General features: G+C 72.6%; 47 protein-coding genes and 1 pseudogene (2 of these 48 running past the window's edge). 22 read left to right on the top strand and 26 right to left on the bottom strand.

The genetic code is table 11. The features are described 5' to 3' along the window. On the bottom strand, window positions 1–1,520 hold the 5' portion of the coding sequence (locus FGW31_RS03645; RefSeq protein WP_142191860.1) for a Xaa-Pro dipeptidyl-peptidase. Its footprint begins 439 nt before the window's first position; the window shows 1,520 of its 1,959 coding nt (coding positions 1–1,520); its start codon is at window positions 1,518–1,520; the stop codon falls past the left edge of the window. Window positions 1,521–1,740: 220 nt separating this feature from the next. Between FGW31_RS03645 and FGW31_RS36170 the strand changes: the two are divergent. Beyond that, window positions 1,741–1,894 (top strand): annotated as a pseudogene (locus tag FGW31_RS36170) (M1 family peptidase); the annotation flags it as partial. A gap of 276 nt (window positions 1,895–2,170) precedes the next feature. Here FGW31_RS36170 and FGW31_RS03655 read toward each other — a convergent pair. Next, window positions 2,171–3,643, bottom strand: coding sequence for an amino acid permease (locus tag FGW31_RS03655; RefSeq protein ID WP_142191861.1), 1,473 nt, complete (start codon window positions 3,641–3,643; stop codon window positions 2,171–2,173). A 227-nt stretch (window positions 3,644–3,870) separates the two neighbouring features. Between FGW31_RS03655 and FGW31_RS03660 the strand changes: the two genes are divergently transcribed. After that, window positions 3,871–4,596 (top strand): MerR family transcriptional regulator, encoded by a 726-nt coding sequence (locus FGW31_RS03660; RefSeq protein ID WP_182674449.1) that lies wholly within the window; start codon window positions 3,871–3,873, stop codon window positions 4,594–4,596. Between the two features lie 15 nt (window positions 4,597–4,611). Here the strand turns inward: FGW31_RS03660 and FGW31_RS03665 are convergent, their stop codons facing one another. Genes FGW31_RS03665 through FGW31_RS03675 form a run of 3 tightly spaced genes read right to left on the bottom strand, consistent with a single transcriptional unit; the run spans window position 4,612 to window position 9,208 of the window. Then, window positions 4,612–6,789, bottom strand: a complete 2,178-nt coding sequence (locus FGW31_RS03665; protein ID WP_142191863.1) for a 3-hydroxyacyl-CoA dehydrogenase NAD-binding domain-containing protein — start codon at window positions 6,787–6,789, stop codon at window positions 4,612–4,614. Between the two features lie 47 nt (window positions 6,790–6,836). Next, window positions 6,837–8,051 (bottom strand): acetyl-CoA C-acetyltransferase, encoded by a 1,215-nt coding sequence (locus FGW31_RS03670; RefSeq protein ID WP_142191864.1) that lies wholly within the window; start codon window positions 8,049–8,051, stop codon window positions 6,837–6,839. Further along, complete coding sequence (locus FGW31_RS03675; protein ID WP_142191865.1) at window positions 8,048–9,208, bottom strand: CaiB/BaiF CoA transferase family protein; 1,161 nt, start codon at window positions 9,206–9,208, stop codon at window positions 8,048–8,050. Before FGW31_RS03675 ends, FGW31_RS03670 begins: the two co-directional genes overlap by 4 nt. Window positions 9,209–9,445: 237 nt before the next feature. On the opposite strand from FGW31_RS03675, the gene FGW31_RS03680 reads away from it, so the two are divergent. Next, window positions 9,446–10,624 (top strand): saccharopine dehydrogenase family protein, encoded by a 1,179-nt coding sequence (locus FGW31_RS03680; protein WP_142191866.1) that lies wholly within the window; start codon window positions 9,446–9,448, stop codon window positions 10,622–10,624. A gap of 24 nt (window positions 10,625–10,648) precedes the next feature. Here the strand turns inward: FGW31_RS03680 and mmpA are convergent, their stop codons facing one another. Beyond that, window positions 10,649–10,795 carry a morphogenic membrane protein MmpA gene (gene mmpA / locus FGW31_RS34900; RefSeq protein ID WP_182674451.1) on the bottom strand — a complete coding sequence of 49 codons (147 nt, stop codon included), beginning with the start codon at window positions 10,793–10,795 and terminating at the stop codon, window positions 10,649–10,651. Between the two features lie 198 nt (window positions 10,796–10,993). Here mmpA and FGW31_RS03685 point away from each other — a divergent pair, with 198 nt between their 5' ends. Further along, window positions 10,994–11,185, top strand: a complete 192-nt coding sequence (locus tag FGW31_RS03685; protein WP_142191867.1) for a hypothetical protein — start codon at window positions 10,994–10,996, stop codon at window positions 11,183–11,185. A gap of 111 nt (window positions 11,186–11,296) precedes the next feature. Here FGW31_RS03685 and FGW31_RS03690 read toward each other — a convergent pair whose 3' ends face one another. From FGW31_RS03690 to FGW31_RS03710, 5 genes are all read right to left on the bottom strand, one after another. After that, window positions 11,297–11,989, bottom strand: coding sequence for an endonuclease V (locus tag FGW31_RS03690; protein WP_142191868.1), 693 nt, complete (start codon window positions 11,987–11,989; stop codon window positions 11,297–11,299). Between the two features lie 72 nt (window positions 11,990–12,061). Continuing rightward, window positions 12,062–12,388 (bottom strand): plasmid stabilization protein, encoded by a 327-nt coding sequence (locus FGW31_RS03695; RefSeq protein ID WP_142191869.1) that lies wholly within the window; start codon window positions 12,386–12,388, stop codon window positions 12,062–12,064. Between the two features lie 71 nt (window positions 12,389–12,459). Then, window positions 12,460–13,521, bottom strand: coding sequence for a WD40/YVTN/BNR-like repeat-containing protein (locus FGW31_RS03700; RefSeq protein WP_142191979.1), 1,062 nt, complete (start codon window positions 13,519–13,521; stop codon window positions 12,460–12,462). Between the two features lie 128 nt (window positions 13,522–13,649). After that, entirely contained in the window at window positions 13,650–14,063 is a 414-nt protein-coding gene (gene ssgD / locus FGW31_RS03705) for a spore wall synthesis regulator SsgD (protein ID WP_142191870.1), read from the bottom strand. 149 nt (window positions 14,064–14,212) lie between these two features. Beyond that, window positions 14,213–14,899 (bottom strand): GOLPH3/VPS74 family protein, encoded by a 687-nt coding sequence (locus tag FGW31_RS03710; protein ID WP_142191871.1) that lies wholly within the window; start codon window positions 14,897–14,899, stop codon window positions 14,213–14,215. 314 nt (window positions 14,900–15,213) lie between these two features. Between FGW31_RS03710 and FGW31_RS03715 the strand changes: the two genes are divergently transcribed. The 4 genes from FGW31_RS03715 to FGW31_RS03730 all read left to right on the top strand — a co-directional run bounded on the left by FGW31_RS03715 (window position 15,214) and on the right by FGW31_RS03730 (window position 21,235). Next, window positions 15,214–16,839 (top strand): ABC-F family ATP-binding cassette domain-containing protein, encoded by a 1,626-nt coding sequence (locus tag FGW31_RS03715; protein ID WP_142191872.1) that lies wholly within the window; start codon window positions 15,214–15,216, stop codon window positions 16,837–16,839. 11 nt (window positions 16,840–16,850) lie between these two features. Continuing rightward, complete coding sequence (locus FGW31_RS03720; protein WP_142191873.1) at window positions 16,851–19,115, top strand: ATP-binding cassette domain-containing protein; 2,265 nt, start codon at window positions 16,851–16,853, stop codon at window positions 19,113–19,115. A gap of 155 nt (window positions 19,116–19,270) precedes the next feature. Beyond that, entirely contained in the window at window positions 19,271–20,047 is a 777-nt protein-coding gene (gene ddaH, locus FGW31_RS03725) for a dimethylargininase (RefSeq protein ID WP_142191874.1), read from the top strand. A 213-nt stretch (window positions 20,048–20,260) separates the two neighbouring features. Further along, entirely contained in the window at window positions 20,261–21,235 is a 975-nt protein-coding gene (locus FGW31_RS03730) for an acyl-ACP desaturase (protein ID WP_142191875.1), read from the top strand. Window positions 21,236–21,513: 278 nt separating this feature from the next. Here FGW31_RS03730 and FGW31_RS03735 read toward each other — a convergent pair whose 3' ends face one another. Both FGW31_RS03735 and FGW31_RS03740 read right to left on the bottom strand, forming a co-directional pair. Continuing rightward, entirely contained in the window at window positions 21,514–22,794 is a 1,281-nt protein-coding gene (locus tag FGW31_RS03735) for an FAD-dependent monooxygenase (RefSeq protein ID WP_142191876.1), read from the bottom strand. 101 nt (window positions 22,795–22,895) lie between these two features. Next, on the bottom strand, window positions 22,896–24,359 hold the full coding sequence (locus tag FGW31_RS03740; RefSeq protein WP_142191877.1) for an MFS transporter: 1,464 nt from the start codon (window positions 24,357–24,359) through the stop codon (window positions 22,896–22,898). 164 nt (window positions 24,360–24,523) lie between these two features. Between FGW31_RS03740 and FGW31_RS03745 the strand changes: the two genes are divergently transcribed. Then, complete coding sequence (locus FGW31_RS03745; protein ID WP_142191878.1) at window positions 24,524–25,105, top strand: TetR/AcrR family transcriptional regulator; 582 nt, start codon at window positions 24,524–24,526, stop codon at window positions 25,103–25,105. A 376-nt stretch (window positions 25,106–25,481) separates the two neighbouring features. Here FGW31_RS03745 and FGW31_RS03750 read toward each other — a convergent pair whose 3' ends face one another. From FGW31_RS03750 to FGW31_RS03765, 4 genes are all read right to left on the bottom strand, one after another. Further along, entirely contained in the window at window positions 25,482–25,727 is a 246-nt protein-coding gene (locus tag FGW31_RS03750) for a WhiB family transcriptional regulator (RefSeq protein ID WP_142191879.1), read from the bottom strand. A 263-nt stretch (window positions 25,728–25,990) separates the two neighbouring features. Next, on the bottom strand, window positions 25,991–26,785 hold the full coding sequence (locus FGW31_RS03755; RefSeq protein ID WP_142191880.1) for a VOC family protein: 795 nt from the start codon (window positions 26,783–26,785) through the stop codon (window positions 25,991–25,993). Between the two features lie 112 nt (window positions 26,786–26,897). Next, window positions 26,898–27,938 (bottom strand): LacI family DNA-binding transcriptional regulator, encoded by a 1,041-nt coding sequence (locus FGW31_RS03760; protein WP_142191881.1) that lies wholly within the window; start codon window positions 27,936–27,938, stop codon window positions 26,898–26,900. An 86-nt stretch (window positions 27,939–28,024) separates the two neighbouring features. Continuing rightward, window positions 28,025–29,038, bottom strand: coding sequence for a multicopper oxidase domain-containing protein (locus tag FGW31_RS03765; RefSeq protein ID WP_167529991.1), 1,014 nt, complete (start codon window positions 29,036–29,038; stop codon window positions 28,025–28,027). A gap of 202 nt (window positions 29,039–29,240) precedes the next feature. Here FGW31_RS03765 and FGW31_RS03770 point away from each other — a divergent pair, with 202 nt between their 5' ends. Beyond that, entirely contained in the window at window positions 29,241–31,751 is a 2,511-nt protein-coding gene (locus FGW31_RS03770; RefSeq protein WP_220510642.1) for a ThuA domain-containing protein, read from the top strand. Window positions 31,752–31,774: 23 nt separating this feature from the next. Beyond that, window positions 31,775–33,970, top strand: a complete 2,196-nt coding sequence (locus tag FGW31_RS03775) for an OmpL47-type beta-barrel domain-containing protein (protein ID WP_142191980.1) — start codon at window positions 31,775–31,777, stop codon at window positions 33,968–33,970. Window positions 33,971–33,999: 29 nt separating this feature from the next. Here the strand turns inward: FGW31_RS03775 and ligD are convergent, their stop codons facing one another. Continuing rightward, on the bottom strand, window positions 34,000–35,022 hold the full coding sequence (ligD, locus tag FGW31_RS03780) for a non-homologous end-joining DNA ligase (RefSeq protein WP_142191883.1): 1,023 nt from the start codon (window positions 35,020–35,022) through the stop codon (window positions 34,000–34,002). 140 nt (window positions 35,023–35,162) lie between these two features. Between ligD and FGW31_RS03785 the strand changes: the two genes are divergently transcribed. Continuing rightward, a complete protein-coding gene (locus FGW31_RS03785; protein WP_142191884.1) occupies window positions 35,163–36,230 on the top strand; it encodes an ATP-dependent DNA ligase in 1,068 nt (355 codons plus the stop codon). A gap of 22 nt (window positions 36,231–36,252) precedes the next feature. On the opposite strand, the gene FGW31_RS03790 is transcribed toward FGW31_RS03785, so the two are convergent. After that, window positions 36,253–37,443: a zinc-dependent alcohol dehydrogenase gene (locus FGW31_RS03790; protein WP_142191885.1), complete on the bottom strand. Its 1,191-nt coding sequence runs from the start codon at window positions 37,441–37,443 to the stop codon at window positions 36,253–36,255. A 197-nt stretch (window positions 37,444–37,640) separates the two neighbouring features. Between FGW31_RS03790 and FGW31_RS03795 the strand changes: the two genes are divergently transcribed. Continuing rightward, window positions 37,641–38,654 carry a DUF3048 domain-containing protein gene (locus FGW31_RS03795; RefSeq protein WP_373303467.1) on the top strand — a complete coding sequence of 338 codons (1,014 nt, stop codon included), beginning with the start codon at window positions 37,641–37,643 and terminating at the stop codon, window positions 38,652–38,654. A gap of 168 nt (window positions 38,655–38,822) precedes the next feature. Here FGW31_RS03795 and FGW31_RS03800 read toward each other — a convergent pair whose 3' ends face one another. Next, entirely contained in the window at window positions 38,823–39,287 is a 465-nt protein-coding gene (locus FGW31_RS03800; RefSeq protein WP_142191886.1) for a MarR family winged helix-turn-helix transcriptional regulator, read from the bottom strand. Between the two features lie 180 nt (window positions 39,288–39,467). Between FGW31_RS03800 and FGW31_RS03805 the strand changes: the two genes are divergently transcribed. Genes FGW31_RS03805 through pcaDC form a run of 6 tightly spaced genes read left to right on the top strand, consistent with a single transcriptional unit; the run spans window position 39,468 to window position 44,706 of the window. Further along, window positions 39,468–40,223 (top strand): CoA transferase subunit A, encoded by a 756-nt coding sequence (locus tag FGW31_RS03805; RefSeq protein ID WP_142191887.1) that lies wholly within the window; start codon window positions 39,468–39,470, stop codon window positions 40,221–40,223. Further along, window positions 40,223–40,867 (top strand): CoA transferase subunit B, encoded by a 645-nt coding sequence (locus tag FGW31_RS03810; RefSeq protein ID WP_142191888.1) that lies wholly within the window; start codon window positions 40,223–40,225, stop codon window positions 40,865–40,867. The genes FGW31_RS03805 and FGW31_RS03810 overlap by 1 nt, the downstream gene beginning before the upstream one ends. Next, window positions 40,858–41,643, top strand: a complete 786-nt coding sequence (gene pcaH / locus FGW31_RS03815) for a protocatechuate 3,4-dioxygenase subunit beta (RefSeq protein WP_142191889.1) — start codon at window positions 40,858–40,860, stop codon at window positions 41,641–41,643. Before FGW31_RS03810 ends, pcaH begins: the two co-directional genes overlap by 10 nt. Window positions 41,644–41,648: 5 nt before the next feature. Next, window positions 41,649–42,254, top strand: coding sequence for a protocatechuate 3,4-dioxygenase subunit alpha (pcaG, locus tag FGW31_RS03820; protein WP_142191890.1), 606 nt, complete (start codon window positions 41,649–41,651; stop codon window positions 42,252–42,254). Continuing rightward, window positions 42,251–43,582, top strand: a complete 1,332-nt coding sequence (gene pcaB / locus FGW31_RS03825) for a 3-carboxy-cis,cis-muconate cycloisomerase (protein WP_142191891.1) — start codon at window positions 42,251–42,253, stop codon at window positions 43,580–43,582. Before pcaG ends, pcaB begins: the two co-directional genes overlap by 4 nt. Then, window positions 43,579–44,706, top strand: coding sequence for a bifunctional 3-oxoadipate enol-lactonase/4-carboxymuconolactone decarboxylase PcaDC (gene pcaDC / locus FGW31_RS03830; RefSeq protein WP_142191892.1), 1,128 nt, complete (start codon window positions 43,579–43,581; stop codon window positions 44,704–44,706). The genes pcaB and pcaDC overlap by 4 nt, the downstream gene beginning before the upstream one ends. A 61-nt stretch (window positions 44,707–44,767) precedes the next feature. Here the strand turns inward: pcaDC and FGW31_RS03835 are convergent, their stop codons facing one another. Next, window positions 44,768–47,452: an ATP-binding protein gene (locus tag FGW31_RS03835; protein ID WP_142191893.1), complete on the bottom strand. Its 2,685-nt coding sequence runs from the start codon at window positions 47,450–47,452 to the stop codon at window positions 44,768–44,770. Window positions 47,453–47,709: 257 nt separating this feature from the next. Here FGW31_RS03835 and FGW31_RS03840 point away from each other — a divergent pair, with 257 nt between their 5' ends. Beyond that, on the top strand, window positions 47,710–48,678 hold the full coding sequence (locus tag FGW31_RS03840; protein ID WP_142191894.1) for a DUF2510 domain-containing protein: 969 nt from the start codon (window positions 47,710–47,712) through the stop codon (window positions 48,676–48,678). Between the two features lie 282 nt (window positions 48,679–48,960). Here the strand turns inward: FGW31_RS03840 and FGW31_RS03845 are convergent, their stop codons facing one another. Beyond that, on the bottom strand, window positions 48,961–49,626 hold the full coding sequence (locus tag FGW31_RS03845) for a TetR/AcrR family transcriptional regulator (protein ID WP_142191895.1): 666 nt from the start codon (window positions 49,624–49,626) through the stop codon (window positions 48,961–48,963). Between the two features lie 210 nt (window positions 49,627–49,836). On the opposite strand from FGW31_RS03845, the gene FGW31_RS03850 reads away from it, so the two are divergent. Both FGW31_RS03850 and FGW31_RS03855 read left to right on the top strand, forming a co-directional pair. Next, window positions 49,837–50,634, top strand: coding sequence for a phosphatase PAP2 family protein (locus FGW31_RS03850; RefSeq protein ID WP_142191896.1), 798 nt, complete (start codon window positions 49,837–49,839; stop codon window positions 50,632–50,634). Next, window positions 50,631–51,761 (top strand): DMT family transporter, encoded by a 1,131-nt coding sequence (locus FGW31_RS03855; RefSeq protein ID WP_185907418.1) that lies wholly within the window; start codon window positions 50,631–50,633, stop codon window positions 51,759–51,761. The genes FGW31_RS03850 and FGW31_RS03855 overlap by 4 nt, the downstream gene beginning before the upstream one ends. Before the next feature lie 10 nt (window positions 51,762–51,771). Here FGW31_RS03855 and FGW31_RS03860 read toward each other — a convergent pair whose 3' ends face one another. The 4 genes from FGW31_RS03860 to FGW31_RS03875 form a co-directional block, all read right to left on the bottom strand. After that, window positions 51,772–53,826, bottom strand: a complete 2,055-nt coding sequence (locus tag FGW31_RS03860; protein WP_142191897.1) for a phosphocholine-specific phospholipase C — start codon at window positions 53,824–53,826, stop codon at window positions 51,772–51,774. Between the two features lie 235 nt (window positions 53,827–54,061). Further along, window positions 54,062–54,943: a glutathione S-transferase C-terminal domain-containing protein gene (locus FGW31_RS03865; RefSeq protein WP_142191898.1), complete on the bottom strand. Its 882-nt coding sequence runs from the start codon at window positions 54,941–54,943 to the stop codon at window positions 54,062–54,064. A 309-nt stretch (window positions 54,944–55,252) separates the two neighbouring features. Next, a complete protein-coding gene (locus FGW31_RS03870) occupies window positions 55,253–56,635 on the bottom strand; it encodes an NtaA/DmoA family FMN-dependent monooxygenase (protein WP_142191899.1) in 1,383 nt (460 codons plus the stop codon). Between the two features lie 19 nt (window positions 56,636–56,654). Then, window positions 56,655–57,055, bottom strand: partial view of an LLM class flavin-dependent oxidoreductase gene (locus tag FGW31_RS03875; RefSeq protein WP_142191900.1) — the end only. Its footprint extends 817 nt past the window's final position; the window shows 401 of its 1,218 coding nt (coding positions 818–1,218); the start codon falls outside the window, past its right edge — the gene reads right to left on this strand; the stop codon is at window positions 56,655–56,657.

Here is a 57,055-nt window from a genome sequence, read left to right on the forward strand (position 1 = left end):
CCCCAGCAGGTGCGGTCGGGGAGCGTGGTGATGCCTTCGCCGTCGTCGGCGTAGTCGCGGACGGTGTCCGGGCCGAGGTCGACGAGGACGGCGCTCAGGTGGGCCGTCGGGGTGCTGGAGGCGGCGGTGACGGTGACCCGGGAGGAGCCCGACAGGCGCAGGTCGCGGGTGAGCGGCCCGGTGACGAAGCCCGCCTTGTCCGGTGTCGGGGTGTCGATGCCGGCGGCCCAGTCGGTCTCGCTGTGGCGCGGGTCGTCGGTGACGGTCTCGGTGCCGCCGCCGCGGCGCAGGCCGAGGGTGCCGACGCCGGGCTCGGTGCCCCGGTCGGGGCGCAGCGTGGCGGTGTGCGTGCCGCGCGGCGGCCAGGCTGCCGAGGTGACCCACTGGTCGGGGCTGCGTTCGATGTCGGCCACGGGTTCGCGGTCGATGCCGTTGTCGTAGCCGAGGAGTTCGTGGTCGAACCAGCGGTGCAGGGTGTCCACCCATGCGGCGCGCCGGAAGTCGAAGGGGTCGACGTGGCCGGTCTGGGAGAGCCAGATCTTGCGCTGCACCCCGTTCTTCGCCAGGGCGTCCCACCAGGGGCCGACGTGCTGCATGCGCACGTTGAGGTCCTGCATGCCGTGCACCAGGAAGACGCTGGCCCTCACCTTCTTCGCGGCGCGCACGTAGTCGCGTTCGGACCACAGCGGCGTCCAGTCGCCGGTGCGCGGGGCGCCGTCGACGAGTTCGTCCTGGACGGCGGCGCACCGCGCGCGGGCGTCGGGGCTCTCCACGTAGTGCGACAGCCATTCGGGGCCGGAGTCGTACAGCGGGGCGCCCTGGCTGAAGTAGTAGTCGTACCAGGAGGAGATGGCGGCGATCGGGACGATGGTCTCCAGCCCCTCGACGCCGGTGGCGGCGACGCCGTTGGCGACGGTGCCGTCCCAGCTCTTGCCGATCATGCCGGTACGGCCGTTGGTCCAGTCGGCGTCGGCCCGTTCGGTGCCGGTGCGGGTGGTGTACGCGGTGCCCCGGCCGTTGAGCCAGTCGACCACGGCCTTGGCGGACTGGACGTCGGAGCGGCCCCCGACGTCCACACAGCCGTCGGAGCGGTTGGTTCCGGCCAGGTCGACGCCGACGACGGCGTAGCCGCGCGGTACGAAGTAGTTGTCGTAGAACAGTGGCATCTGCACGACGTCGCCGTCGGCGTCGTAGGTCTTCTTCTGGCTCTCGTTGCCGCGCCCGCAGCAGGAGTAGTACGGGCTGGCGTCCATGATGACCGGGACCTTGCGGCCCTGTTGGGCGGGTTCGCGGGGCCGGACGATGTCGACGGCCACCCGGTCGGTCGTCCCGTCCCGGTCCTCGTCGAGTCCGGTGTCCACCCAGACGGCCTCGCGGACGGCGTCGTCGTAGGAGTGGACGGGCAGGCTCTCGCGGGGTGCGGCCTGTGCCGCGGACGGGGTGAGGAGGGTGGCCGTCAGGGCGGCGGTGGCCGCCGTCGCGAGCGGTCTCCAGGTCGTGAAGCGCGTGCGTTTCGGCATGCGCGGACCGTACATCGGTGAACTCGTGGGCAGAAGAGGGACGCTGACGTGTCGTGGGACGGCGGACGACCGGAAACGACGTGAGTTCGCGGTGGTGCGTGGCGGCCGGACGGTGATCGTGTGAGGGCGCTGTCCGTGGACAGGCCGGGCGGCGGCAGGGGTCGATGGGCTGCCGAAAGGACTTCGAGCCCCTACGACTTGGAGTCCTCCGTGCACCGCGGACCTGAGACTGAAGCACCGGCCCGCCACCGACGGACTCGACCCTCCTGGCCCGCACCACGCAGGAACTGTCCCGGTCCGACCCGGACTTCCTGCTGGAGGTGAGCGAGGTGCGGGTGAACGGCGCGAAGGCGTCGTTCACCACCTCCGGTGAGCCGCTGGCGGCCCTGTTCGACACCTGGCTGCACCAGCCGTCGAAGCCGGAGGCCCCGGCGGCTGGGACGGTCCCGGGGGCGGCGCAGGCGGTCGCGCCGGTGCCGCCGCGGTGGTGGCGGAGGATCGCCGCGACGAACGGCGTGCCCGACCACGATCACGGTCAGGGCCGCGGCCGCTGACGCCTTCGAGGACGGCGCGGTGGCGTCACCCAGGACGTGTGCGGTCCCGGCGTGACGCCACCGTGGGTACTGCCACTGACCGTGGCCTCCGGTCCGCTACCGGGCGGAGCCGGTGAGCCGGTCCAGTTCCTGTTCGGCGGTCCGCTCGACGCGGCGGCGGACGCCGTACCAGCCCGCGACCAGCATCACCACGATGACCGGGACGAGCAGCAGGGTCTTCCGGCCGACCTCGGGGTCGTTCCACATGAGGGCGAGGACGGACACCAGGAAGACGATGGTGACGATCTCGGTGACCGGGCTGCCGGGCAGGCGGAACGACGGGCGGGTGACCAGTCCGGCGCGGGCGCGGCGGACGAAGACCAGGTGGCAGATCATGATGATCACCCAGGTGCTGATGATGCCGAGGGAGGCGACGTTCAGCACGATCTCGAAGGCGTGGCTCGGCACGAGGAAGTTCAGGCCGACGCCGAGGACGCACACCCCGCAGGTGAGCAGGATGCCGCCGTAGGGGACCTGGCTGCGGTTCATGCGGGCGGTGAACTTCGGGGCGGAGCCGGCCATCGCCATGGAGCGCAGGATGCGGCCGGTGGAGTACAGGCCGGAGTTCAGGGACGACATCGCGGCCGTGAGGACGACGAGGTTCATCACGTCGCCGGCGGCCGGGACGCCGATCTTCGCCAGCACGGTGACGAAGGGGCTCTCGTCGGCCGAGTACATCGAGCCGGGCAGCAGCAGGGCGAGCAGGACGACGGAGCCGACGTAGAAGAGGCCGACGCGCCACATGATGGAGTTCACCGCGCGGGGGACGACCTTCTCGGGCTCGGCGGTCTCGCCCGCGGCGACGCCGACCAGTTCCAGCGCCGCGTACGCGAAGATCACGCCCTGCATGACGAGGACGACGGGCAGCACGCCGTGCGGGAGGACACCGCCGTTGTCGGTGATCATGTTCAGGCCGGGGGTGCCGCCGCCGACCTCGTGCTGGGTGGCGAGCAGGAAGACGCCGACGAGCATGAAGGCGACCAGGGTGGCGACCTTGACGATCGCGAACCAGAACTCCAGCTCGCCGAAGATCTTCACCGAGATCAGGTTCACCGCCAGGACCACCGCGAGGGCGATCAGGGCGAGCACCCATTGCGGGATGTCGGTGAACAGGCTCCAGTAGTGCGTGTAGAGCGCGATCGCGGTGATGTCGGCGATGCCGGTCGTCGACCAGTTGAGGAAGTACATCCAGCCGGCGACGTAGGCGCCCTTCTCGCCGAGGAACTCACGCGCGTAGGACACGAAGGAGCCCGACGAGGGACGGTAGAGAACCAGTTCGCCCAGGGCACGGACGACGAAGAAGGCGAAGATGCCGCAGACCAGGTAGGCCAGGGCGAGCGCCGGTCCGGCGTCGCGCAGGCGCCCTCCGGCGCCGAGGAAGAGGCCGGTTCCGATGGCACCGCCGATGGCGATCATGTTGACGTGGCGGGCCTTGAGGTCCTTGCTGTAGCCGGCGTCGCCCGCGTCCGCGGGCACCGGGGCCGCGCTGGGGTCGGCGGCCGTTGCCGTGTTCACGGCGTCCTTGCTCACGCGTTGTTCCACTCTCTGGTGCGCTCGGGCGGCCAGCGCCCGGGTGTCCGGATTGCCACGGCCGCGCGCTCTGATCGAGAGGGATCAAGGCACAGACCAAGGGGGCACCTTTCCAAAGACGGGCCCGCTATGCGATGGCAAACATCACACCGCGGAACATCTCACACGGCGGCGCGGGAAGCGTCCGAGGGTGTAACAGCACCGGTGGTACAGCGATACTGCTGCACATGACGACCGAGACCGAGGGGCCCGGCGGGCGGCAGGAGAGCGGCGACCCGACGCTCACGATCGACGAGCTCGCGGCCCGGGCCGGCGTCACGGTGCGCACGGTCCGCTTCTACGGCACCAAGGGCCTGCTGCCGCCCCCGGTGATCGGCCCCCGGCGGGTCGGTCACTACGGGCGGGAGCACCTGGCCCGGCTGGCGCTCATCGAGGAGTTGCAGCGCCAGGGCATGACACTGGCCGCCATCGAACGCTACCTGGGGCGGCTGCCGGCCGACCTGAGCGTGCGGGAGCTGGGGATCCAGCGGGCGGTGGTGGCGTCCTGGGCGCCGGACACCACCGAGACGGTCACCCGCGGGGAACTGGACCGCCGGGCGGGCCGGCCGCTCGCCGACGAGGAGGTCGAGCGGCTGGTGGCGATGGACGTCGTACGGCGCGACGGCGACGGTTTCGGCGTCGACGCCGGGCTGCTGCGGCTCGGCGTCGAACTGCTGGACGTGCCGCTGTCGCAGGAGACGATCCTCGCCGCCCGTACGGCGCTCATCGAGCACTCCCGCGCGGCGGCCCACGCGTTGTCGCGGCTGCTGCGCGACGCGGTGGCGGAACGGGACACGCAGGACGTGCGGTCCCTGTCCGCCCGGATGCATCCGCTCGTGGTGCAGGCGCTGCTCACCGCCTTCCAGCGGTCGCTGAAGGAGGAGTTGCGGGAGTGGCTCGACGACCAGGGGTGAGCCCCGTGCGCCGTGTCAGGGGGCGTCCGTGAAGACCTCTTCCTTCTCTGCCTTGGCCACCAGCAGCGCCGGCGGGGTGAAGCGCTCGCCGTAGCGCTCGGCGAGTTCCCGCGCGCGGGCCACGAAGCCGGGCAGGCCGCCGTCGTAGCCGTTGATGTACTGCAGCACGCCACCGGTCCAGCCCGGGAAGCCGATGCCGAGGACGGAACCGATGTTGGCGTCGGCGACGGAGGTGAGCACGCCTTCCTCCAGCAGCCGCACGGTGTCGAGCGCCTCGGCGAACAGCATGCGCTCCTGCATGTCCCGGAACGGGATCTCGTGTCCCGGCTTGGTGAAGTGCTCGCGCAGGCCCGGCCACAGGGCGCCGCGGCTGCCGTCCTCGCCGTAGTCGTAGAAGCCGGCGCCGCCGCTGCGGCCGGTGCGCCCGAACTCGTCGACCATGCGGTCGATGACGGTCTCGGCGGGGTGCGCGGTCCAGGTTCCGCCCGCCTCCTCGACGGCCCGCTTCGACTCGCCCCGGATCTTGCGGGGCAGGGTGAGGGTCAGTTCGTCCATCAGGGACAGCACCTTGGCCGGGTAGCCGGCCTGGGCGGCGGCCTGCTCCACCGACGCGGGCTCGATGCCCTCGCCGACCATGGCGACGCCCTCGTTGATGAAGTGGCCGATGACGCGGGAGGTGAAGAAGCCGCGCGAGTCGTTGACGACGATCGGGGTCTTGTTGATCTGCCGGACCAGGTCGAAGGCGCGGGCCAGCGCCTCGTCGCCGGTGCGCTCGCCCTTGATGATCTCCACCAGTGGCATCTTGTCGACGGGCGAGAAGAAGTGCAGGCCGATGAAGTCGTCCTGCCGCTCGACGCCCTCGGCGAGGGCCGTGATGGGCAGGGTGGAGGTGTTGGAGCACAGCAGCGCGTCGTCGGCGACGACGTGCTGGATCTCCTGGAACACCTTGTGCTTGAGCGCGGTGTCCTCGAAGACGGCCTCGATGACCGCGTCGCAGCCGGCGAGGTCGGCCGCCTCGGCGGTGGGTGTGATCCGGGCGAGCAGCGCGTCGGCCTTCTCCCGGCTGGTGCGGCCCTTGGCGACGGCCTTGGCGCACAGCTTCTCGGAGTAGCCCTTGCCCTTGACGGCCGCCTCGACGGAGACGTCCTTGAGGACGACGTCGATGCCCGCGCGGGCGCACGCGTAGGCGATGCCCGCGCCCATCATCCCGGCGCCGAGGACGGCGACCTTGCGGACCGTGCGCTGCTCGATGCCCTTCGGGCGGTTGGCGCCGGAGTTGACGGCCTGGAGGTCGAAGAAGAACGCCTGGATCATGTTCTTCGACGTCTGTCCGGCGGCCAGCTCGACGAAGTAGCGGGCCTCGATGACCTGGGCGGTCTGGAAGTCGACCTGGGCGCCCTCGACGGCGGCGGCGAGGATGTTGCGCGGGGCCGGGTAGGGGGCGCCGTTCGTCTGCTTGCGCAGGGTGGCCGGGAAGGCGGGCAGGTTGGCCGCGAACTTCGGGTTCGACGGGGTGCCGCCAGGGATGCGGTAGCCGGGCCGGTCCCAGGGCTGGGCGGACTCGGGGTTCGCGTCGATGAAGGCGCGGGCCTTGGCCAGCATGTCCTCGGGGCTGTCGGCGACCTCGTCGACGAGGCCGTTGTCCAGGGCGCGCCGGGGGCTGTACTGCTGACCCTGGAGGAGGACCTTCAGCAGGGCGTCGGCGATGCCGAGCAGGCGGACGGTGCGTACGACGCCGCCGCCTCCGGGGAGCAGGCCGAGGGTGACCTCGGGGCAGCCGATCCTGGAGCCGGGGGCGTCGAGGGCGATGCGGTGGTGGCAGGCCAGGGCGAGTTCGTAACCGCCGCCGAGGGCCGCGCCGTTGATCGCGGCGACGACGGGCTTGCCGAGGGTCTCGATGCGGCGCAGCTGCCGCTTGATGGCCATGCCGCCGTCGAACAGGTCCTGCGCCGTCTCGGGGGTGACCCGGATCAGGTCGCGCAGGTCGCCGCCGGCGAAGAAGGTCTTCTTGGCGGAGGTGAGGACGATGCCGCGGATGCCGTCCCGCTCCGCCTCCAGACGGTCGGCGATCACCGCGAGGGAGTCGCGGAACGCCTGGTTCATGGTGTTCGCGGACTGGTTCGGGTCGTCCAGGACGAGGGTGACGACGCCGGTGTCGTCCTGTTCCCAGCGGATGGTGGTGCTCTCGGTCATGAGGGTGTCTCCGGGTCTCGTGGGAGTCGCGTGGCGGTCGCTGGGATTCAGAGGCGTTCGACGACGGTGGCGATGCCCATGCCGCCGCCGACGCACAGTGTGGCGAGGCCGTAGCGCTTGTCCTGGCGCTCCAGTTCGTCCACGAGCGTGCCGAGGATCATCGCGCCGGTGGCGCCGAGCGGGTGGCCGAGCGCGATGGCGCCGCCGTTGACGTTGACCTTGTCCAGCGACAGGCCCATGTCCTTGACGAAGCGCAGCACGACCGCCGCGAACGCCTCGTTGATCTCCACGAGGTCGATGTCGTCGATGGTCAGGCCGGCCTTGGCGAGCGCCTTGCGGGTGGCGGGGGCGGGGCCGGTGAGCATGATGGTGGGTTCGGAGCCGGACACGGCGGCGGAGACGATCCGGGCGCGCGGGGTGAGGCCGTAGCGCTCGCCGACCTCCTTGGAGCCGATGGCGACGAGTGCGGCGCCGTCGACGATGCCGGAGGAGTTGCCGGCGTGGTGGACGTGGTCGATCTTCTCGACCCAGTGGTACTGCTGGAGCGCCACCGCGTCGAAGCCGCCCAGTTCGCCGATGTCCGCGAAGGACGGCTTGAGCCCCGCCAGCGAGTCGGCGGTGGTGCCGGGGCGCAGGTGTTCGTCGTGGTCGAGGACGACGAGGCCGCTGCGGTCCTTCACCGGGACGACGGACCGCTCGAAGCGGTTCTCCTTCCAGGCGGTGGCGGCGCGTTCCTGGGACAGGGCGGCGTACTCGTCGACGTCGCGCCGGGAGAAGCCCTCGATGGTGGCGATCAGGTCGGCGCCGATGCCCTGCGGCACGAAGTTGACCTGGAGGTTGGTCATCGGGTCGTTGAACCAGGCGCCGCCGTCGGAGGCCATCGGCACCCGGGACATCGACTCCACGCCGCCCGCGAGGACCAGGTCCTCCCAGCCCGAACGCACCTTGGCGGCGGCCATGTTGACGGCCTCCAGGCCGGAGGCACAGAAGCGGTTCTCCTGCACGCCGGCCACCGTGTCTGGCAGTCCGGCGGCGACGGCGGCGATGCGGGCGATGTCGGAGCCCTGGTCGCCGACGGGTCCGACGACGCCGAGCACGATGTCGTCCACGGCGGCCGGGTCGAGGCCGGGGAAGCGGTCGCGGATCTCGTGGATGAGGCCGACGACCAGGTCGATGGGCTTGGTGCCGTGCAGGGCGCCGGTCGCCTTGCCGCGCCCGCGCGGGGTGCGGATCGCGTCGTACACGTACGCTTCGGTGCTCACGAGGAGGCCTTTCGCTGAGGGTTGACGGGCGGGGACAGCAGTCGGGGTACGTCCCAGTCGCGGGCCACGTCGTCGGTGTCGGCGCCCGGCCGGGCGGGCCCGGTGCGGACGGCGGTCGGGGTCGCGGAGAACCGGGGGGCCGGTGCGGGCTGGGTGGTGCCGCCGTGGTCGGTGAAGGTGGCGCGGGCGGCGAGGTGCGGGTGGTGCGGGGCCTCGCGCAGGGACAGCACGGGCGCCACGCACGCGTGGGAGCCGTCGAAGACGGCCGTCCACGCCTCGCGGGTACGGGTCCGGAAGCGTTCGGCGACCCGCTCGCGCAGCTCCGGCCACTGGGCGACGTCGGCGTGGGCGGAGGCCAGGTCCTCGAGGCCGAGCAGGCGCAGGAACTCGGCATAGAACCGGGGTTCCAGCGCGCCGACCGCCATGTGCAGGCCGTCGGCGGTCTCGTAGGTGCCGTAGTACGGGCAGCCGCCGTCGAGGAGGTTGGCGCCGCGCCGGTCCTGCCAGGCGCCGGCGGCGAGCATGCCGTGGATCATCGCGGAGAGGTGGGCGGTGCCGTCCACGATGGCGGCGTCGACGACCTGTCCGGTGCCGGTCGCGCGCGCGTGGTGCAGCGCGGCGAGGACGCCGACGACGAGGTAGAGGGAACCGCCCGCGTAGTCGCCGAGGAGGTTGGCCGGGACGGCCGGAGGGCGGTCCGGGTCGCCGATCATGCCGAGGGTGCCGGTGAGGGCGATGTAGGCGATGTCGTGGCCGGCGCGGTCGGCGAGGGGCCCGTCCTGGCCCCAGCCGGTCATCCGGCCGTAGACGAGGCGCGGGTTGCGGGCGTGGCAGTCCTCGGGGCCGACGCCGAGGCGTTCGGCGACGCCGGGGCGGTAGCCCTCGATCAGGATGTCGGCGCGTTCGGCGAGGTCGAGGACGCGCGCGGCCCCGCCGGGGGCCTTCAGGTCGACGATCACGGAGCGCTTGTTGCGGTGGGTGACGTCGTGCGCGGGATCGATCCCGAGTCCGGGGCCGCCCGGCCGGTCCACCCTTACGACGTCGGCGCCCAGGTCGGCCAGGAGCATGGCGGCGAACGGGCCCGGCCCGATGCCGGCCAGTTCGAGCACGCGCACACCGGTGAGCGGTCCGTGTCCCGGCGCCTTCGCCTCCGTCATCGAGCCCCCAACGGCTGTGACACAACTGATGTAACACCCGCGATGTTAAGAACGCGTTCCACCCCGCACAAGGGGCGGGCGAGCAAGCGCTTAGCCACTTTACGGTGCGGTGTCCGGTTCCGCCTGTATCCAGGATGCCTCCGGACCGGCGGGCGACCGGGCTCGCGGCCGGGTCCGGTCTCCCGCACGCTAGCCTCGGCCACCGACAGCGGCGCGGCTGCACGACCAAGGGGTGTCATGAGCAGGCTGAACAGGACGGACCGTCCGTACGACATCGTGCTCTTCGGAGCGACCGGTTTCGCCGGGACACTGACCGCGGAGTACCTCGCCGCCCACGGCCCGGCCGGGCTGCGCTGGGCGGTCGCCGGCCGCAGCACGCAGAAGCTGGAGCGGCTGCGGGACCGGTTGCCCGGCGGCGAGCGGATCGGGCTGCTGCGGGCGGACGTCGCCGACCCGGCCTCGCTGCGCGCGCTCGCCGAGCAGGCACGCGTGGTCGCCACGACCGTGGGCCCCTTCGTGGAGTACGGCGAGGAACTCGTCGCCGCCTGCGCGGACGCCGGCACGGACTACGTGGACCTCACGGGTGAACCGGAGTTCGTGGACCTGGTGTACGTCCGTCACGACGCACGTGCCCGGGAGACGGGGGCGCGGCTGGTGCACGCCTGCGGCTTCGACTCGGTGCCGCACGACCTGGGCGCCTACTTCACGGTGCGGCAGTTGCCGGAGGGCGTGCCGCTGACCGTGGACGGTTTCGTGACCGCCGACGCCGCCTTCTCCGGCGGGACCTTCGCCTCGGCGCTGAACCAGTTCGCCCGCCACCGGCAGCTCCGCGCGGCCGCCCGGGACCGCCGGCGCCACGAACCGCGGCTGGCGGGCCGCCGGGTGTCGGCCCCTGCGGGCACACCACGCTACGCGCCGGAGGTGGGCGCCTGGGCGCTGCCGCTGCCGACCGTCGACGCGCAGATCGTGCGCCGCTCGGCCCGGACCCTCGACCGGTACGGACCCGACTTCCGCTACCGGCACTACGCGGCCGTCCGGCGGCTGCCGGTGGCGGTGGGCGGCGTCGCGGCCGTGGGCGCGCTGGTCACGGCGGCCCAACTGCCCGCGCTGCGCCGCCGGCTCTCCGACCGGCTCCGGCCGGGTGACGGGCCGAGCGCCGAGAAGCGTGCCCGGAGTTGGTTCAGCGTCCGCTTCGTCGGTGAGGGCGGCGGACGGCGGGTGTACACGGAGGTCTCGGGCGGCGACCCGGGCTACGACGAGACGGCGAAGATGCTGGCCGAGGGGGCTCTGTGTCTCGCCTTCGACGACCTTCCGCCGACGGCCGGACAGGTCACGACGGCGGTGGCGATGGGCGACGCCCTGATCGAGCGCCTGCGCGCTGCGGGCATCCGCTTCCGCGTCGCCGCGACCCGCTGACGGCCCTGCCGGCCGGGAGTCCCGCTACAGCGGCCACTCGACCAGCGTGTAGATCATCCCGACGATCCAGCCCAGCCCCGCCAGGACGGCGAGGGTGAGCCCGACGGTCACGGCCCGCTCGACGGGCCGGCCGTCGGCGGCAACGGACTTGGTGGCGCGGTGCGTTGTCATGCCCTCAGCCTGCCGGGGCGGGTCCGGCCGGACATCCGTACGAGTACTCAGCCCGGTACTCAGCTGCCCCCGGCCACCCGACCCCGTACCCACCAGATGTGACCCCCCGGTTGAGACTTGTGCCGCCCCGGCGTCAGTACTGCCGGACCGATGGGATGGCCAAGTGTCAATGGGCGGTTCAATGAAACACTTGAGGGTATGCGATTCCTTCTCGAAGTCACCATGGACGACGAAGCATGGGCGAAGGACCCGGCGGGCGAGCTGGGCCGGATCCTGCGGTACTGGGGCGGAAACCTGCGGCACTACGCGCTGGTGCCCGGCGACGGGTCGGCCGTCCACGACTCGGCGTACCGGGAGGTGGGCCGGTGGAGCATCGAGGACACGCCCTAGCCGACGCGCATGCCGCTCGGGCGGGATCCCCGGCGGGCCGCACGGCGTCACCGGCCCGCTCCTCCTCCCGGACGGGCGGCGGCAGTTGACGGGACGCGTACGCCGGCGGTGTCACCCGGCGGCGGCCTCGGTCAGCGCTCGGCGGCACAGGGCGTCGGCCCTGCGGGTGGTCTCCGGGAGGCGGTATGCGGGGGTCAGGGCCAGGGTGTGGGCGCAGGCGTTGTCGAGGCCGGTCCGGTGGCCGACCGAGACGAAGACCGGCTTGACGCCGTCCCGGGTGCGCAGGGCGCGGCCGACCTCCTCACGGCCGGCGAGCAGCGGCGCCGTGCTGCCGCGCGGGGTGTCCGGTTCGTCGTGGGTGAAGGTGAAGGGGTTCTTGGCGACCCCGATGGTCGGCAGCCCGGTGAGCACGCCGAGGTGGCTGGCGAGGCCGAAGCGGCGCGGATGGGCGAGGCCGTAGCCGTCGCAGACCACCAGACCGGGCGCGCAGGGCAGCGCGTCGAGGGCGGCCAGGACGGTGGGGATCTCGCGGAAGGCGAGCAGTCCGGGCACGTACGGGAAGGAGATCCGGCCGACGGCGGTGGCCTCGGCGACGACGTCGAGGCGTGCCGCGTCCAGGACGACGGCCGCCGCGGCGACGAGGTCCCGTTCGTCGTCGTACGCCACGTCGACCCCGGTGACGTGTCCGGTCCCGGGCGGCGGGCCCGGTTCGTCGAGCACCACCCGCGTGCGCAGCGCGTCCTGCACCGCGCGGGCCTCTTCCTCGGTCACGGGCCAGTCGGCGGGCGTGTGTACGGTCGTCATGGTGCCCCTGAGCCTACGGGGCGTGGGCGTTCCGCGCGGAGGGCACCCGGCGCTCCTCCGCGCGGAGACGGCTCACTTGCCGAGCGCCCGCTGGAGCTGGCTCTTGTTCATGTTCGAGCGGCCCTCGACACCGCGCTTCTTGGCCTCCTCGTACAGCTGGTCGTACGTGGGGCCCTGGGAGCCTCCCTTGCCGGACCGCTGGCCGCCCCGCTTCCCGGACGACATGTCCTGCGTCGAGGTGCGGCTCGCCGTCTTGGACTCACCGGACCGGGCGCGTTCCTTGTTCACGGTGCGGGCGGCGATCTCCTTGGCCCGCCCGGTGCTCTCGCCCCGGCTCTTGGCGCTGTCCTTGATGTGCTCGTACTGACGCTCCCGTTTGGGGCTGGAACCGCGTGGCATGTCCGCTCACTTCCTCTCGCGTACAGCGAACGGGTACCCACGTTGGCACCGATCAGGGCCCACCGCATGCGTCAGTGCTCCAGGCGGGCAGCCCGTCCCCGCTCGCCCGCCGCCCAGCAGCCGTGGTCCGGCGCGCAGTCGACCGTGTCGTAGGAGCCGGTGTCGACGGTCCGCCAGGTGCGGCCGGCGTCGGTGGTGAGGTCGGTGCCGGTGGGGCCGACCGCGAGGGCGGCGGTGCGGCTGTGCGGGAGCCAGGCGACACCGGAGCGGTAGGCGGGCGGCGACGTGCCGGCCGGCTGCCAGGTGCGGCCGCCGTCCGCGGTGTGCGCGGCCGCGTCGGAGGAGGCCTGGTCGGGGCGGAAGTCGCCGCCGACGGCGAGGCCGTGGGCGCGGTCGCGGAAGGCGAGGGCGAAGACTCCGCGTGCCGGGTCGCCGCCGGGGATCGGCGCGTCGGCGGCCGTCCAGGTGCGGCCCCGGTCGGCGGAGTGCAGCACCCGCGCGCGTGCCGCTCCCCCGGTGGCCAGCCAGACGTCCTTCGGCCCGGAGGACACCAGGCACTGGCCGCTCGCCGCGAAGCCGGCCTCGCCCTCCAGCGCCGGCGGCATGCCCGCGTCGGGCAGCACCGTCCAGGAGCGGCCGCCGTCCCGGGTCGACAGGATGCGGAACCTCCCGTCCACCGGGTCGCTCATCGCAAGTCCGTGGCGGTGGTCGAAGAAGGTGAGGCAGTCGTAGAAGGCACGCGCGTCGGTGTTGCGGAAGGACTCCGTCCAGGTCGCCCCGCCGTCGTCGGTGCGGTACACCCGGGACGCCTCGCCCTCGCCGATGGCCAGCACCACCGCCCGGCGTGCGTCGAACGCCTCGACGTCCCGGAACTGCAACTCCCCCGCGCCGGGCGGCGAGACGTTCCGCCAGCTCCTGCCGCCGTCGGTGGTGCGCAGGACGGTGCCCCGGGTGCCGGCCAGCCAGGCGGTGTCCCGGCTGACGGCGGACAGACCGCGGAACCTGACGTCCGGGGTGCCGGTGTCCTCCAGGGACCAGTGCGGCGACGGCCGCCGGTCGGGCTCCTGCGCCTGCGCCGGTACGGCCGTCGGCGCGGCCAGAGCCGCCGCGCACACGGCCGCCGCGGCCACCAGGCGGTGCGTTCGTCCCCTGCGTCCCTCACCTCGCGTGTTCCCCGAGCGCCTCATGGCGGGCGAAGGTAGCCCACCGCTCCGGCGCCGTCCAGAGGGCCGCTCCCCGCGCGGACGCGGCGCGCGGCCGTTCAGGCGTCCCGCATCAGTTCCGCGAGATCGTGGTCGAGGTCGAGCTGCAGGTACTCGTAACCGGTCGGCACGAGTTCGCTCGTGGCGTCCAGGAAACGGCGCACCTCACTGGAGTGGACGTGCACGACGGCGGTCCCCTCGGGGGCGTGGAACTCCAGCACGGTGCGGTCGTAGTCGTACGGCCGCACCCGTACGTCGCCGTGGCCCTCGGGCTCCAGCAGGCCCGCGGCGAGCAGGTCGCGGGCGAAGGTCCAGCAGACGTCCACGCCCTCCAGGGTGGCGGGCGCGGGGAAGGTCATGCGGACGGCGAACGGGTCGTCGGGGTCGTAGTGCAGCGTGGCGGGAATGGTCGTCATCCGCGGCGCGGCGGCGACGAGACGGGCCTCTACGGGCTGCTCGATGACGGTGGACAACGCCTTGCTCCCTCGTGACGGCTGGACGGGCTTCCGGGACGGCGGATCGGGCCGGCTACTGGAAGAGACGACGGAACGAGCCAATCCGTGTAACCAAGGGCGAGTGACCTCTGTCACCGCCTTCATGCACCCGGGTGACGGGGCTCTCCTCACGTGTCCCCGGGGCCACTTGCGCCGCCGGCCGCCACTTCGGTGCGCCGGGACCGGGCCGCGGGTGCGGACGCGGTCAGCGCGGTGCGCAAGGAGCGCAGGATGCCGTCGAGCGCGGGCGCGGGCGCGGCGGCGCGCCGGGCGAGGGCCTCGACGCGCCGTTCGTCGGCGCCCGGCAGCAGGCCGGCCGCATGCGCGAGGACGACGGCGGTCGCGGCCTTCGGGGGCACGGTCTCCGGCGGTGCGGGTCCGTCCACGACGGTGCGCGCCTCCCGGTGCAGGGCGTCCACGCGGGCGGTGTCGGCCAGGACGTGCTCCACCGACGGGAACACTCCGAGGACCCGCCGCCGCTCGGCCCGCAGCACGCCCTCGGCCACCAGGTGCTCGCGCACCGCGTCGAGGGTGTGGCCGGCCCTGAGCGTCACCCAGGTGCGCCAGGAGTGCGGACAGGACTCGCTGACCAGTTCCAGCAGTCCGTCGAGGACCGCGTCGCCGGTGCGCGAGTCCAGGTCGCGCGGGGTGGCGATGCCCTCGTCGTCGAGCAGCAGACCGCGCTGCGCCAGGTCGGCGAGGGCACCGGCCCGCACCACGGGGGCCGGCCGGGCCGGCTCGCCGGCCTCGCGGCGCGCGGTGTCCCAGGAGAGCAGGCAGAGGCGGGCCGGGAGGGAGAGCGGGCGGTGGGACACGGGGCCTCCTCGGGGCAGCGGCGTCGTGGTCGGTAAATGCGTTGACAGCCGATCCGGGCCACTCGTACGGTCGATAGCGGTCCTGTTGCCGTCGATTGGAGAAGGACGTTGCTCGTCTGAGGTTCTGAGACACCGCGTCACACCCGTCAGGTGTGTACGTCGCGTGCGACCTCGGCGTTCGAGCCGTCCTTGCGGTCCCTGCGGAACAGGGCTCTTCTCATGCCCAGGACTTCCCTCCCGACTGCCGGTCGTCGTCCCGCGGTGTCTCGATACGCGTGTGCCCCTGATCCCCCCGAGCAACCGCGGAGGCCCGTATGTCACCGTCCATCACCTGCACGTCCCTCTCCTTCACCTGGCCCGACGGCACCACCGTCCTCGACGGCCTCGACGTCGCCTTCGGCGCCGGCCGCACCGGCCTCGTCGGCGTCAACGGCTCAGGGAAGTCGACCCTGTTGAAGCTCATCGCGGGTGAGCTCACCCCGGCCGACGGCGCCGTCCGGGTGGCCGGGGAGATCGGGTACCTGCCGCAGAACGTGACGCTGGACACCGCGCTGCGGGTCGACGAGGCGCTCGGCATCGCCGCCCGGCGGGCCGCGCTGCACGCCATCGAGGCGGGCGACGCGGCCGAGGAGCACTTCGAGGCCCTCGGCGACGACTGGGACGTCGAGGAGCGCGCCCTGGCCACGCTCGGCGAACTCGGCCTCGGGCACATCGGCCTGGACCGCACCGTCGGCGAGGTGTCCGGCGGCGAGTCGGTGCTGCTGCGGCTGGCCGCGCTGCTGCTCCGGCGTCCGGACGTGCTGCTGCTCGACGAGCCCACCAACAACCTCGACCTGTACGCCCGCAGGCGGCTGTACGCGGCCGTCGAGGGCTGGCCCGGGGTGATGGTCGTGGTCAGCCACGACCGTGAACTGCTGGACCTGGTCGACCAGATCGCGGACCTGCGCTCGGGCGAGGTCACCTGGTACGGCGGCAACTTCTCGGCGTACGAGGAGGCCCTGGCCGTCGAGCAGGAGGCCGCCGAGCGGATGGTGCGCGTCGCCGAGGCCGACTTGCGCAAGCAGAAGCGCGAACTGGTCGACGCTCAGGTCAAGCTGGCCCGGCGCAAGCGGTACGGGCAGAAGATGTTCGAGCAGAAGCGCGAGCCGAAGATCGTCATGGGTGCGCGCAAGCGCGCGGCACAGGTGTCCGCGGGCAAGCACCGCATCATGCACGAGGAGAAGCTCTCCGAGGCCAGGGACCGCCTGGACGACGCGGTGGAGGCCGTGCGGGACGACGACGAGATCCGCGTCGACCTGCCGTACACGGCGGTACCGCCGGGCCGTGGTGTCCTCACGCTGCGGGACCTGCGCCTGGCGTACGGCGCGCGGGTGGACGGCGGGTTCGATCTGCACGGCCCCGAGCGGGTCGCGCTGATCGGACGCAACGGCGCGGGCAAGACGACGCTGCTGCGGACGATCGCCGGGGAGCTGGAGCCGGTCTCCGGCGAGGCGACGGCCCATGTGCCGCTGCGGTTCCTGCCGCAGCGGCTCGACGTCCTCGACCTGGAGCTGACCGTCGCGGAGAACGTGGCCCGGTTCGCGCCGGGCGCCACCAACAACCGGGTCCGGGCGCGGCTCGCCCGCTTCCTGTTCCGGGGCGCGCGGGCCGACCAGAAGGCGGCGACCCTCTCCGGTGGCGAGCGGTTCCGGGCGGCGCTGGCCGCGCTGATGCTGGCGGAGCCCGCGCCGCAGCTGCTGATGCTGGACGAGCCGACCAACAACCTCGACATGGCGAGCGTCCGGCAGCTGACCACGGCACTGGAGTCGTACGAGGGAGCGCTGGTCGTCGCCAGTCACGATCTGCCGTTCCTGGAGTCGGTCGGCATCACCCGATGGCTGCTGATGGAGGAGGGAGAACTCAGGGAAATCACGCCAGAAGCTGTCGGGTATTCCGCCTAGCGTCGGGCGGCATGAGCCAGTCCAACGAGTTCATCACCATCACCGGGGCCGAGGAGAACAACCTCGAGGACGTCACACTCCGCATCCCGAAGGGCCGGCTGACCGTGTTCACCGGCGTTTCGGGGTCGGGGAAGTCGTCGGTCGTCTTCGACACCATCGCCGTCGAGTCGCAGCGGCAGCTCAACGAGACGTTCACCTGGTTCGTCCGCAACCGGCTGCCCAAGTACGAACGGCCGCACGCTGAGGCCTTGGAGGACCTGACGCCCGCGATCGTCGTCGACCAGCGGCCCATCGGCGGCCACTCCCGGTCGACGGTCGGCACGATGACGGACGTCTACTCGGTGCTGCGGGTGCTGTTCTCCCGGCACGGCACACCGAGCGCCGGCCCGGCGACGGCGTACTCGTTCAACGACCCGTCGGGCATGTGCCCCGAGTGCGACGGGCTGGGCCGGACCGTACGGCCCGACTGGGACCGCATCCTCGATCCGGACCGCTCCCTCGCCGAAGGAGCGGTCCGCTTCCCGCCGTTCGCCGCGGGCACCTGGCAGGGGCAGGCGTACACCAACAGCGACGAACTGGACCCGCACAAGCCGGTGCGGGCGTTCACCGCGGCCGAGCGGGAGTTCCTGATGCGGGGCCGCCCCGGCAGCAAGGTCACCGTGCACGGCACGGGTGGGACGTGGACGACCGAGTACGAGGGTCTCGCCGACCGTTTCGAGCGGCTGTACCTGAAGCGGGACCTCGCGGGGATGAGCGGGCGGACCCGGGACATGGTGCGGGAGTTCCTGGCCGAGGGGGTCTGCGCGGCGTGCCGGGGCACCCGGCTCAACGAGGCGGCGCTGGCGTCCCGGATCGGCGGCCGGTCCATCGCCGACTGCGCCCGGATGCAGGTCACCGACCTCATCGCCGTGCTGCGGGAGATCGACGACCCGGTGGCCCGGCCGATCGCCGGGGCCGCCGTCGCCGCCCTGGAGCGGATCGAGCGGATCGGGCTGGGCTACCTCAGCCTCGACCGGGAGACGACCACCCTCTCCGGCGGCGAGGGGCAGCGGCTGAAGACGGTGCGGCACCTCGGATCCAGCCTGACCGGGATGACGTACATCTTCGACGAGCCCAGCGTCGGACTGCACCCGCGCGACGTCCACCGGCTCGGCGAACTGCTGCTGCGGCTGCGCGACAAGGGCAACACCGTGCTGGTGGTCGAGCACGACCCCGACGTCATCGCCCTGGCCGACCACGTCGTCGACATGGGCCCGGGGGCCGGCACCGAGGGCGGCCGGGTGGTGTTCGAGGGGACGCCGGACGCGCTCGCCGCCTCGGGCACGCTCACCGGGCGGTGTCTGCGGCGGCGGACGACGGTCAAGGACACGGTGCGGGAGGCGACGGGCGAGCTGTGGGTGAAGGGCGCCGACCGGCACAACCTGCGCGACGTCACCGTCCGGTTCCCGGCCGGGGTGCTCACCGCGGTGACCGGGGTCGCCGGCTCCGGCAAGAGCACGCTGGTCGCCGAGTTCACCGCCGCCCACACCGACGCCGTGGTGGTCGACCAGTCCGCGATCGGCATCTCCGCCCGGTCCACCCCCGCGACGTACCTCGGGATCATGGACACGGTACGGAAGATCTTCGCGCGGGAGACGGGGGCCGAGCCGGGGCTGTTCAGCTTCAACTCCGACGGCGCCTGCGGCACCTGCGAGGGCCGCGGGATCATGTACACCGACCTGGCCTTCATGGACCCGGTCACGACGACGTGCCCCGCCTGCGAGGGGCGGCGCTTCAAGGACGAGGTGCTGCGGCTCACCGTCGGTGGCCGCTCCGTCGCCGACGTGCTGGAGATGACGGCCGAACAGGCGCTGGACTTCTTCGACGACACCGGGTTACGGCGCAGGCTGCGGGCGCTGCGGGACGTCGGCCTGACGTACCTCACCCTGGGGCAGCCGCTGTCCACCCTCTCCGGCGGTGAACGGCAGCGGATCAAACTCGCCACCCGGCTGCACCGCACGGGCGTGGTGTACGTGCTCGACGAGCCGACGACCGGGCTGCACATGGCGGACGTGGACGGGCTCGTCGCCCTCCTCGACCGGCTCGTGGACGCGGGCAACACCGTCCTCGTCGTCGAGCACAACCTGGACGTCGTCGCCCGCGCCGACTGGGTGATCGACCTCGGTCCGGGCGGCGGACGGGACGGCGGCCGGGTGGTCTTCGAAGGCACACCGGCCGAGTTGCTCGCGGCGGAGGGGTCCGTCACGGCGGAGCATCTGCGCCGGGCCGGCCGCTGAAGCGGTTACCGGTGGGTCATTTCCTCGCCGCCGGGGGTGGCCCGGCCGGGATTCGCGCTGCATGATGGCTGCGCCGACGTCCGAGGGGACCGGGCCGGACCACGGACGCCCTCGGTACGGCCAGTACATGTCCCATCCCGTACGGAGTTCCGCTCGTGCCCAGCAAGAAGGCCCTCGTCCGCCGTCCCGTTCCCCGCCTGGCCGAGGGCCTGGTGACGCACATCGAGCGGGATCGCGTCGACGTAACCCGCGCGATGGGGCAGTGGGAGGCGTACACGGGAGCGCTGCGCGCCCACGGCTGGGAGACCATCGAGGTGGATCCGGCCGACGACTGCCCGGACTCGGTGTTCGTCGAGGACACCGTGGTGATGTACCGGAACGTGGCGCTGATCGCCCGGTCCGGCGCCGAGTCCCGGCGGGCGGAGACCGTCGGGGTCGAGGAGGCCGTGGCGTCGCTGGGCTGCTCGGTGAACTGGGTCTGGGAGCCGGGCACGCTGGACGGCGGCGACGTGCTGAAGGTCGGCGACACCGTGTACGTCGGCCGCGGCGGGCGCACCAACGCGGCCGGGGTGCAGCAGGTACGGGCCGCGTTCGAGCCGCTGGGGGCGCGGGTGGTCGCCGTGCCGGTCGCCAAGGTGCTGCATCTGAAGTCGGCGGTCACCGCGCTGCCGGACGGGACGGTCATCGGGCACATCCCGCACATGGACGCGCCGTCGCTGTTCGCCCGTTTCCTGCCGGTGCCGGAACCCTCCGGGGCGCACGTGGTGCTGCTGGGCGGGGACAAGCTGCTGATGGCGACGAGCGCGCCGAAGACCGCCGAGCTGTTCGCGGACCTCGGCTACGAGCCGGTGCTGGTGGACATCGGCGAGTTCGAGAAGCTCGAGGGCTGTGTGACATGCCTCTCGGTGCGCCTGCGGGACCTCTACGCCTGACCGTCGCCCTTCCTCACCCGTACGGCTCAGCGACCTGCAGTTCCGGGGCCTGCCGGTCCGGCGCCACGCCGGGCGGGAACCCCGCTGATCAGGGGCCTTTACGGCGTCCTTAACCTACGGCTACGTAACCTACGGGTTCGTAGCCTACGATGCCGTAGGTTGTCGGCCCGCTCGCCGGCACCTCCACCTGCCACCGTCCCCCTGGAGTCACCCGTGACGATCACTTCCCCTCACCTCGGCAGCCCTTCCGTCTGGACCGACGCGCGGCTGTTGTACGCACTGGAGGAAGTGGTCGAGAAGGAGCTCAACCGGCACCTCCAGGTCGCCAAGGACTGGATGCCGCACGAGTACGTGCCGTGGAGCGACGGCCGCAACTTCCCGGGCCTGTTCGAGGACGGCGAGGCCTGGGACAAGGAGCAGTCGAAGGTCACCGAGGTCGGGCGCATCGCCCTGGTGGTCAACCTGCTCACCGAGGACAACCTGCCCAGCTACCACCACGAGATCGCCACCCTGTTCGGCCGGGACGGCGCCTGGGGCACCTGGGTGCACCGCTGGACGGCCGAGGAGGGCCGCCACGGCATCGTGATGCGGGACTACCTGCTCGCCTCCCGGGCGGTGGACCCGGACAAGCTGGAGCAGTTCCGCATGTCGCACATGAGCGAGGGCTTCGAGTCGGACAACCGGCACTCGATGCTCCACTCGATCGCCTACGTCGCCTTCCAGGAGCTGGCCACCCGCATCTCGCACCGCAACACCGGCCACCAGTCCGGCGACCCGGTCTGCGACCGCATGCTGGCCCGCATCGCGACCGACGAGAACCTGCACATGGTGTTCTACCGGAACCTGCTCAAGTCGGCGTTCGAGCTCGCCCCCGACCTGACGATGCAGGCGGTGCGCGATGTCGTGGTGAACTTCCGGATGCCCGGTCACGGCATCCCCGGGTTCGAGCGGGCCGCCGCGCAGATGGCCATCGGCGAGGTCTACAACCTGCGCATCCACCACGACGACGTGCTGCAGCCGGTGCTGCGCTTCCTGAAGGTCATGGAGATCGACGGGCTCGGCCCCGAGGGCCTCAAGGCGCAGGAGGAGCTCGGCCTGTTCATGGGCGGCCTGGACGCGGAGGCCTCGAAGTTCGACGAGAAGCTGGCGGCCCGCAAGGCCCGGATGGCGGCCCGCGCCGGCGGCTGAGGACCCGCCTCGCGGCCGGAGCCGCAACCAGCCGTGCCGGCGCGTCCCGGTTCTGAGGACGCGCGCGGCCCGAGCCCCTGCGCCACACTCCCCCGTTCCGGGGCCGTGTGGTGCAGGGGCTCACTGCGAGGTCCCGCCGGTCGTCGTCGGCGCCGCTGCCCTCCCGTCCGTATCGGCTGTCACCGCGGGCGGCGACGGCGCTCCGGCCCGGGCACGGCGGCGACTGCTGTCTCGGGTCGGTCCGCAGCGGTGACGTGGCGGCGGCTCCCGTGGTTGTCTCAGCCGGAATGTCGTCCGTGGGCCTGTGGCTCACGAACGTGGGCGCCGTCCCCATGGGGGCCGCCCACACCACTGGACGGTCCATGGGGCCGGTGGTCGGGCAGGGTGAGCGCCGTATGGGCCGCCCGTCCACGTCCCGGTGGCGCGGTGGTGAGGCCGCGCAGCCTGCTGTTGCGTTGTGCGAGGGCTTCGGCGGTGGTCGGGAAGAGCGCCGCGCCGCCTTCGCCGACCTGCGCCTGGTTCAGTTCGACGAATCCGCGGAGGTCGCGTTCGTAGGCGGCGAAGGCCGCGGTGTGGTCGCGGTGGGCGGCGAGCGAGCCGGCGAGCAGGTAGGCGCCGACGAGGGCGAGGCTGGTCCCCTGTCCCGTCAGGAACGACGGTGCGTGGGCGGCGTCGCCGACCAGCGCGACCCGTCCGCTGGACCAGCACGGCATACGGATCTGGCTCACGGTGTCGAAGAACGGGTCGTCCGCGTCGCGCAGGGCGGCGACCATGGCCGGGATGTCCCATCCGTCACCGGCGAAGGTGGCGGCGACGAGGTCGTGTTGTGCCCCGGCGTCGCGGAGGACCTCGTAGGGCGGTTCGGGGTGGGTGAAGGTGAGCAGTGCGTGCAGCTCGTCGCTGTCTCCGACGGCGTAGAGCGCGGCGGCCCGTCCCGGAGTGTTCCAGAGGAGCACCTCGTGGGAGAGTCCGGCGGTGTTGGGCATGGCGAACAGGGCGAAGCAGTACCCGAGATAGTGGTGGAAGCGCCGCTCGGGCCCGAACACCAGCTCCCGGGTGCGCGAGTGCAGCCCGTCCGCGCCCAGGACCAGGTCGAAGCTGCGCCGGACGCCACTGCGGAAGGTGACGTCGACACCGTGCGCGTGGTCCCGGAGCACATCGATGGAGTCGTCGAACACGAACTCCACCTCGTCACGGACGGCCCCGTACAGGAGGCCGGTCAGGTCCCCGCGGGGCACCTCGACGTCATGTCCCTCGATTCCGCCGGTCACCGCCTGCGGACGGAGCACCGCCACCTCGCTGCCGTCGGCGTTGAGGAAGGTCATCCGGCGCGACTCGATGTGCGCGTCCCGCAGGCGCGGCAGGATTCCCATCCGGCGCGCCACCTCCACCGCGGTGCCCCGCACGTCGATCGGGTACCCGCCGCCGCGCAGTCCGGTGGACTTCTCCACCACCGTCACCTCGAATCCGTACCGGTGCAGCCAGAACGCCACGGCGGAACCCGCGATGCTCGCGCCGGACACCAGGACCGAACCCTTCGAGGCCGTTCTTGTACTCATGCGTCAACTCCTTTGTGAGTGGCGGGAATTCGAGGACCGACTGGGATCACTGCGCAGGCGAGGAGACCGTCGGCTGCCGCCCGGTCGTCCGGAGGTGGCCCTCACACCGTTTCCCGTTCGAGGCCGGGCGGCGGGGCCGTGCGGCTGTGGCGGGTGCGCCGCATCAGCCCGACGGCGAGCACCGCGGCGACGGCGAACGCGCCGGAGGCGATGGCGATGTAGCTGTACACGCCCGTCGCCGAGTTCGTCGTGTCGCCGTCGACGACCACGGTCGTCGACCTGAGCACGGCCGCGCCCACGAAGTCGAGCACCACCGCACCGATCGACACCATCACCATGACCAGGCTGGACACGATTCCCTGGCGTTCGGCGGGCGCCAGGCTGCCCGCCATGTTGAAGCCGGACGTGCCGAGCGCCCCCACCGTGACACCCAGCAGGAATCCGCAGCAGAGCGCGGCGGGCAGCCGGGAGGCCCCGAGGAACATCCCGAGGGTCACCACCGTGCCGAGCACGACCGCCCCGGCCAGCGTCGCGGCCGGTCCGATGCGTACGGCAAGCCATCCCGCCGCCGGACCTCCCAGCGTGACGCCGAGTCCCGGCGCCGCGAGCAGCAGTGCCACCGATCCCTGGCCGGCCAGTCCGTATCCGAGGTTCTGGTCCGCCGCGACGTCACCGATCAGAGGGATGAGCTGGAGCATGCTCTGGTACGAGCCGGCCGCCAGGAAGACGACGACGAGCGTGAGCACCAGCGGCCGGCCGAGGTTCCTGAGGTCGATCAGGGCGTCGGGCTTGCGGCTGGACACCAGTAACCACCGGGCCAGCGACCCGACGCCGCCGACGAGGAGAGCCAGCGGGCCGACGGCGAGCCAGCCGAGGGCCGAGCCGAGACTGACGTAGCCGAGCACCCCGGCGAGACCTCCGCCGAGGAGGAGGGCGCCGCGGATGTCGACCCTGCCCGGTGTCCTGGCCAGGTCTTCGGGAATGACACGGCGCACGCAGACCGCCATCGCGGCCGCGACGACGGCCGACCCGAGGAACAGGATCTGGAAGCCGAACTCCGTGGCGAGTTCCTCGACGAGGAAACGGGTCGCGATGTTGAGCACCGCGGAGCCGGAGGTCACGATGCCCACGACGATCATCGCGGTGCGGGGCGGGCAGACACTTCGCGCGATGGCGACGGAGAGGAACACGGCCGCCAGCGCCGCTCCCTGCAGTACGCGCCCCGGCACGAACACCCAGAGGCTGGGGGCCACGGCGCACAGGAGGGCGCCCACGCCGCTGAGGAGCAGCGTCACCACGAGCACCCTGCGCCTGCCGTGGATGTCGGCGCTCTTGCCGAGCAAGGGCGCCCACATCACGCCGGCCAGCATCGCGGTGGCGTTGAGCCACGCCGTCTGGTCGGTCTCGAAATGGTCGAGCATGTCGGGGAGGACGACCAGCGGCGCGGTGATGGCCGAGTCGACCACGAAGTTCACCATCACCAGGACGGCCACCAGGCCGATGAGCCGTCCGTTCCCGCTCGTGTGCAATCCGACGTCCGTGTCGTCGGTCCTGCTCTGCTGCATCAGGGACTCCTCACTGCGGGCTCGCGACGGGTGGCCGGCGCGGCCTGACGTGTCGTCGACTGGAAGGCGGCGCAGGGCTGCCCACCGCCTAAGATACGTTCTAGTTTCTTATTTTGGAGAGTAGAGTACGCCGATAAGAAACGTCAAAGTTTCTAAGGAGTGTTGTGGGAAGACGGCGCGGTGAGGCACTGGAGGCGGCGATCCTCGAGGCGGCCTGGGACGAGCTGGGCGAGCGGGGGTACGCGAACCTGACCTTCGACTCCGTGGCCCGACGGGCCGGCACCAGCAAACCGGTGCTCTACCGGCGCTGGCCGGACAAGCAGAAGCTGGTCGAGGCGGCCGTGGTACGCCGCAACGTCGTCCAGTCCGTCCCCCCGGCCGACACCGGGTCCCTGCGCGGCGACCTGATCGCCACCCTCACCGAACTGGGCCAGAAGCAGGGGCCGTTCCTCGCCCAGCTCAGCCTGCTGCTCGCCGACTACTTCATCGAGACCGACTCCAGCTTCGCCGAACTGCGCGAGATGATCGTCGCCGGACGCCGCTCCGGACGCGACGAGATCATGGAGCGCGCCATCGAGCGCGGCGAGCTCGACCCGGCCAGGCTCACGCCACGCATCGCCTCGCTCCCCTTCGACCTGCTGCGCGGCGAGACGATGATGACGCTGCGGCCGGTCGCACCGGAGGTGATCGAGGAGATCGTCGACACGATCTTCCTCCCGCTGGTCGGGCGGCGTCCCGCGCCGTAACGGTTGTCCACGGGGGCCGGCGCTCGGGGACAGGGCCCGCTCGGCAGGCAGCGGTCGGGGCCGGGCGGTTCGGCAGTCAGCGGTGAGCGGACAGCGGCCAGGGCCCGGTCGGCAGTCAGGGCCGGGCGGCCGGCGGTCAGCGGTCGGGGCCGGGCGGCCGGCGGTCAGCCGCGCTGCGGCCACGCCTCGGCGGCCTGGACTCGGCGGTAGGCGGCCTGGACTCGGCAGCCTGGACTCGACGGCCTGGACTCGGCGCTCGGCGCCTGGACTCGACGGCCTGGACGCGGCGCTCGGCGGCCTGAGCTCGGCGGTCCGGGCTGGGCGGTCGGGCTCAGCGGTCCGGGCTGGACGGTCCGGGCTCGGCGGTCGGCCGGAACTACCGTCCCGCGCGCCGCAGTTCCAGGCGTTCCTTCTCGGACAGGCCACCCCACACGCCGAACCGCATGTCATGGGTCATCGCGTACTCGAGGCAGGTGGCGCGGATCGGGCACAGGCCGCAGATGCGCTTGGCCTCGCGGACCGAGCTACCGGGATCGGGGAAGAAGAAGTCTCCCCCCGTCTGGGCGCACAGCGCCTCCTCCTGCCAGGCCAGGTCGGGCGACCGCAACGTTTCGATGTGCATGGCGGGAAGCGTGCCGGGCGGCGAAAAACGTTCGATCAACGCCGGCTCAACACGGCGGCCCTCCCCCGGCCTTCTCCGCGTTTCCCGGTCTGCCCCGCCTGCCCGCCGCCGCTCGCCCCGGCCGGCCTCTTCCTCGCCCCTGTCGGCCTCTTCCTCGCCCCGCCCCTCCTTCGCCGCCGCTCCTTCGCCGCCCCGGCGGCCCGCCGCGACCGCACGATGATGACGTCCCGCCGTCCGGCCGCGCACGGCGGCGCGCCGGTGTTTCACGTCTGGCGCGGGTCACCCCTGAGGACGGCGAACCGCGCGCCGTACGGGTCCTCCAGACGGGCGAGCCGGCCGACACCGGCGAGTGAGGTGGCGGGCATCCGTACCCGGCCGCCGAGTTCGACGGCCCGGGCGACGACGGCGTCGGGGTCGTCGGTCCCGAAGTAGGGCAGCCAGTAGGGCCGGCCGCTCGCCGCCTCGACGGGGTCGTCGGCGAGGGTGACCAGGCCGCCGAACATGCCGTCGTCGCCGGTGCCCGCGGGGTTGACGGAGGTGTAGACGCCGCCGGGGAAGGACACCGCGGACGTCTCCCAGCCGAGGACCGAGCGGTAGAAGGCGGCGGCGCGGGCGACGTCCGGGGTGTACAGCTCGACCCAGCACAGCGAGCCGACCTCGCCGGCCGCGTCGACGCCTTCGAGGCGCGCCGGCTCCCAGATGCCGAAGCCTGCGCCCGCCTGGTCGGCGAGGACCGCCATCCTGCCCTCGCCCGCCACGTCCAGGGGCGGCACGGGCACGTCGCCCCGGGCCTGCCGGGCCGCGTCCGCCGTGGCGTCGGCGTCCGGGCTGCGGAAGTAGACGGTCCACGCGGGCGGGCCCTGCTCCGCGGTGATCTGCATGCCGCCCGCGACGGTCCGGCCGTCCAGCCGGAAGAAGCCGTAGCCGCCGGCGTCGGGCCACGCCGTGCGGAACTCCCAGCCGAACAGGCCGCCGTAGAAGGAGGCGGCGCCCTCGATGTCGGGCGTGCCGACGTCGATCCAGCCAGGGGCGCCGTCGACGAAGCGGGTGGTGAGCATGGTGCCTCCTTGGGCAGGTCCCGTCGCCTGCTCTGCCGAGTGTTCCACCGCCCGCCGGAGGGGCACCGGCGGAACACCCGGACGGGTGTGTCACGGGACAGGTGCCGCAGGGTCAGGCGGAGGCGCGCCGGACGAGTGTCGTCGGCAGGATCACACTGGACGGGCTGCCGCCCACGGCCGCGTCGGCGGTGGTGTCGCGGTCGAGGTCGCGCAGCAGCAGCCGGGCCATCAGCCGGCCCATCCCTTCGATGTCCTGACGGACGGTGGTCAGCGGCGGATCGGTCTGTTCGGCGATCGGCAGCATGTCGTCGAAGCCGACGACCGCCACGTCGTCCGGCACCCGCCGCCCGTGCTCGCGCAGCACGCGCAGGGCGCCCGCCGCGGTGAGGTCGTTGGCGGCGAACACCGCGTCGAGGCCGGGGCAGTGGTCGAGGAGTTCCCGCATCGCCCGCTCACCGCCCGCCGCGGTGAAGTCGCCCTCCACGACCAGCCCGGGGTCGGCGCCGACCATGACGTCCCGGAACCCGTCGAGCCGGTCCACGGCGGAGGTCTGGTCGAGGGCGCCGGTGATGTGCGCGACGCGGCTCCGGCCGAGGCCGAGCAGGTGCCGTACGGCGTCGCGGGCGCCGCCCCGGTTGTCGCTGTCGACGTAGACGACGCCGCCGCGGCCGCCGCCCCAGTCGGGCCGGCCGCCGAACACCGCCGGCAGGCCGGCCCGCTGGATCAGCTCGGGCAGCGGGTCGTCGATGTGGAGGGAGAAGACCAGCGCGCCGTCGACGTGGCCGCCGGCCAGGTAGCGGCCGACCCGGGCGTGGTCGTCGCGGCCCTCGGTGAGCAGCAGGACCAGCTGGTTGTCGTGGGCGGTCAGCTCCTTGCTGATGCCGCGCAGTTGGCGGGCGAAGAACGGGTCGGAGAACACCCGTGTCTCCGGTTCGGCCACGATGACGGCGATGGCGTCGTGCCGTTTCGTCACCAGGCTCCGGGCCGCCTGGTTGGGTACGTATCCCAGTTCCTCCACCGCCTGACGGACCCGCTCGGCCAGGGGTTCGCGCACCCCGTCGGAGCCGTTGACCACACGGGAGACCGTGGCCCGGGAGACCCCGGCCCGCGCGGCCACGGCCTCCAGTGTGGGGCGCGGCACTGTCTCGCTCACTTCAGGGCTCCTCACCTGCGGCTGCGGGCAAGGATATCCCCGGGCCCGCCGACGGGCCGGAGCGCTCTCGGATCACATGCGGCGGCTCAGTGCCGGTGCTCCTGTTCCTGCTCCGGCTGCTTCTCCGGCTGCTCCTCCGTGCCGGCCTGTGCGTGGGCGTGCTCGTGCGGGTCGTACCCGGGGATGGTGCCGTCCGGCTTCTTCACCAGGAACAGTCCGACCATGCCCATGTCGGAGTGGCTCTGGACGTGGCAGTGGTACATCCAGGCGCCCGCGCCGACGCCCTCCCCCGCGATCACCTGGAAGCCGAAGGAGTCCGCGGGCCCGCAGATCTTGTTGTCGATGACCTGGCTCGGGTCGTCGGGGCCGGTCAGCATGCCGGTGCGGTTGTCGGCCCAGCGATGACCGTGCATGTGGAACGTGTGGTAGAACTCGCCGTGCGTGATCACCACGAACTCCACGCGGTCCCCGACGGTCGCCTCGAAGTCCGGTCCGGTGTGCGGCTGGCGGTTGTTGATCGTCATGTCGTTGAAGACGACGGTGTGGGTCGCGTCGGGCAGGACGTCGCCCTTGCGACGCACGATCACCGGGCCGTAGAGGCCGTTGCGGATGCCGCCGGTGCCGTGGACGGTGCCGACGACGTGGTCGTGGTAGTGCCAGTAACCGGCGCTGCCCGACCGCCAGGTGCCGTCCGAGCGGCGTCCCGGTGTGTGGGTGCGCCAGGTGTAGGTGCGGGTGCCGCCCGGCGGGACGTCGCTCTTGTTCTGCTTGGTGCCGTCGCTGGAGATCTCGTAGTCCAGGCCGTGGACGTGCAGGCTCACGGGTACGTCCATGGTGTTCTCGAACTCGATGTGCACCGTGTCGCCCTCGTTGAGCTCGATCAGCGGGCCGGGGATGGACGCCTTGCCCTTCTCGAAGCCGTACCCCATCCTTCCGCCGTCCAGCCGCTCGGCGTACAGCTTGATGCGCCGCACCTCGCCACCGGCGGGCGCGGTCCTGGCCGGTTTGGCCGCGCCGGCGGCCTCGGGCGCCAAGGACAACGATGTCGCGACGGCCGCGCCGCCCAGCAGTACCCGTCGGTTGAAACCGCGTCTGTCCATGCCGAACTCCCCAGGTGGCTGTCATGAACCTGGGAAACCGTAGCTGCCACCCCAGCGTTTATCCACACTCAGGACAAAGTTCGTTTCATTGCGGTCATAGGTCTTGGCGAATGGCGCAAAGGGGTCTAGCTTCCTTGACGCCGTTTGCTGCGACCGAGGAGGGGTGGGTGGCCACGTGCGATTCACATCGCATCAACAACCCATGCACTGGCGCGGATTGAGCACGAGAAGCGTCACCGGTACACCAAGGACGAAACCCAGACGACGCCTCTGGGCGGCCACCGTGGCCGCCGGCGTCGTCGCCGCCGGACTGATGTCGGGCCCCGCCGCCACCGCACGCCCGGCGCCGGACCCGTCCCTGACAACGATGTCGATCAAGTCGCCCCCGGGCGGCGCGAACGTACGTGTGCTGCTGTTCCACGGCTCCGCCGCCGGCGGTGAGGAGTCGCCGCTGGTGAACGCCGGGATCGAGGCGATCGAGAAGATCGGCCTGTCCGGCCCGGCCGACCAGCGGTTCAAGGTCACGGCCACCGACGACGCCTCGGTCTTCACCGACGCCCGGGCGCTCGGCCGCTACAACACCATCGTGTTCCTGACCGGTGGCGGCGACGTCCTCGATCCGGACCAGGAGGCCGGCCTGGAGGCGTACATGGAGGCCGGCGGCGGTTTCGTCGGCCTGCACGACGCGGCCCGCGCCGAGCCCTACTCGGACTGGTTCACCGGTCTCATCGGCGCCCGCCCCGCGGCGTCGGGCCCCGAGAAGGCGCAACGGGCGACGGTCGAGGTCGGTGACCGGACGCATCCGGCGACCAAGAACCTGCCGTTGGAGTGGAAGCGCCCCGACAAGTGGCTGAACTGGGTGGAGAACCCGTCCGGCGAGGTGCACACCGTGGCCCGGGTGCGGGAGTCGACGTACCAGCCCGGCAGCGGCGCCAACGGCTGGGACCACCCGGTGAGCTGGTGCCGCGACTACGACGGCGGCCGGTCCTTCTACACCGGCATGGGCGGCACGGTGTCGTCGTACGACGAGACCGACTTCCGTGACCATCTGCGCGGCGCCCTGCTGTGGACCAACCGTCTGGTGCAGGCCGACTGCAAGGCGACGATCACCGGCAACTACAAGGCCGAACGGCTGACCCAGCCCAACCAGCCGGGCCTGAACGACCAGATCGGCGAACCGCACGGCCTGGTCACCGCGCCCGACGGCCGGGTGTTCTACATCGGCCGGGGCGGCGCCGACGCCTCGCAGCCCGTCGTCACCGACTGGAACGACCCGGACATCGGCAAGGGCAAGGGCGAGGTCCACGTCTGGGACCCGAAGACGAAGAAGGTCACGCTCGCCGGTGCGCTGACCGTCTTCGGCAACAAGGGCGGCGGTGACGAGCTGAGGAAGGTCGAGGAGGGCCTGGTCGGCATCGAACTGGACCCGCGCTTCGCGGAGAACGGCTGGGTGTACCTGCACTACACGCCGCACTCCGAGATCAACCGGGACACGCACATGGCCGAGCGGCGGGTCTCCCGCTTCACGCTCGACCACGCCACCAACAAGCTGGACCTGGCGAGCGAGAAGGTGCTGCTGAAGTGGCCGGTGCAGATCCACAGCTGCTGCCACGCGGGCGGCGGGATGGCCTGGGACTCCAAGGGCAACCTGTACATCGCCACCGGTGACAACAACTCCAGCGGCTTCAGCGGCGGTTACTCGGGCAACAACCCCGAGCCGAACTTCAAGGGCGTGTCCTTCGCGGACGCGCGCCGCACCGCCGGCAACACCAACAACCTCAACGGCAAGATCCTGCGCATCCACCCGGAGCCGGACGGGACGTACACGCTCCCCGAGGGCAACCTGTTCACCGGCAAGGAGACCGCCGAGGGCGGCGGGAAGACGCGCGGCGAGATCTATGTGATGGGTGTGCGCAACCCGGCGCGCATCTCCGTCGACAAGAAGACCGACGTCCTCTACGCGGGCTGGGTCGGCCCCGACGCCGGCTCCCCGTCGACGACCTGGGGTCCGGCGAAGTACGACACGTTCGCCGTGATCACCGAGGCGTCCAACCGCGGCTGGCCGTACTGCATGGGCAACAAGCAGCCCTACCGGGACCGCAACCTTCCCGACCCGTCGAAGCCGCTGGGCTGGTACGACTGCGACCACCCGAAGAACGAGTCGCCGAACAACGACGGTCTGGTGAACCTGCCGCCGGTGACCGGCAACAACATCTGGTACTCCCCGCAGGGCGGCGGCCCGGACTTCCCGCGCGACGAGAACGGCGTCCCGTCGTACGAGCAGGACGAGGCCACCTACCGGCTGCCCTGGCTCAAGGGCGGTGGCCAGGCCGCGATGAACGGGCCGGTCTACCGCTACGACGCGGCGAGCGCCAGCGACGTCAAGTGGCCGGAGTACTGGGACGGCAAGTGGTTCGTCGGCGACTTCTACGACGCCGACCAGCCGCGCAACGCGGTGCTCATGGATCCGAGGACGCAGGGCGACGGCGGTCTGCCGGTGCACTCGGAGTCGCTGAAGAAGATCGTGCCGGTCGGCAACGAGGGCATCAGGAACCTGATGGGCTGGAAGTTCGGCCCGGACGGCGCGCTGTACGTCCTCGACTACGGCCGCGGCTTCTTCACCTCCGACTCCAAGTCCGCGCTGTGGCGGGTCACATACACGGGCGGCGGGCCGACCCCGGCCGCCGGACAGCTCGCGAGGAAGGCCGAATGAAACCAGTGACACGGCAGCGAAGAATGTGGGCCGCCCTGCTGGCCGCCCTGCTCATGATGGCCGGGCTGCAGACGGCGACGTCCGCGGCCGGCGAGTCCGGCGACCGGGACACCGCGGCCGCCGCGGCACAGGTGCTCACCTGGACCGCCGGCGACAGCATCACCGAGTACAGCTCCGCGCCCACGACCGCGGTGGCCGGTCCGGCGACGATCGTCTTCGAGAACAGCGCGGCCACCGGCAACACCACCGGGATGCCGCACACGCTGACGTTCGCGACCTCCGACCCGGAGTTCAACAACGACGTCCAGCTGAACATCCTGGCCAATCCCAGCGACGCCCAGGGCGGCAAGCACACCGCCGAGGTGACGCTCACGCCGGGCCGCTACTTCTACCACTGCACCATCCCGGGCCACGGCGAGATGCAGGGCATCCTGACGGTGACCGAGGGCAGTGGTGAGGACACCACCCCGCCCGAGGCCACGGCGAAGGTGAACGGCACGCAGAACTCCGAGGGCCAGTACGTGGGTTCGGCGAGCGTGACACTCGAGGCCACCGACGCGGGCTCGGGCGTGGACCGGATCGAGTACGCGATCGGTGCCGACGGCGCCTGGCAGCCGTACACCGCGCCGGTCGTCGTCGACCAGGTCGGCACGCACACCGTCCGCTACCGCGCCCTGGACAAGGCGGGCAACGTCTCGGACACCGAGAGCGTGGAGTTCACGGTCGTCGCACCGCCGTCCGACGACACGACGGCGCCGGAGACCTCGGCGACCGTGGACGGCGAGAAGAACGCCGACGGTGCCTACATCGACATGGCGACGGTCACCGTCACCGCGTCGGACACCGGTTCCGGCGTCAACACCATCGAGTACGCGCTCGGGGCCGACGGTGCCTGGCAGCCGTACACCGGTCCGGTGATGGTCCACGAGGTGGGCACGCACACCGTGCGCTACCGCGCCACCGACAAGGCGGGCAACGCGGCGGCGGAGAAGAGCGTGGAGTTCACGGTGGTCGCCGCACCTCCGCAGGACACCACACCGCCGGCGACCGGCGTGACCGTGGAGGGCACCAGGAACTCCGACGGTGCCTACGTCGGTGACGCCACCGTGACCGTCAGCGCGGACGACGGGCACGGCGGGTCCGGCGTCGCGGGCATCGAGTACTCGCTCGACGGCGGACCGTACCTGGCCTACACCGAGCCGGTGGTCGTGGACCGGGCGGGCCGGCACACCGTGACGTACCGGGCGACCGACCGGGCCGGCAACACCTCCGAGCCGCGCACGGTGAGCTTCACGGTCGTGGCGGACGGCGGGGTGCCCGCGCCGAACTGCCCGGAGTACGACGAGCGGCTGACGGTGATCGTCGGCACGGTCGACTCGGGCGTGCCGAACCGGGTCACCAACAACCGGTGCCGGATCGGCGAGCTGATCGAGGACGAGAAGGAGTGGACCTCGCAGGCCCTGTTCCTCAAGCACGTCGACGGCGTCCTGGACGCGCTCCTGGCGGAAGGGGTCGTCGACAAGCGGGAGTACCGCGCCATCACCAGGGCGGCCCGTGAGTCCGGCATCGGCAAGCCGGGCCAGACGGAGGGCTACCGCAAGATCCTCGACGGCAGCGAGGAGTCCTTCGCCAAGTGGGAGCAGGTGGGCGGCGGTTCGTTCGCACTGAACCCGGACGGGTCGATCACCTCCGGCACCACCAAGCCCGGCCTGGGCATGCTGTGGTTCCCGGAGCGCAAGTACGGCGACTTCTCGCTGAGGCTCCAGTGGCGTGACGACGCACCGGGCACCGGCAACGCCAACTCCGGTGTGTTCGTGCGGTTCCCGCAGGTCCACGACCACCCGGAGGAGTCGCGTCCGGAGTGGGTCGCCATCAAGTACGGCCACGAGGTGCAGGTGTTCGACTCGCCGTCCGGCGACATGTACAAGACGGGCTCGGTGTACGGCTTCGACCGTGTGGGCCTGGCCGGCGCGGGCGTGACGCAGAAGGGCACCTGGAACGACTACGAGATCCGCGTGGTGGACCAGCACTACTCGGTCTACCGCAACGGTGTGCTGATCAACGAGTTCGACAACACCGGCGGCCAGCTGTTCGAGCCGCCGCGGTCGGACGACCCGGGCACCGACGGGCGGCGGTTCGCCTCCGGCTACATCGGGCTCCAGGTGCACGGCACGACGGACGTGGTCTCGTTCCGGGACGTCCGGATCAGGGAGCTGTAGTCCCGCACGGCTCCGTGTGAGGCGCCGGGTCAGGAGGCCGAGGGTTTCGGCTTCCTGGCCCGGCTCGGCTGTACGCGGCTGGGCTCGCCGGGCATCTTCGGGTACTCGGGCGGGTACGGCAGGTCGCCGAGGCCGTGCTCGTGCTCGTCCCGGCGGGCGAGTTCGAGCAGCGGCTCCAGCGAGAAGGCGTGGTCGTCCATGTCCGCGTGCACGTCGCCGAGTTCGGCGAAGCGCGCGGGCATGGTCGCGAGGTCGAAGTCCTGCGGATGCGCGACGCCTACCTCCTCCCAGCGCAGCGGCGCCGAGACGGGCGCGTGCGGGCGGGGACGCACGGAGTAGGCGGAGGCGATGGTGCGGTCGCGGGCGGTCTGGTTGTAGTCGATGAAGATGCGCTCGCCGCGCTCCTCCTTCCACCACTTGATGGTGACCTGCTGCGGCATCCGGCGTTCCATCTCGCGGCCCACGGCGATGGCGGCGCGGCGGACCTGGGTGAAGGTCCAGCGCGGTTCGATGGGCACGAAGACGTGCAGGCCCCGGCCGCCGGAGGTCTTGGGCCAGCCGCGCAGCCCGTACTCCTCCAGCACGGCGCGCAGTTCGTGGGCGGCGCGGGCGGCGTCGTCGTAGTCGGTGCCGGGCTGCGGGTCGAGGTCGATGCGGAGTTCGTCGGGGTGGTCGACGTCGTCGCGGCGCACCGGCCAGGGGTGGAAGACGAGCGTGCCGTACTGGGCGGCCCACACCACGGCGGCCTCCTCGGTGGGGCACATCTCGTCGGCGCTGCGGCCGCTGGGGAAGGTGATGTGGGCGGTGGGGATCCAGTCGGGCATGCCCTTGGGAGCGCGCTTCTGGTAGAACCACTCGCCGGTGATGCCGTCCGGGTAGCGCTGCAGGGTGGTGGGCCGGTTCCTGAGGGCGCGCAGGATGCCGGGGCCGACGGCGGCGTAGTAGCGGGCGAGGTCCAGCTTGGTGAAGCCGCGTTCCGGGAAGAACAGCTTGTCCGGGCTGGACAGCCGCACCGTCCGGCCGGCCACCTCGAGTTCCACCGCGTCACCCATGCGAGCCACGGTAGGCGCACGGCACCTGCCTCGCACTCCGGCCGGCGCGGCTGGTCCGGTGACGCGGGTGACCTCCACCTCGGTGTCGGTCGCCCGGCGCTCGGCAGGCGGTCCTCCCGGTGCGCTCCTACAGTCGGAGCATGGATCTGCCCGTCATGCCACCCGTGAAGCCGATGCTCGCCAAGTCCGTGGCGAGCATCCCGCCCGGCATGCAGTACGAGGCGAAGTGGGACGGCTTCCGGGCGATCGTGTTCCGTGACGGCGCCGAGGTGGAGCTGGGCAGCCGTACCGGGAAGCCGCTGACCAGGTACTTCCCGGAGCTGGTGGAGGCGGTGCGGGAGCGGCTGCCCGAGCGGTGCGTGGTGGACGGGGAGATCGTCATCGCGCGGGAGGGGCATCTGGACTTCGACGCGCTCACCGAGCGCATCCACCCGGCGGACTCACGGGTGCGGATGCTCGCGGAGCGCACCCCGGCCTCGTTCGTCGCGTTCGACCTGCTGGCGCTGGCGGACGAGTCGCTGCTGGACGTGCCGCTGACCGACCGGCGGGCGTTGCTGGCCCGGGCGCTGGAGGGAGTCACTCCTCCGGTGCACGTGGCGCCGGCGACGACCGATGTCGAGGTGGCGCGGGGGTGGTTCGAGCAGTACGAGGGGGCCGGTCTCGACGGGGTGATCGCCAAGCCGCTGGACCTGCGGTACCGGCAGGACGAGCGCGCCATGTTCAAGGTCAAGCACGAGCGGACGGCGGACGTGGTCGTCGCCGGGTACCGCCTGCACAAGAGCGGCCCGGTCGTGGGCTCGCTGCTGCTGGGCCTTTACGACCGGGGCGGCGCCCTCCAGCACGTCGGTGTGTCGGCCGCGTTCTCCATGAAGCGGCGCGCGGAGCTGGTCGAGGAGCTGGAGCCGCTGCGCATGGACGACGTGTCGGGTCATCCGTGGGCGGCCTGGGCGGACGAGGCGGCGCACGAGACGGCGCGGCTGCCGGGCGCGCCGAGCCGCTGGTCGGGGCGGAAGGACCTGTCGTGGGTGCCGCTGCGTCCGGAGCGGGTGGCGGAGGTGGCGTACGACCACATGGAGAACGGGCAGCGTTTCCGGCACACTGCCCGTTTCCGTCGCTGGCGTCCGGACCGCACCCCGGAGAGCTGCACCTACGCGCAGTTGGAGGAGCCGGTCCGCTACGACCTGGCCGAGATCCTCGGCGGGCCCTGAACCGCGGTACGTGTCGGCGGGGTCAGGGCTGCATCAGCACCTTGACGGCGCCGTCCCGCTTGTTCTGGAACATCTCGTAGGCCTGCGGTGCGTCGGCGAGCGGCACGCGGTGGGTGGCGAAGTCGTCGACGCCGAGCGGGTCCTCGTCGGTGAGGTAGGGGATGATCTCGTCGCTCCAGCGGCGTACGTTCGCCTGGCCCATGCGCATCTGGATCTGCTTGTCGAACAGGGTGAGCATGGGCATCGGGTCGGCCATGCCGCCGTAGACGCCGACGACGGACACGGTGCCGCCGCGGCGCACCAGTTCGATGGCGGTGTGCAGGGCGGCGAGCCGGTCGACGCTGAAGCGTTCCGCCATCGGGCCGCTGAGTTTCCTGGGCAGCAGCGCGGAGGCGTTCTGCACCATGCGGGCCGCCGCGCTGCCGTGGGCCTCGGTGCCGACGGCGTCGATCACGGCGTCGGGGCCGCGGCCGTCGGTCTGGTCGCGGATCGCGGCGACGAGTTCCTTCTCGTCGTCGAAGGAGCGCAGGTCGAAGGTCTCCACGCCGCGTTCGCGGGCCCGGCGCAGCCGCTCGGGCACCAGGTCCACGCCGAACACCCGCCCGGCGCCCTTGACCTGCGCGACGCGGCAGGCCATGTCGCCGATGGGGCCGAGGCCGAGCACGGCGACGCTGCCGCCCTGCGGAACGCCGGCGTAGGCGACCGCCTGCCAGGCGGTGGGCAGCACGTCGGAGAGGTAGACGAACCGGTCGTCGGGCGGTCCCTCGGGGACCTTGATGGGGCCGTACTGGGCCTGGGGGACGCGCAGGTACTCGGCCTGGGCGCCGGGCACCGCGCCGTACAGGCGGGTGTAGCCGAACAGGGCCGCGCCCATGCCCTCGGCGCTGACCTGGGTGGTCTCGCACTGGGTGGGCAGCCCGGTCAGGCACATCCAGCAGTTGCCGCAGGCGATCTGGAACGGCACCACGACCCGGTCGCCGACCTGGAGGTCCGGCACGGCCGCGCCGACCTCCTCGACGATCCCCATCGGTTCGTGTCCGAGGATGTCGCCCGGCGTCATGAACGGGGTGAGGACCTCGTACAGGTGCAGATCGGATCCGCACAGCCCGGTGGAGGTGATGCGGATGATCGCGTCGGTCGGCTCCTCGATCCGCGGGTCGGGCACGTTCTCCACCCGTACGTTCCGCTTTCCCTGCCAGGTCAGTGCCCTCATCTCCGCCCGCTCCCTCCGTGCTGCCGGTGTGTCGCTCGTGCGGTGGGCGTCCGGGTACCCGAGGGCCGTCCGGCCGAACCGCGCGGCGCTGGGCCGATCGGCGGAACGCACCGCGCGGGACCACCGCCGATCGACTGTGGCCAGCAACGATCAGAAGAGCGCACAATCAAGACATCTGATGACATGAGGCAGGCGCGGTGGCGACGGTGGGCAGAGCACGAAGGACGCGCACCCGGCGCGGCACGGCGGCGAGGGTGCTGCTGGCCGCCGTGACGGCGGCCGGTCTGGCGGCGGGCTGCACGATGTCGGACGGGCCGGACGACGACGGGCGCGGCTCGCCCCGCCAGTCGTCGCAGCCGCGCGAGCCCCGGGAGTCCGGTCCTGGCACACCGGACGGTGCTCCGGTGCTCGCCGTGAAGATCGACAACGCCCGCGCGGCCCGGCCCCACACGGGCCTGACGCAGGCGGACGTGGTGTACGTCGAACAGGTCGAGGGCGGGATGAGCCGGCTGATGGCGGTGTACGCGAGCCGGCTCCCGGACTCCGTCGGGCCGGTGCGCAGCGCACGGGAGTCGGACCTGGAACTGCTGCGCCAGTTCGGCCGGCCGGTGCTTGCCTTCTCCGGGGCGCAGGGCAAGCTGCTGCCGCTGATCGACCGGGCGCCGCTGGATGCGGTGACGCCCGAGTCGGCGCCCGGTGCCTTCGTGCGGGACGCCGGCCGCCCCGCCCCGTACAACCTGTATCTGCGGCCCGGGCGGGTGCAGGACGAGCCGCCCGGCCCGGCCGCCCTGACCACCGGCTTCCGCTTCGGCCGGCCCCCGGCGGCCGGTGTGCCCGAGGACGCGCTCACGGTGCGCTACCCGGCGGCCCGCTACACCTTCACCTGGTCGGACGCCCGCGACCGCTGGCTGGTCTCGATGGACGGCGCCCCCGCACTCACCACGGAGGGCGAGCGACTGGCGCCCGCGACGGTCGTCGTGCAGTACGTGACGGTGCGCCGGTCGGACTTCCAGGACTTCCTCGGCAACAACACCCCGTACACGGAGACGGTGGGTTCCGGCGAGGCCACCGTGCTGCGCGGCGGACGCGCGTACGAGGCGCGCTGGGACCGTCCGAACGCCGAGGACGGCACGACCTTCACCACCGGCTCCGGCGAGCGGATGAACTTCGCGCGCGGTCAGGTGTGGGTGGTGTACGCGAAGGCGTCCTGAGCGGCCCGCCGGGGCGCGGTCGCCGGTCAGCGCTCGCGGCGGGGGCGGGGCGGGGTCGGCGGGCGGTGGAAGGGCCGGTTGCCGAGGCACGGGTCGGCGGGTTGCGGAGGGGCCGGTGCGGGGGTGTTGCGGGTCAGTGGGCGGCGGTGGCCGGTGCGGGGACGCGGGTCAGTGGGCGGCGGTGGGGGCCGGGGCGGGGTCGCGCAGGCCCTCCGCCGCGTCCGCCACGCGTCGCATCAGTTCGATGAAAACCGCCTGCTCGCCGGGGTCGAGCGGGGCGAGGAAGACCTGGTTCATGCGGGCCGTGCGCACGGTCAGCCTGCGGTGGGTGCGCATCCCTTCGTCGGTGAGGCGCAGCAGGAAGCGGCGGCCGTCCTGGGGGTCGCGGACCTTGTCCAGCAGACCGCGCCGGATGAGCCGGCCGATCACCTCGGCGATGGTGGACCGGTCGAGGCCGACCCGCTCCCCCACGGTGCGCTGGTCCAGCCCCGGTTCCGCGACGAGCGTGTTGAGGACCGCGAACTGCGGTGAGGTGATCTCCTCGGAGACCATCGTGTTCCACAGCAGGTAGTGCGCCTGCTGGAGCCGCCGGGCCAGATGCCCGGGGTGGGTGGTGAGGTCCACGGCGGCCATGCGCGCTCCCACGGTCGTTGTCGTCGTCGTCAGTGCACCAGTGCACCAGTGCACCGGCATCTGTCGGTGCACTGATTTTTTTCTGTGTGCCGAAGAATACTGGACAGGTGCGCCACCCCGTGTAAATACTCAGTGCCCTGACTAATTGGGCCGGGTCGGCTGGGAGGGACGGTTCCACGGATGGACAAGGTGGTGGCGTCGGCCGCGGAGGCGGTGGCGGATGTGCCGGAGGGTGCGTCGCTTGCGGTGGGTGGTTTCGGGCTGAGTGGTGTGCCGGACGTGCTCATCGGGGCGTTGTACGAGCGGGGTGTGGGTGGGCTGTCGGTGGTGTCGAACAACTGCGGTGCGCTGGAGTCGGGCCTTGCGGTGCTGCTGGCGGCCGGGCGGATCGCGCGGGTGACGGGTTCCTACATCGGGGCGAACAAGGAGTTCGCGCGGCAGTATCTGGCCGGTGAGCTGGAGGTGGAGCTGATTCCGCAGGGCACGCTGGCGGAGCGGCTGCGGGCCGGTGGTGCGGGGATACCGGCGTTCTACACGCCGGCGGGGGTGGGCACGCAGGTCGCCGGGGGCGGGCTGCCGTGGCGGTACGACGGTGCGGGCGGGGTGGCGGTGGCGTCGCCGCCGAAGGAGGTGCGGGAGTTCGACGGCACCTCGTACGTGCTGGAGCGGGGGATCCGGACGGATTTCGCGCTGGTGCGGGCGGCGCGGGGGGACCGGCACGGGAATCTGGTGTTCGGCAAGTCGGCCCGGAACTTCAATCCGCTGGCGGCGATGGCGGGGCGGGTGACGGTCGCGGAGGTGGAGGAGCTGGTGGAGCCGGGCGGGCTGGATCCGGACGCGGTGCATCTGCCGGGGATCTTCGTGCAGCGGGTGGTGGTGCTCACGCCGGAGCAGGCGGCGGACAAGCGGATCGAGCGGCGGACGGTGAGCGGCTGATGGCCTGGACACGCCAGGAGATGGCGGCGCGTGCGGGCCGGGAGCTGGAGGACGGCCAGTACGTCAACCTCGGCATCGGTCTGCCGACGCTGATCCCGAATCATCTTCCGGCCGGGGTGGAGGTGGTCCTGGAGTCGGAGAACGGCATCCTCGGCACGGGCCCGTATCCGGCGGAGGACGCGGTGGACCCGGATCTGATCAATGCCGGGAAGGAGACCGTGACCGTTGTGCCGGGTGCTTCCTTCTTCGACTCGGCGTTGTCGTTCGCGATGATCCGCGGCGGGCACATCGATGTCGCGGTTCTCGGTGCGATGCAGGTGTCCGCGGCCGGTGATCTGGCCAACTGGGCGGTGCCGGGCAGGCTGGTGACCGGGATCGGCGGGGCGATGGACCTGGTGCACGGGGCGCGCCGGGTGATCGTGGTGATGACGCACACCGCGAAGGACGGCACACCGAAGATCGTCGAGGAGTGCACGCTGCCGCTGACCGGCCGGGCGTGCGTGGACCGGATCGTCACCGACCTCGGTGTCCTCGACGTCACCGACGACGGGCTCGTCCTCGTCGAGACCGCACCCGGCGTGACCGTCGAGGACGTCACCACCAGAACCGGAGCCGAACTCATCCCGGGGGAGGGATGGTTGTGACCGACGTGCTGACGCAGGCCGACATCGACGAGGAGATCGCGGCCGCGCACGCCGCGTACGAGAAGCGGGTCGCCGACGGCGCGCCCGTCGAGCACCATCCGCGCCGGGACTACCGGCCGTACCGCTCCTCGGTACTGCGCCACCCCCGGCAGCCGCTGGTCGCCATCGACGTGTCGCAGGACCCGGAGCTGATCGAGCTGTCCTCCCCGGCGTTCGGGGAACGCGACATCACCGAGGTCGACAACGACCTCACCCGGCAGCACACCGGTGAGCCCATCGGTGAACGCATCACCGTCTCCGGGCGGCTGCTGGACCGCGACGGCCGCCCGGTGCGCGGGCAACTGGTGGAGATCTGGCAGGCCAACGCGGCCGGGCGGTACGCCCACCGGCGCGAGCAGCACGACGCGCCGCTCGACCCCCACTTCACCGGGGTGGGCCGCACCCTCACCGACACGGACGGCCACTACCGGTTCACGACCGTCCGGCCGGGCCCCTACCCGTGGCGCAACCATGTGGGCGCCTGGCGTCCGGCGCACATCCACTTCTCCGTGTTCGGCTCCGCGTTCACCCAACGGCTGGTGACGCAGATGTACTTCCCCCACGACCCGCTGTTCCCGTACGACCCGATCCTGCAGTCCGTGACCGACGACGCGGCGCGGCAGCGGCTGGTCGCGGCCTACGACCACAGCCTGTCGGTGCCGGAGTTCTCGCTCGGCTACCGCTGGGACATCGTGCTCGACGGGCCGCGCGCCACCTGGACGGAAGAAGGGCGCTGACCAGGATGACGACGACCGACACGGGTGGCCCGCAGAGCGCGCTGCCCACTCCCTCGCACACCGTCGGCCCGTTCTACGGCCACGCGCTGCCGTTCCGCGGCGGCGAGGACATCGCCCCGCTCGGGCACCCGGACAGCGTGACCGTGCACGGGTACGTGTACGACGGTGAGGGCCGGCCGCTGCCGGACGCGCTGCTGGAGGTGTGGGGACCGGACCCGGAGGGCCGCGTGCCGACGGCGGACGGCTCGATGCGGCGGGACCCGGCGAGCGGCGGTTTCCTCGGCCGCAACGGCGTGGAGTTCACCGGCTTCGGCCGCGTCCAGACCGACGCCGACGGCCACTGGTACGTGCGCACGCTGCGGCCCAGGGCGCGCGGCCGCAGCGCACCGTACCTCGGTGTGTGCGTGTTCGCGCGGGGCCTGCTGGTGCACCTGTTCACCCGGATCTACCTTCCGGACGACGGGACGGTACTGGCGTCCGATCCGTTGCTGTCCCGGCTCGCCGCGGACCGCCGCGACACGCTGGTCGCGGGCGCCGAGGGCGAGGGCACGTACCGTTTCGACATCCGCCTTCAGGGCGAAGGCGAGACGGTCTTCCTGGAGTTCCAGTGACATCAGCCGATTCCGACACCGGTCTACTCGCCCCCGGGTGGACCGCGTCCCCGGCCGCCGCCGAGACCGGCGACGCGGCGTTCCTGCGGGCGCTGCTCGACGCGGAGGCCGCCCTGACCCGGGCCCAGGCCGGCCTGAGCCTCGTCCCGGCTGAGGCCGCGCAGGCGGTGACGGAGGCGGCCGACCCCGGCCGTTTCGACATCGCCTCCCTCGCCGAACGGGCCCGCGGCGGCGGCAATCCGGTGATCCCGCTGGTCGCGGACCTGACCCGGGCGGCCGGCGAGGACCACGGCCCGTACGTGCACCGGGGTGCGACCAGCCAGGACATCGTGGACTCGGCGCTGATGCTGGTCGCCCACCGCGCCCTGGGCCCGGCCCTGACCGACCTCGACCGCTGTCAGCGGGCCCTGGCCGGGCTGGCCGCCGAGCACCGTGACACCCCGATGCCGGGCCGTACGCTCACCCAGCACGCCGTGCCGACGACGTTCGGGCTGAAGGCGGCCGGCTGGCGGTCGCTGGTGCTGGACGCCCGGGACCGGGTGACGGCGGTACGGAACTCGCTGCCCGCCCAACTCGGCGGCGCGGCGGGCACGCTGGCCGCCTTCACCGCGTACGGGGCGGACGACGCGACCGCGCTGCCCGCCGCCTACGCGGCCGAACTCGGCCTGCGCGCACCACTGTTGCCCTGGCACACACTGCGCACACCCGTCGCCGACCTCGCCGGTGCGCTCGCCTTCACCGCGGGCGCGCTGGGCAAGCTCGCGGCGGACGTCCTCACGCTGTCCCGCACGGAGATCGCGGAGGTCGCCGACGGCGGCGCCGGAGGTTCCTCGGCGATGCCGCACAAGGCGAACCCGGTGCGCGCCACCCTGATCGCGGCGGCGGCGCGGCGCGCACCGCTGCTCGCCGCCACCCTGTACGGCTCGCTGGCCGCCGAGGACGAGCGGCCGGCCGGGGCCTGGCACGCCGAGTGGGAGCCGCTGCGGGACCTGCTGCGCCTGGTCGGCGGTGCCGCTCGGGACGCCGCCGAACTCACCGGGACCCTGCGGGTGTTCCCGGACCGGATGCGCGAACACCTCGGGCTCACCCACGGCTTGATCGTCTCCGAGCGGCTGTCGGCCGAGCTGACGCCCGTGCTGGGCCGCGCCCGCGCGAAGGAGCTGCTGACGCGGCTCTCCCGGCGGGCACACGAGGAGGGCCGCGAGCTCGGCGAACTGCTCGCCGCCGAGGACGAGTTGAAGGACCTCGACCTCTCCGCTGCCGGCGATCCCGCCCGCTGCACCGGCTCCGCCGGTGTGCTCACCGACCGTGCCCTGGAGCGACCGTGACCGATCCTCTCCTCCACCACCGTGCCGAGGGCCCCGCCTCCGCTCCCGCGCTGCTGCTCGGTCCGTCACTCGGCACCTCGTACGCCCTGTGGGACCGGGTGGCGCCCGAGCTGTCGAGCGCGCACCGGGTGGTCCGCTGGGACCTGCCCGGGCACGGCGGCTCGCCGGCGGGGCTGATCGGCGCCGGTGCGACCGTCGGTGACCTCGCCGCCCTGGTGCTCGCGCTGGCCGACGCGCTCGGCGTCGAGCGGTTCGCGTACGCGGGCGTCTCGCTGGGCGGCGCGGTGGGACTGCACCTTGCCGTGCACCATCCGGAACGCGTGTCGTCGCTGGCCGTGATCTGTTCCTCGGCGCACTTCAACGGATCGAAGCCGTGGCAGGAGCGGGCCGCGCTGGTGCGGCGCGAGGGGCTGGCCGGGCTCGCGGCGGGCGCGGACGCCCGCTGGTTCACGTCCGGGTTCACCGTGCCGGAGCTGGTACGCGATCACCGGGACGCGGATCCGGAGGCGTACGCCGCCTGCTGCGACGCGCTGGCCGCGTTCGATCTGCGGGAGCGGCTGGCGGAGATCTCGGTGCCGACGCTGCTGGTGGCCGGCCGGGAGGACCCGGCGACACCGCCCGAGCATCTGCGGCAGATCGCGGACGCGGTTCCGGGCGCCGCGCTCGTGGAGGTTCCCGGCGCCTCGCATCTGGCGCCCGCGCAACGCCCGGAGGCGGTGCTGACCGCGTTGCGGGCGCACTTCGACGGGGCCGCCCGCCGCGGCATGGAGGTCCGGCGCGAGGTGCTGGGCGATGCGCACGTGGACCGTGCGCAGGCGCGGCAGACGCCGTTCACGGCGCGGTTCCAGGACTTCATCGCCCGCTACGCCTGGGGCGAGGTCTGGACCGACCCGACGCTGACCCGCCGCGAGCGCAGCATGATCACTCTCACGGCGCTGGTCGCGCACGGCCACCACGACGAACTGGCGATGCACGTCCGGGCGGCCCTGCGCAACGGTCTGACGCCGGAGGAGATCGGAGCGGTGCTGTTGCAGACGGCCGTGTACTGCGGGGTGCCGGCGGCGAACTCGGCGTTCGCGACGGCGCAGCGGGTGCTGGCCGAGGAGGCCGGGGCCGGGTCCTAGGGTCCGTCCTTCGGATCGGCCCCGCGGCACCGGGACGATCCGAACGACAGGCCCTGGAGGGTCACCGGGGTTCCGAGGCCGACTCCAGCTCCGCCCGGGCCCGCCGCACCAGGCCGTCCGCGCCGCACGACCGGGCCAGCGCCAGGCCGCGCTCCAGGTCGGGCACGGAGCGGGCGAGGATCCCGTACTCGACGCGGGCGGCGGCGTGTTCGTACTGGCAGGGCGAGGACTCCAGGTGGGTGACGGCCTGGGCGGCGAGGCCGACCGCGCGCCGGCCGGTCTCCAGGGCGGCGGCGACCCGCAGGGCCTCTCCCAGAGCGGTGTCCGTGCCGAAGCGCTCGGCGTTCCGGCGGACGTCGAGGGCCAGCCGGGCCGCGCGGGCGGGGTCCTCGGTGGCGAGGGCGCGGGCGAGGTCGGCGGCCCAGAAGACGTGCACGGGGTTGTGGTGGCCGCGGGCGGCGGCCGCCTTCTCCGCCGCCTCCAGTTCGTTGATCCCCTCCTTGGTGCGGCCGACGGCCAGCAGCAGCCGGCCCCGCACGGAACGCGGGTCGGGCAGCACGATGGTGGACGGGTACGGCGGTGCGAAGCCGTGCCGTTCGGCCACCTCCCAGGCTTCGTCGACATGACCGCGGGCGAGCAGGGTGTCGACGAGGTTGCAGGTCGCCGTCCAGTACAGGGGCAGTCCGCGGCCGACGCGTTCGGCCAGGCGCAGGGACTCGCGCAGTGACGCCTCCGCCTCCGTCAGCCGGCCCCGCCTGCGGTGCCCGAGTCCCACGTAGGCGTGGGCCAGGGCCAGATGGCCGCCGCCCCAACCCGCCGTGTCGTAGGCGTGCAGGGCCTCGTTGTAGAGGCTTTCGGCGCGGTCGAGGCGGTCGGTGTAGGCGTACGCGTCGGCCACCATCAGCAGCAGCTCGACGCCCCACTCGGAGTCGGTCCAGCCGAGGCCGGGCGCGAGGCGGCCGTTGACGAGGGCGCGGTCGCAGATCTCGACGATCTCCTCGGCGTTCTCGCCGCGCATCATGGCGTCGAAGCCGCGCACCATGAGCAGCGCGCGTTCGGAGTTGTCCCGGCCGGTGCAGGTGGCGGCGAGTTCGGCCAGCCGCTCGGAGCGGCCGGGGGATGCGGCCTCGCCGGCGTGGATGCCCTCCCACATGAACTGCACGGTCCGCAGCCGCATCTGTGCGGGGCCGGGCTCCAGCCGGGTCGCCTCCGCCTCGACGGTGCGGACGGCCTCCTCCAGTTGGTCGTTGTGCAGCAGTGCCTGGGAGAGGCGGACCACGGCGTCCACGCGCCGGTCGCCGTCGAGGCCCGGCATGCCGAGGGCGGTGCGCAGATGGCCGATGGTGCGGGCGGGCGCGGTGAGGAAGGTGGCACAGCCCAGTTCGTACAGGACCTGCGCGTGGACCTCAGGTCGCGGCGGTTCCTCCAGGGCGCGTTCCAGGCAGCGGCGGGCGGCGTCCGGGGCGCCGACGGCGAGGTGTTCGCGGGCGGCCTCGCGCAGCTGCCACACGAGTTCCTCGTCGTCGTCCGGGTGCACTTCGAGGAGGTGGCGGGCGGCCGCCGCGGCACCGCGCCCGGAGTCGGTGACGATGCGTGCGGCTATGCCGTGCATGGCGCGGCGCAGTGCGTCGGGGATGGAGTTGTAGACGGCGGTGGCGATCAGGGGGTGGACGAATTCGAGGTCGGCGGGCCCGGTGCGGCCGGTGGCCGGGTCGGGAGGGGTGAGGATGCGGGCGGTGCGCAGGAGTTCGGCGCAGCGGACGGCGTCGTCGTGGTCGAGGGTGGCGAGCCGGGCCACGAGGTCGACGGTGATGTCGCTGCCGAGGATGGCGGCGGCCCAGGCGAACCGGGTGGCGTCTATGCCGAGTTGTTCGAGGCGGGCGACGAGTCCGCCGCCGCGGGCGGAGCGGTTCAGGTCGCGCAGCTCACCGGCGTGGGCCTCGACGGGTTCGAGTTCGCTGTCGCGGACCTTGGCGAGGAGTTCGACCGTCTCGTAGGGGTTGCCGCCGGTGACGGCCCACACCTCGCGGCAGAACGCGGCGTCGGCGTCGTCGCCCAGCGTGGCGCGGGTGAGGCCGGCCGTGGCGGCCGGAGTGAGGGCGCTGAGGGTGGTGACGGGGCGGTCGGCCGCGGCGGCGACGGCGTCCAGGTGCCGGGCGCCGGCCCCGGAGATCTCGCCGGGCCGCCGGGCGACCACGACGAGGACGGACAGGTCGGCCAGGCGCTCGGCGAACTCGGCCAGCCAGTACAGCGTTTCCTGGTCGGCCCAGTGGGCGTCGTCGACGAGCAGGACCAACGGCCAGTCCCGCCGGGCCAGCCGGCGCACGGCGGCGACCAGGCCCTCGCACACGCCCTGCGGGTCGGCGTGCCGGTCGCCGGGGTCCGCCACGCCGAGGGCCGGGCCGGCGATGTCGTACCAGTCGCCGAGGTACTCACGGACCTCCTCCGGCAGCATCGACACCAGTGCGGGCTGGAGGAGTTGGCGGACGACGTTGAAGGGGACGGTGCGCAGGGTCTCGCCGCCGCGGGCGGACCACACGGTGCAGCCGCGCTGTTCGGCGATGCGCCGGGTCTCGGCGAGCAGCGCGGTCTTGCCGAGTCCGGCTTCGCCGCGGAGCACCAGCAGGCTGCCGGGTGAGGAGCGGTCCGCGCACAGGATGTCCACGGCCCGTGTGATGGCGGCGACCTCGTCGTCACGCTCCCACAGGGCCGCCGAGAGGGCGGCCCGGGGCCGAACCTCCGTCATCCCGCTACCTCCCCGAGTCGCCCGAACGACGTACAGGTCACGAGCCTAGCGGCCCCGTCACCGCGGTGGTGGCCGGACGGGCGAGGTGTTGCCGTGTCGGGTGACAACGGGTACCGGTGGTCGACGCGCACTCGCGCCCACCCTGGCACTCGGCGGTCGACGATCGACGGGGGACGGGTCGCGCGGACGGGGACCGGGCGGGCGCGGAACGGGGGCTCTCTCATCCGGCTTTCACCGACGCCTCATACGGTGGGGGCATGACGCAGGTGACTCCTCCCGGGTGGTACCCCGACCCCGGGCAGACGAATGACGGACCGGCCACCGAGCGCTGGTGGGACGGCGCTGCCTGGACGGACCAGGTCCGTCCGGCGGGGTCGGCGGCCGCCTGGGCGCCGCCGGCGCCGGGCGCGGCGGCCGGACCGGGGTATCCGGCCTACCCGGCGTATCCCGCCGCGCCGCCGCCCGGCCGGGGGCACCGGGTGCGCAACGGGATAGCCGTGGCGGTCGCCGTCGCCGTCCTGGCGAGCATCGGTGTGGGCGTGTACGCGCTCACGGACGACGGCGGTGACCGTGGTTCCACGACCTCGCAGGGGCCGGGCGGACGCGACGGCGGCGGTGCGCCGGACGGTGGGGACGGCGGTCCGGACGGGGACTCCGGCGGTGAGGAGCCGCAGGACGGTTCCGAGGCGCCGCGGATCGAGAGCGGGTCGGTGACGGACGGCCTGAGCGGCATCAGCCTGCCGATCCCGGACGGCTGGTACGGGCAGGAGCTGGAGGTGGGTGCCGCGGTGACGTCGGAGGACTCCTACGACTGTCCCGGCGACACCTCGAAGACCTGCACCAAGGGCGGGGCGTACTCGGTGCCGGCGCTCGCGCTCGGCGCCCGGGGCACGACCGCCGAGGAGGTCGCCAAGGCGGACATCGCCGCCAACGCCGAGGAGAGTTACGGCGGTGACTCCTACGGAAGCATCACCTCGCACGACGTGCTGGCCTCGAAGGCGGTGACGGTGGCCGGACAGAAGGGCTACCTGGTGCGCTGGAAGGCGGTGACCGCGAAGGGCGCCGACGGCTACGTCCAGTCGCTCGCCTTCCCCTCCCCCGCGCACCCGAAGCAGATCGTCGTGGTGCGCTTCGGGGTGGACACCGACCAGAAGCAGGACGTTCTCGACGAGATCACCGAGGGCATCGAGGTGGCGTCGGGCAGCGGACGGGGCCAGGACGTCTGACGCGTCCGGATGGCGGGCGCCGGACGCGTCCGCCGCTCGCGGAGAACGCCCGGGCGGGACACCCCCTCCGCTCAAGGGGTGCCCCACCCGGACGGGGCGGGCGCCGCGCCCGTCCCCACGGTGCGGCGCCGGTCAGGCCGCCGTCCGGTCGTGCCGGAACGGTGACCTGCGTCGGTGCGAGGCGCCCCGTGCGGGGCGCCACGTGCGCGATGTCCCCGGCGCATGCGCGGTGTCGCGGGCGCACGCGCCAGGTCTCATGCGCCCGGTCTCATGTGCCGTGGCTCATGCGGTGACGCTTCCTGTGCTGTCGGGCGTCCCGTGCTGCGAGGAGTCGTGTGCCACGCCGAGCGCCGGCAGTACGGCGGCCTCCACGAACCGCAGCATGTAGTCGGGGTCCGCGTTCTGGCCGTCCAGTACGGGGCGGACCCGCAGCACGCCGAAGAGCTGCGCCGAAACGTACTCCAGCGCCGGGTTCCCCGCGTCGACCTCGCCGCGCTCGACACCGCGCCGCAGGATGTCCCGGAGCGCGGCGATCTCCGGATCGACCAGGGCCTCGCGCAGTGCCTGCGCCAGTTCGCGGTCCTGGACGACCGCGTGCCCGAGCGCCTGCAGCAGGGTGGCGTCCTTGGGTGACCACTCCCCCGCGCAGCGTGCCGCCTCGCGCAGGTCCCCGGCGAGGCTCCCGGTGTCGATGCGGGCGAACCGCGCCTGCCGGTTGGAGCGCAGGGCGGCGGCGACGAACTGGGGCTTGGTGCGCCACTGCCGGTAGAGCGTGGACTTGCTGCACCGCGTGCTGGCGGCGACGCCCTCCATCGTCACGGCGTCGTAGCCGCACTCGCGGATCTGGTCCAGCACGGCGTCGAAGAACTCCCGCTCACGCTCGGGCGTGATCTTGGAGCGGCGCGAGGTGCCGACCTGCCCGGGTCGGTCCGCGTCCTGCGACGTCATGGGCGGGGCTCCTGTCCTTCGAGTGAGGCGCACATCGGTCGGTGCACCAGTGTACCGGTACGCGCTCGTATCGATACGGAAGCGTATCGGTACACTGGCGTATCGGTACGGTCGCGTATCGATACACGGTCCCGTTCCGCACGAGGGCCGGTACACGCACCACCGGACTGCACCACCGAACCGCACCACCGCCAGCGAAAGGGCCGGGGGATGAATGCCCGCAAGGAGCCTGAACCGGCCGGGTCCGACGCACCGGAGCGCCCGCCGCTCGTCCGTGAACTCCTGCTCGTCACGGGCCTCTTCCTGCTCTACAAGGCCGGCCGCCGCCTGGTGGCCGGCCACACCGGCGAGGCCCTGGGCAACGGCCGGGACGTGTGGGACCTGGAGCGGGCGCTGCACCTGCCCGGCGAGGGCGCGGTGCAGTCGCTGCTGCTGCACGGGGACGGGGTGGTGCAGCTCGCGAACACCTACTACGCGGCCGTCCACTTCCCGGCCACGGCGGTCTTCCTGGTCTGGCTGTGGCTGCGCCGCCCCGCCCACTACGTCTGGGCGCGGCGGGTCCTGGCGGCGGTCACCGCTGCGGCGCTGGTGCTGCACCTGACGTTTCCGCTGGCCCCGCCGCGTCTCCTCCCCGCCACGGGGCTGGTCGACACGGCACGGCTGTACGGGCCGTCGGTGTACGGGCCGCCGCGGACGGACCAGCTGTCGAACCAGTTCGCGGCGATGCCCTCGCTGCACTTCGGGTGGGCGCTGATGGTGGCCGTCGGCCTGATCGTCGTCGCCCGGACCCGGTGGCGGTGGCTGTGGCTGCTGCATCCGGCGGTGACGCTGCTGGTGATCGTGGGCACGGCGAACCACTTCTGGCTGGACGCGCTGGTGGCGACGGCACTGCTGGGTCTCGCGCTGGCTCTGGCACGACCGCCGGGGCGTACGGCGTCGGGGACGGGACGGCCGGCCACCCGGCGGGCACCGGCGCGGGACCGGGCGCTGGTGGGGGCGGGCCGGTGAGCGCCGTGCTGTGGGCCGTGCTGCTCTCCCTCGTCTCGGCCGTCGCCTACGCGGCGGCCGCCGTCACCCAGGAACGGCTCGCCGCGCGGACCTCCGGCACCGGCGTGCTGCGGCTGCTCGGCAGCGGCGCCTGGTGGTGGTCGGTCGCGCTCAACGCCTCGGCCGCGCTGCTGCACGTGCTGGCGCTCGCGTTCGGCCCGCTCACCGTGGTGCAGCCGCTCGGCGCGCTCACTCTGGTCGCCGCGGTGCCCATGGGTGCGCGCATCGCGGGCCGGCCGGTGAGCGCGGCCGAGTGGCGGGGCACCGCCTGGACCCTGGCGGGTCTGACGGCGGTGCTGGTCACGGCGTCCGGGCCGGCGCCTGAGGACACGCTGAGCGTGCCGGAGGCGCTGGTCGTCACGGGCGGCACGGCGGCTCTGATCGGTGTGCTGTCGTGGCCGGGGTCACGGCCCGGGCTGCGGCACGCGACCGCGTCCGGGGTGGCCTCCGGCGTGGCCTCGGCGCTCACCCAGACGGTGACGGTCGCGGCGACGGACCGGTCGGGGCCGCCGCTCGACCTCCGGGTGGTCGTGGTGGCGCTGCTGGTGGCGGCCTTCGCCGCCGCGGGACTGCTGCTGTCGCAGACCGCGTACCGGGACGGCCTGGGCGCACCCCTCGCGGTGGTCACCCTGGCCAACCCGGTGGCCGCCTCGGTGATCGGCCTGTCCCTCCTCGGCGAACACCTCCGCGCCGGCCCGTCCGGTGTCCTGCTGGCCGTGACGGGCGCCGGCCTCGCCACCCGCGGCGTGCTCCTGCTGACCCGGACGGCACCCTCGGCAGGTCAGGCGCCCGGGACAAGGACGGCCCCCGCGGGAGCGCACCCGGCGGGAGCGGACCCGATGAGGGCAATCCCGACGAGGGCGGACCCGACGGGAGCAGACCCGATGAGGGCAATCCCGACGGGGGCGGACCCGGTGAGGGCAGCCCCAGGACAGGTGGCCCGCGTCGACCGGGCCGTTTCCGCGGGCCGCCCGGTCGTCGTCGGCCGGGCGGGCCCGGTGGGACGTCCGATGTCCGGGCGCCGGGCGGCGGAGGCGGCGCCGGGCGGTCCGGCGGACGCGGTGGGACGGGCGGAGCCGGCCGCCTGACCCGGGACGGTCAGTCCGTGGCGATCGCCGGGTCGCTGACGCCCGGCCGGCCGTTCTCGACGTGGCCCACGAAGCGGCGGTGGAAGGACGTGTCGGCCGCCGAGGTGACCGTCAGGTCGTACCAGCGCCGGCCGGCGCGCAGGTCGATCGTGCGGTCCACGGTCGCGCCGGGGCGGACGGTGACCGTCGAGGTGCGGCCGGAGTGTCCGTCGGCCAGCCGCAGACGGGCCGTGCCGGCGCCCTCGTTGACGAACGTCAGCCGGATGTCGTCCCCGATGTGGCGGGCGGTGACCTCGCAGCCGGCGGTCGCGTTCGTGCCCCGGAACACCCGGACGAACCCGTTCGGGCCGTGCACGGTCAGGTCGTACGTGCCGTCGGAGTACGCCGAGTTCCAGGTGTCGGACAGGGCCTTGCCGGCCTCGGTCGTGTAGGTCCACGGCCCGTCCGTGCGGTTGCCGGAGGTGACCAGGAAGGCCGCGCCCGCCACGGCGCCGGCGGTGAAGGCCAGCGTGAACGTCCCGGCCTCCCGGTCGGCCGAACCGTCCACCGCCGGCGCGTACTTCAGCGGGCGGGCCGGGCGCAGTCCCCGCTCTTGCCGGGGCAGGCTGGGGTCGGCCGGGGGCGTGGGCCGGTAGTCGGGGTGGCGTTCGCGGTCCTGCGGCTCGTAAGCGTCAGTGTCCGGCAGCCGGGCCGGCCGGCTGTCCTTGCGGGAGAAGTCGAACGCGCTGGTCAGGTCGCCGCAGATGGCGCGCCGCCACGGCGAGATGTTCGGCTCGCGCACTCCGAACCGGCTCTCCATGAACCGGATGAGCGAGGTGTGGTCGAAGGTCTCGGAGCAGACGTAACCGCCCTTGCTCCAGGGCGAGACGACCAGCATGGGCACGCGCGGACCCAGCCCGTAGAAGCCTTCCCGGTGGGTGGCGCTGCCCTCGAAGACGTCCAGCGAGACGTCGACGGTGGACCTGCCCTGGGCGGCCGACTTCGGCGGCAGCGGCGGCACCACGTGGTCGAAGAAGCCGTCGTTCTCGTCGTACGTGATGAACAGGGCGGTCTTCGCCCACACCTCCGGGTTGGAGGTGAGCGCGTCCAGGACCTGCGAGATGTACCAGGCGCCGTAGTTGGAGGGCCAGTTGGAGTGCTCCGAGAAGGCTTCCGGCGCGGCGATCCAGGAGATCTGCGGCAGCCGGTCGGCCGCCACGTCGGCGCGGAGCCGGTCGAAGTAGCCGTCGCCGTTCTTGACGTCGGTGCCGGTGCGGGCCTTGTCGTACCAGGGGTCGCCGGGCCGGGCGTTGCGGTACTTGTTGAAGTACAGCAGCGAGTTGTCGCCGTAGTTGCCGCGGTAGGCGTCGGAGATCCAGCCCCAGTGGCCCGCGGCGTCCAGTCCGTCGCCGATGTCCTGGTAGATCTTCCAGGAGATCCCGGCCTCCTCCAGGCGTTCCGGGTACGTCGTCCAGTCGTAGCCCAGTTCGTCGTTGCCGAGGACCGGCCCGCCGCCCTTGCCGTCGTTGCCGGTGTGGCCGGACCACATGTAGTAGCGGTTGGGGTCGGTGGAGCCGATGAAGGAGCAGTGGTAGGCGTCGCAGACCGTGAAGGCGTCGGCGAGTGCGTAGTGGAAGGGGATGTCCTCGCGGGTCAGGTACGCCATCGTGGTGGTGCCCTTGGCGGGCAGCCAGCGGTCGTACGTACCGTCGTGGTAGGCGTCCTGGCCGTCGGACCAGCCGTGCGGCAGCCCTTCGAGGAACTGCATGCCGAGGTCGTCGGCCTGCGGGTGGAACGGCAGCACCTCCGTGCCGTCCTCGGTGGTCTGGTGCCACACCGACCGGCCGCCGGCCGGCGCCGCCGGGTGCGGGTCGCCGAAGCCGCGGACTCCGCGCAGCTTGCCGAAGTAGTGGTCGAAGGAACGGTTCTCCTGCATCAGGACGACGATGTGCTCGACGTCCTCGATCGACCCCGAGCGGTGGTTCGCCGGGAGTGCGGCGGCCCGCTCGATGCTCGCGGACAGCGCGCTGAACGCCGTGGTGGCGCCCGCGAGCTGGAGGAACCGGCGCCGGTTGACTTCGGGCATGGGGGTGGAGAGCCTCTCGCCTGGGGGACGCATCCGGCCGGACGGCACCGGATGGATGACGGAACGCGCGCGACAGGAGTGTTCCAGGAGCAGCGAACGGCAGGGAAGGGTGCGATGGCGCCGGTGTGAAGGTCACCGGTACGCGGGGTGCCCGGGACCACCGCCCGAGGCGCCCGCCTCCACGCGCCGGCCGGTCGGGCGCACTCGAGCCGCAGGCCGTGCGTCGTCTCCTGCCTCACGGTCGGCCGAGGTGCCGCACCGGCTGCCGCGCCTCCGGCCGTGCGAACGCCGCCCAGTCCACGATCCGCACCGCCGCGCCGGCGGCCTCCCTGCCCCGGCATCGGGCATGGTGCCTGCGGGCCGTGCCGTCCAGGTCGAGGTGGGCACCGAAGGCCGGGTGCGCCGCCAGCCGTCGGGCGTACGCCCACAGACGCGGGTGATCGGTGATCCGGTGCACCGCGGCGGCGTCCAGGTGGTGGCGGTGCACGAGGTCCAGTTGCACCAGCGTCACCCACAACTGCACGTCCGCCAGGGTGAGTTCGTCACCCAGCAGGTAGGGCCGGGAGGCGAACCGCCACTCCAGCGCGTCCAGTGTGCGCAGCAGGGTGGCCAGCCCGGTGTCGCGTGCCGCGGGGTCGGCGTCGGACTGCCCGGCCCGCTGCGCGGTGGCGGTGATGCCGCGCTCGCAGAGCCGGCCCACGTTCTCGATCGCCTCCTCGGCACCGTGCGGGTGGAGGTCGGGACCGTGGCCGCCGAACCGCCGGGCCAGGTCCCGCAGGATGTCGGGTGTGTGCGTGCTGACGATCGTTCCGGTCCAGTCGTCGCTGAGGACCGGCGCCACCGCCGGTCCGGGGTGCTGGTGCGAACTGGCCTCGTACAGCGGGCGCAGTGCACGGTGCCCGCCGCCGGGCGCGTCCGGCACGGCCGGTAGCAGCGTCATCGGGAGCGTGCCGTCGAGGCCGAGCAGGCTGTGTGTGACGGCGATCTGCAGGCAGTACGGACAGGAGAGGGCGAGGTGCAGCCGGAAGCGCCGCGGCGTCGCGTAGTAGCCGCTGCGCGCGTCACGGCCGATCCTGCTGCGGAAGGACGGCACTGCTGTCGGGGTGGTGGCGGACACGCGTCTCCCTGGGATGCTCGGTCGTGGGCGCACGACGGTGACGGCACGCGGCGACTTCGGCACGGCCGGGATGCGGCACTCGGTCGGGTGGGGTCAGACGTGAGCGGGGACGGGACGGCCGTCGTGCGGCGAACCCGCCGCACTGCACACACGCAGGAGGTCGACATGGCGGCGGGACGTCAGCAGGGGCAGCTGCCGGACGGTGACGCGGGCAGCGTCACCGCCGGGGTCCGGCACAGCACAGTCCATGTTTCCCTACCGGTTCACTAGGAATCTCCTAGTGGAGTGTCAGGCCGCGTCCGCGCCCCGTCAAGAGGCCCTCGAACCGCGCGCGGAGCTCTCGCTGTCGTCCGGGGGCGCCAGGCCCAGGTGGTCGCGCAGGGTCGTGCCCTCGTACTCCGTGCGGAACACACCCCGCTCCTGGAGCAGCGGGACCACCTTGTCGGCGAATTCGTCCAGGCCGCCCGGGGTGATGTGCGGGACGAGGATGAAGCCGTCGCTCGCGTCGGCCTGCACCAAGTGGTTGACGGTGTTCGCGATGGTGGCCGGGGAGCCGACAAAGTTCTGCCGGTTGCCGGTGTGGATGACCAGGTCGCGGATGGACCAGTGGTTGGCGGCGGCCAGTTCGCGCCACTCGCGGGCGGTGGCCAGCGGATCCCGGTACATGCGGACCTGGGCGCGGCCCTGGGAGATGTGGTCGTCGCCGACGTCCGGGTCGATGTCGGGCAGGGGCCCTTCCGGGTCGTACGCCGACAGGTCCCGGTTCCAGACGAACTCCAGGTGTTTGATGGCGGTGGCCCCGCTGACCTGCTGCCGGCGCACCTCGCGGGCCAGTTCCTCGGCGTCCGCGTCGGTGTCGGCGAGGGCGAAGGTCGCGGCGGGCAGGATGAGCAGCTGGTCGGGGCGGCGGCCGTACTTCGCCAGGCGGGACTTCACGTCCGCGTAGAAGGCCTGGCCCGCCTCGAGGGTGCCGTGCCGGCTGAAGACGGCGTCCGCCTCGGCGGCGGCGAACTCGCGGCCCTCCTCGGAGTCCCCGGCCTGGAAGACGACCGGGCGGCCCTGCGGGGAACGCGGGACGTTGAACTGTCCGTGGATGTCGAAGTGCTGTCCGGTGTGGGCGAAGGCGCCCGCCTTGGCGTCCCGCAGGAAGGTGCCGGTGGCCGGGTCGGCGAGGATCTCGTCGCCGTGCCAGGAGTCGAAGAGTTCGTTCGCCGTGGCCAGGAACTCCTTGGCGCGGGAGTAGCGCTCCTCCTGCGGCAGGAAGCCGCCCCGGCGGAAGTTCTCGCCGGTGAAGGCGTCCCAGGAGGTGACGACGTTCCAGGCGGAGCGCCCGCCGGAGAGGTGGTCGAGACTGGCGAACTGGCGGGCCACCTCGTACGGCTCGTTGAAGGTGGAGTTGATGGTGCCCGTCAGGCCGAGGTGCTCGGTGACGGCGGCGAGCGCGGCCAGCACGGTGAAGGTGTCGGGGCGGCCGACGACGTCCAAGTCGTAGATCGCACCGCCCTGTTCGCGGAGCCTGAGTCCCTCGGCGAGGAACATGAAGTCGAACCTGGCACGCTCGGCGGTCCGCGCGAAGTGTGCGAAGGAGCTGAACTCGATGTGGCTGCCGGCCCTCGGGTCGCTCCACACGGTGGTGTTGTTGACGCCGGGGAAGTGGGCGGCCAGGTGGATCTGCTTCGGCGGCTTGCTCATGGTGGTGACGTCCCTCGGCTCAGGCGGTGACTGCGGCTGCGGCTGCGTAGCGGTTGGCGGGGCGGGGCAGGCCCAGCAGGCCGCGCAGGGTGTCGGCCTCGTAGGAGCGGCGGAAGACGCCGCGCCGCTGGAGTTCGGGCACCAGCCCCCGGGTGATCGCCGGGAGGTCGTGTCCGGCGACGGCGGGGCGCAGCCGGAAGCCGGACAGGCCGGCTCGGTGGAACTCCAGGAGGCGGTCGGCCAGTTGGGCCGGTGTCCCGGTGAAGACCGGGGCGTCGCTCGGGTACGGCTGTCCCGCGAGCGCGTCGAGCCGTTCCCGGCGTGCCCTCGCGGCGCCCGCGTCGTCGTCGAGGAGGACCACCAGGTCGCCGAAGACGTGCAGCGGTTCGGCGGACCGCCCGGCCGCCCGCTGCTCGGCGC

It is taken from the genome of Streptomyces calvus, assembly GCF_006782915.1.
GTDB lineage: Bacteria > Actinomycetota > Actinomycetes > Streptomycetales > Streptomycetaceae > Streptomyces > Streptomyces calvus.

What these genes read in the sequence shown, in the direction of transcription:
- FGW31_RS03735 (WP_142191876.1), bottom strand. Translation starts at nt 22,794, where the DNA reads ATGAGTACAAGAACGGCCTCGAAGGGTTCGGTCCTGGTGTCCGGCGCG.
- FGW31_RS03750 (WP_142191879.1), bottom strand. Translation starts at nt 25,727, where the DNA reads ATGCACATCGAAACGTTGCGGTCGCCCGACCTGGCCTGGCAGGAGGAG.
- FGW31_RS03790 (WP_142191885.1), bottom strand. Translation starts at nt 37,443, where the DNA reads ATGAGGGCACTGACCTGGCAGGGAAAGCGGAACGTACGGGTGGAGAAC.
- mmpA (WP_182674451.1), bottom strand. Translation starts at nt 10,795, where the DNA reads ATGACAACGCACCGCGCCACCAAGTCCGTTGCCGCCGACGGCCGGCCC.
- FGW31_RS03720 (WP_142191873.1), top strand. Translation starts at nt 16,851, where the DNA reads ATGAGCCAGTCCAACGAGTTCATCACCATCACCGGGGCCGAGGAGAAC.
- FGW31_RS03755 (WP_142191880.1), bottom strand. Translation starts at nt 26,785, where the DNA reads ATGCTCACCACCCGCTTCGTCGACGGCGCCCCTGGCTGGATCGACGTC.
- FGW31_RS03775 (WP_142191980.1), top strand. Translation starts at nt 31,775, where the DNA reads ATGTGGGCCGCCCTGCTGGCCGCCCTGCTCATGATGGCCGGGCTGCAG.
- FGW31_RS03660 (WP_182674449.1), top strand. Translation starts at nt 3,871, where the DNA reads ATGACGACCGAGACCGAGGGGCCCGGCGGGCGGCAGGAGAGCGGCGAC.
- FGW31_RS03835 (WP_142191893.1), bottom strand. Translation starts at nt 47,452, where the DNA reads ATGACGGAGGTTCGGCCCCGGGCCGCCCTCTCGGCGGCCCTGTGGGAG.
- FGW31_RS03860 (WP_142191897.1), bottom strand. Translation starts at nt 53,826, where the DNA reads ATGCCCGAAGTCAACCGGCGCCGGTTCCTCCAGCTCGCGGGCGCCACC.
- FGW31_RS03800 (WP_142191886.1), bottom strand. Translation starts at nt 39,287, where the DNA reads ATGGCCGCCGTGGACCTCACCACCCACCCCGGGCATCTGGCCCGGCGG.
- FGW31_RS03685 (WP_142191867.1), top strand. Translation starts at nt 10,994, where the DNA reads ATGCGATTCCTTCTCGAAGTCACCATGGACGACGAAGCATGGGCGAAG.
- FGW31_RS03690 (WP_142191868.1), bottom strand. Translation starts at nt 11,989, where the DNA reads ATGACGACCGTACACACGCCCGCCGACTGGCCCGTGACCGAGGAAGAG.
- FGW31_RS03675 (WP_142191865.1), bottom strand. Translation starts at nt 9,208, where the DNA reads ATGACGGAGGCGAAGGCGCCGGGACACGGACCGCTCACCGGTGTGCGC.
- FGW31_RS03845 (WP_142191895.1), bottom strand. Translation starts at nt 49,626, where the DNA reads ATGACGTCGCAGGACGCGGACCGACCCGGGCAGGTCGGCACCTCGCGC.
- pcaH (WP_142191889.1), top strand. Translation starts at nt 40,858, where the DNA reads ATGGTTGTGACCGACGTGCTGACGCAGGCCGACATCGACGAGGAGATC.
- pcaG (WP_142191890.1), top strand. Translation starts at nt 41,649, where the DNA reads ATGACGACGACCGACACGGGTGGCCCGCAGAGCGCGCTGCCCACTCCC.
- FGW31_RS03770 (WP_220510642.1), top strand. Translation starts at nt 29,241, where the DNA reads ATGCACTGGCGCGGATTGAGCACGAGAAGCGTCACCGGTACACCAAGG.
- FGW31_RS03695 (WP_142191869.1), bottom strand. Translation starts at nt 12,388, where the DNA reads ATGCCACGCGGTTCCAGCCCCAAACGGGAGCGTCAGTACGAGCACATC.
- FGW31_RS03810 (WP_142191888.1), top strand. Translation starts at nt 40,223, where the DNA reads ATGGCCTGGACACGCCAGGAGATGGCGGCGCGTGCGGGCCGGGAGCTG.
- FGW31_RS03840 (WP_142191894.1), top strand. Translation starts at nt 47,710, where the DNA reads ATGACGCAGGTGACTCCTCCCGGGTGGTACCCCGACCCCGGGCAGACG.
- FGW31_RS03785 (WP_142191884.1), top strand. Translation starts at nt 35,163, where the DNA reads ATGGATCTGCCCGTCATGCCACCCGTGAAGCCGATGCTCGCCAAGTCC.
- FGW31_RS03870 (WP_142191899.1), bottom strand. Translation starts at nt 56,635, where the DNA reads ATGAGCAAGCCGCCGAAGCAGATCCACCTGGCCGCCCACTTCCCCGGC.
- FGW31_RS03665 (WP_142191863.1), bottom strand. Translation starts at nt 6,789, where the DNA reads ATGACCGAGAGCACCACCATCCGCTGGGAACAGGACGACACCGGCGTC.
- FGW31_RS03805 (WP_142191887.1), top strand. Translation starts at nt 39,468, where the DNA reads ATGGACAAGGTGGTGGCGTCGGCCGCGGAGGCGGTGGCGGATGTGCCG.
- FGW31_RS03740 (WP_142191877.1), bottom strand. Translation starts at nt 24,359, where the DNA reads ATGCAGCAGAGCAGGACCGACGACACGGACGTCGGATTGCACACGAGC.
- FGW31_RS03680 (WP_142191866.1), top strand. Translation starts at nt 9,446, where the DNA reads ATGAGCAGGCTGAACAGGACGGACCGTCCGTACGACATCGTGCTCTTC.
- FGW31_RS03850 (WP_142191896.1), top strand. Translation starts at nt 49,837, where the DNA reads ATGAATGCCCGCAAGGAGCCTGAACCGGCCGGGTCCGACGCACCGGAG.
- ligD (WP_142191883.1), bottom strand. Translation starts at nt 35,022, where the DNA reads ATGGGTGACGCGGTGGAACTCGAGGTGGCCGGCCGGACGGTGCGGCTG.
- FGW31_RS03715 (WP_142191872.1), top strand. Translation starts at nt 15,214, where the DNA reads ATGTCACCGTCCATCACCTGCACGTCCCTCTCCTTCACCTGGCCCGAC.
- FGW31_RS03765 (WP_167529991.1), bottom strand. Translation starts at nt 29,038, where the DNA reads ATGGACAGACGCGGTTTCAACCGACGGGTACTGCTGGGCGGCGCGGCC.